At 35.0% G+C, this 57,671-nt stretch carries 46 protein-coding genes and 2 tRNA genes (1 of these 48 running past the window's edge); 30 read left to right on the top strand and 18 right to left on the bottom strand.

Translation table 11 applies throughout. The features are described 5' to 3' along the window. The 5 genes from AB674_RS16435 to AB674_RS16415 form a co-directional block, all read right to left on the bottom strand. Nucleotides 1-938: the beginning of a M1 family metallopeptidase gene (locus tag AB674_RS16435; protein WP_047778360.1), read on the bottom strand. Its footprint begins 1,309 nt before the window's first position; the window shows 938 of its 2,247 coding nt (coding positions 1-938); the start codon lies at nt 936-938; its stop codon lies off the left edge, out of view. Between the two features lie 65 nt (nt 939-1,003). Beyond that, complete coding sequence (locus AB674_RS16430) at nt 1,004-1,510, bottom strand: DUF6702 family protein (protein ID WP_047778359.1); 507 nt, start codon at nt 1,508-1,510, stop codon at nt 1,004-1,006. Then, a complete protein-coding gene (locus AB674_RS16425; RefSeq protein WP_047778358.1) occupies nt 1,507-2,262 on the bottom strand; it encodes a hypothetical protein in 756 nt (251 codons plus the stop codon). Before AB674_RS16425 ends, AB674_RS16430 begins: the two co-directional genes overlap by 4 nt. Next, entirely contained in the window at nt 2,252-2,977 is a 726-nt protein-coding gene (locus AB674_RS16420; protein ID WP_047778357.1) for a carboxypeptidase-like regulatory domain-containing protein, read from the bottom strand. The genes AB674_RS16425 and AB674_RS16420 overlap by 11 nt, the downstream gene beginning before the upstream one ends. Next, on the bottom strand, nt 2,964-3,731 hold the full coding sequence (locus AB674_RS16415) for a hypothetical protein (protein ID WP_047778356.1): 768 nt from the start codon (nt 3,729-3,731) through the stop codon (nt 2,964-2,966). The genes AB674_RS16420 and AB674_RS16415 overlap by 14 nt, the downstream gene beginning before the upstream one ends. A gap of 163 nt (nt 3,732-3,894) precedes the next feature. Here AB674_RS16415 and pepE point away from each other — a divergent pair, with 163 nt between their 5' ends. After that, nucleotides 3,895-4,602, top strand: a complete 708-nt coding sequence (gene pepE / locus AB674_RS16410) for a dipeptidase PepE (RefSeq protein WP_047778355.1) — start codon at nt 3,895-3,897, stop codon at nt 4,600-4,602. 42 nt (nt 4,603-4,644) lie between these two features. Here pepE and AB674_RS16405 read toward each other — a convergent pair. Then, a tRNA-Gly gene (locus AB674_RS16405) sits at nt 4,645-4,717 on the bottom strand. Between the two features lie 107 nt (nt 4,718-4,824). Beyond that, nucleotides 4,825-4,897 (bottom strand) — tRNA-Gly (locus tag AB674_RS16400). Nucleotides 4,898-5,032: 135 nt separating this feature from the next. Between AB674_RS16400 and AB674_RS16395 the strand changes: the two genes are divergently transcribed. Both AB674_RS16395 and AB674_RS16390 read left to right on the top strand, forming a co-directional pair. Then, entirely contained in the window at nt 5,033-5,470 is a 438-nt protein-coding gene (locus AB674_RS16395; RefSeq protein WP_047778354.1) for a GNAT family N-acetyltransferase, read from the top strand. Between the two features lies 1 nt (nt 5,471). Continuing rightward, on the top strand, nt 5,472-7,076 hold the full coding sequence (locus tag AB674_RS16390) for a murein L,D-transpeptidase (protein ID WP_047778353.1): 1,605 nt from the start codon (nt 5,472-5,474) through the stop codon (nt 7,074-7,076). On the opposite strand, the gene AB674_RS16385 is transcribed toward AB674_RS16390, so the two are convergent. Further along, nucleotides 7,065-7,787, bottom strand: a complete 723-nt coding sequence (locus AB674_RS16385) for a murein L,D-transpeptidase catalytic domain family protein (protein WP_047778352.1) — start codon at nt 7,785-7,787, stop codon at nt 7,065-7,067. The two genes, AB674_RS16390 and AB674_RS16385, sit on opposite strands and share 12 nt — an antisense overlap. A gap of 306 nt (nt 7,788-8,093) precedes the next feature. Here AB674_RS16385 and AB674_RS16380 point away from each other — a divergent pair, with 306 nt between their 5' ends. Both AB674_RS16380 and gpmI read left to right on the top strand, forming a co-directional pair. Beyond that, a complete protein-coding gene (locus AB674_RS16380) occupies nt 8,094-10,523 on the top strand; it encodes a DUF5916 domain-containing protein (RefSeq protein ID WP_047778351.1) in 2,430 nt (809 codons plus the stop codon). 139 nt (nt 10,524-10,662) lie between these two features. Further along, complete coding sequence (gene gpmI, locus AB674_RS16375; RefSeq protein WP_047778350.1) at nt 10,663-12,180, top strand: 2,3-bisphosphoglycerate-independent phosphoglycerate mutase; 1,518 nt, start codon at nt 10,663-10,665, stop codon at nt 12,178-12,180. A 360-nt stretch (nt 12,181-12,540) separates the two neighbouring features. On the opposite strand, the gene AB674_RS16370 is transcribed toward gpmI, so the two are convergent. Next, a complete protein-coding gene (locus tag AB674_RS16370) occupies nt 12,541-13,797 on the bottom strand; it encodes a DUF445 domain-containing protein (RefSeq protein WP_047778349.1) in 1,257 nt (418 codons plus the stop codon). Nucleotides 13,798-13,998: 201 nt separating this feature from the next. Between AB674_RS16370 and AB674_RS16365 the strand changes: the two genes are divergently transcribed. The 13 genes from AB674_RS16365 (at nt 13,999) to AB674_RS16305 (ending at nt 32,752) form a co-directional block, all read left to right on the top strand. Then, complete coding sequence (locus AB674_RS16365; RefSeq protein ID WP_047778348.1) at nt 13,999-14,673, top strand: TetR/AcrR family transcriptional regulator; 675 nt, start codon at nt 13,999-14,001, stop codon at nt 14,671-14,673. Between the two features lie 27 nt (nt 14,674-14,700). Further along, nucleotides 14,701-16,359: a peptidase domain-containing ABC transporter gene (locus AB674_RS16360; RefSeq protein WP_047778347.1), complete on the top strand. Its 1,659-nt coding sequence runs from the start codon at nt 14,701-14,703 to the stop codon at nt 16,357-16,359. A 4-nt stretch (nt 16,360-16,363) separates the two neighbouring features. Next, nucleotides 16,364-17,710 (top strand): HlyD family secretion protein, encoded by a 1,347-nt coding sequence (locus AB674_RS16355; RefSeq protein WP_047778346.1) that lies wholly within the window; start codon nt 16,364-16,366, stop codon nt 17,708-17,710. After that, complete coding sequence (locus AB674_RS16350; RefSeq protein ID WP_047778345.1) at nt 17,710-19,098, top strand: TolC family protein; 1,389 nt, start codon at nt 17,710-17,712, stop codon at nt 19,096-19,098. Before AB674_RS16355 ends, AB674_RS16350 begins: the two co-directional genes overlap by 1 nt. A 44-nt stretch (nt 19,099-19,142) precedes the next feature. Beyond that, nucleotides 19,143-19,961, top strand: coding sequence for a type I methionyl aminopeptidase (gene map / locus AB674_RS16345; RefSeq protein WP_047778344.1), 819 nt, complete (start codon nt 19,143-19,145; stop codon nt 19,959-19,961). A 163-nt stretch (nt 19,962-20,124) separates the two neighbouring features. Beyond that, nucleotides 20,125-20,499, top strand: a complete 375-nt coding sequence (locus tag AB674_RS16340; RefSeq protein ID WP_047778418.1) for a GxxExxY protein — start codon at nt 20,125-20,127, stop codon at nt 20,497-20,499. 81 nt (nt 20,500-20,580) lie between these two features. Continuing rightward, complete coding sequence (locus AB674_RS16335; protein ID WP_047778417.1) at nt 20,581-21,354, top strand: class I SAM-dependent methyltransferase; 774 nt, start codon at nt 20,581-20,583, stop codon at nt 21,352-21,354. 147 nt (nt 21,355-21,501) lie between these two features. Beyond that, a complete protein-coding gene (locus AB674_RS16330; RefSeq protein ID WP_047778343.1) occupies nt 21,502-24,408 on the top strand; it encodes a DEAD/DEAH box helicase in 2,907 nt (968 codons plus the stop codon). A gap of 81 nt (nt 24,409-24,489) precedes the next feature. Beyond that, nucleotides 24,490-25,752, top strand: a complete 1,263-nt coding sequence (locus AB674_RS16325; RefSeq protein WP_047778342.1) for a DUF5103 domain-containing protein — start codon at nt 24,490-24,492, stop codon at nt 25,750-25,752. 81 nt (nt 25,753-25,833) lie between these two features. Next, nucleotides 25,834-26,220 (top strand): Co2+/Mg2+ efflux protein ApaG, encoded by a 387-nt coding sequence (apaG, locus tag AB674_RS16320; protein ID WP_047778341.1) that lies wholly within the window; start codon nt 25,834-25,836, stop codon nt 26,218-26,220. 153 nt (nt 26,221-26,373) lie between these two features. Then, a complete protein-coding gene (gene pruA, locus AB674_RS16315) occupies nt 26,374-27,999 on the top strand; it encodes an L-glutamate gamma-semialdehyde dehydrogenase (RefSeq protein WP_047778340.1) in 1,626 nt (541 codons plus the stop codon). 637 nt (nt 28,000-28,636) lie between these two features. Further along, entirely contained in the window at nt 28,637-29,371 is a 735-nt protein-coding gene (locus AB674_RS16310; protein WP_047778339.1) for a hypothetical protein, read from the top strand. A 177-nt stretch (nt 29,372-29,548) separates the two neighbouring features. Beyond that, nucleotides 29,549-32,752, top strand: a complete 3,204-nt coding sequence (locus AB674_RS16305; RefSeq protein ID WP_047778338.1) for a M4 family metallopeptidase — start codon at nt 29,549-29,551, stop codon at nt 32,750-32,752. Nucleotides 32,753-32,991: 239 nt separating this feature from the next. Here the strand turns inward: AB674_RS16305 and AB674_RS23095 are convergent, their stop codons facing one another. The 4 genes from AB674_RS23095 to AB674_RS16290 form a co-directional block, all read right to left on the bottom strand. Continuing rightward, nucleotides 32,992-33,978 (bottom strand): CocE/NonD family hydrolase C-terminal non-catalytic domain-containing protein, encoded by a 987-nt coding sequence (locus AB674_RS23095; protein WP_240478103.1) that lies wholly within the window; start codon nt 33,976-33,978, stop codon nt 32,992-32,994. 36 nt (nt 33,979-34,014) lie between these two features. Continuing rightward, complete coding sequence (locus AB674_RS23090; RefSeq protein WP_240478102.1) at nt 34,015-34,734, bottom strand: CocE/NonD family hydrolase; 720 nt, start codon at nt 34,732-34,734, stop codon at nt 34,015-34,017. 166 nt (nt 34,735-34,900) lie between these two features. Continuing rightward, nucleotides 34,901-35,623: a LytR/AlgR family response regulator transcription factor gene (locus AB674_RS16295; protein ID WP_047778337.1), complete on the bottom strand. Its 723-nt coding sequence runs from the start codon at nt 35,621-35,623 to the stop codon at nt 34,901-34,903. Then, a complete protein-coding gene (locus AB674_RS16290; protein ID WP_240478101.1) occupies nt 35,620-36,681 on the bottom strand; it encodes a sensor histidine kinase in 1,062 nt (353 codons plus the stop codon). The genes AB674_RS16295 and AB674_RS16290 overlap by 4 nt, the downstream gene beginning before the upstream one ends. A 499-nt stretch (nt 36,682-37,180) precedes the next feature. Between AB674_RS16290 and AB674_RS16285 the strand changes: the two genes are divergently transcribed. Then, nucleotides 37,181-37,912, top strand: a complete 732-nt coding sequence (locus tag AB674_RS16285; RefSeq protein WP_047778416.1) for a hypothetical protein — start codon at nt 37,181-37,183, stop codon at nt 37,910-37,912. Nucleotides 37,913-38,014: 102 nt separating this feature from the next. Here AB674_RS16285 and AB674_RS16280 read toward each other — a convergent pair whose 3' ends face one another. Continuing rightward, nucleotides 38,015-39,175 (bottom strand): SMP-30/gluconolactonase/LRE family protein, encoded by a 1,161-nt coding sequence (locus tag AB674_RS16280; RefSeq protein WP_047778335.1) that lies wholly within the window; start codon nt 39,173-39,175, stop codon nt 38,015-38,017. A 317-nt stretch (nt 39,176-39,492) separates the two neighbouring features. Between AB674_RS16280 and AB674_RS16275 the strand changes: the two genes are divergently transcribed. Both AB674_RS16275 and AB674_RS16270 read left to right on the top strand, forming a co-directional pair. Continuing rightward, entirely contained in the window at nt 39,493-40,536 is a 1,044-nt protein-coding gene (locus tag AB674_RS16275) for a sensor histidine kinase (RefSeq protein WP_165579388.1), read from the top strand. Nucleotides 40,537-40,564: 28 nt separating this feature from the next. Further along, entirely contained in the window at nt 40,565-41,269 is a 705-nt protein-coding gene (locus AB674_RS16270) for a LytR/AlgR family response regulator transcription factor (RefSeq protein WP_047778334.1), read from the top strand. 78 nt (nt 41,270-41,347) lie between these two features. On the opposite strand, the gene rsmG is transcribed toward AB674_RS16270, so the two are convergent. Then, nucleotides 41,348-41,977: a 16S rRNA (guanine(527)-N(7))-methyltransferase RsmG gene (gene rsmG, locus AB674_RS16265; protein ID WP_047778333.1), complete on the bottom strand. Its 630-nt coding sequence runs from the start codon at nt 41,975-41,977 to the stop codon at nt 41,348-41,350. 107 nt (nt 41,978-42,084) lie between these two features. Between rsmG and AB674_RS16260 the strand changes: the two genes are divergently transcribed. The 4 genes from AB674_RS16260 (at nt 42,085) to AB674_RS16245 (ending at nt 45,874) form a co-directional block, all read left to right on the top strand. Continuing rightward, nucleotides 42,085-43,182 (top strand): fatty acid desaturase family protein, encoded by a 1,098-nt coding sequence (locus AB674_RS16260; protein ID WP_047778332.1) that lies wholly within the window; start codon nt 42,085-42,087, stop codon nt 43,180-43,182. 73 nt (nt 43,183-43,255) lie between these two features. Further along, entirely contained in the window at nt 43,256-44,446 is a 1,191-nt protein-coding gene (locus AB674_RS16255) for a pyridoxal phosphate-dependent aminotransferase (RefSeq protein WP_047778331.1), read from the top strand. Between the two features lie 226 nt (nt 44,447-44,672). Further along, nucleotides 44,673-45,122 (top strand): nuclear transport factor 2 family protein, encoded by a 450-nt coding sequence (locus AB674_RS16250; RefSeq protein ID WP_047778330.1) that lies wholly within the window; start codon nt 44,673-44,675, stop codon nt 45,120-45,122. 158 nt (nt 45,123-45,280) lie between these two features. Continuing rightward, the gene (locus AB674_RS16245; protein WP_047778329.1) at nt 45,281-45,874 is read left to right on the top strand and encodes a hypothetical protein; all 594 of its coding nucleotides are present in this window, start codon (nt 45,281-45,283) and stop codon (nt 45,872-45,874) included. Nucleotides 45,875-45,997: 123 nt separating this feature from the next. Here the strand turns inward: AB674_RS16245 and AB674_RS16240 are convergent, their stop codons facing one another. After that, nucleotides 45,998-47,056, bottom strand: a complete 1,059-nt coding sequence (locus AB674_RS16240; protein ID WP_047778328.1) for a serine hydrolase domain-containing protein — start codon at nt 47,054-47,056, stop codon at nt 45,998-46,000. A gap of 308 nt (nt 47,057-47,364) precedes the next feature. Here AB674_RS16240 and AB674_RS16235 point away from each other — a divergent pair, with 308 nt between their 5' ends. The 4 genes from AB674_RS16235 to AB674_RS16215 all read left to right on the top strand — a co-directional run bounded on the left by AB674_RS16235 (nt 47,365) and on the right by AB674_RS16215 (nt 52,187). Continuing rightward, nucleotides 47,365-49,233 carry a peptidase U32 family protein gene (locus tag AB674_RS16235; protein WP_047778326.1) on the top strand — a complete coding sequence of 623 codons (1,869 nt, stop codon included), beginning with the start codon at nt 47,365-47,367 and terminating at the stop codon, nt 49,231-49,233. A gap of 855 nt (nt 49,234-50,088) precedes the next feature. Beyond that, nucleotides 50,089-51,291 (top strand): formate-dependent phosphoribosylglycinamide formyltransferase, encoded by a 1,203-nt coding sequence (gene purT, locus AB674_RS16225; RefSeq protein WP_262487209.1) that lies wholly within the window; start codon nt 50,089-50,091, stop codon nt 51,289-51,291. Nucleotides 51,292-51,294: 3 nt separating this feature from the next. Beyond that, a complete protein-coding gene (locus tag AB674_RS16220) occupies nt 51,295-51,612 on the top strand; it encodes a DUF6370 family protein (protein WP_047778322.1) in 318 nt (105 codons plus the stop codon). Beyond that, a complete protein-coding gene (locus AB674_RS16215) occupies nt 51,612-52,187 on the top strand; it encodes a Crp/Fnr family transcriptional regulator (RefSeq protein ID WP_047778320.1) in 576 nt (191 codons plus the stop codon). The genes AB674_RS16220 and AB674_RS16215 overlap by 1 nt, the downstream gene beginning before the upstream one ends. Before the next feature lie 205 nt (nt 52,188-52,392). On the opposite strand, the gene aceA is transcribed toward AB674_RS16215, so the two are convergent. Both aceA and aceB read right to left on the bottom strand, forming a co-directional pair. Then, nucleotides 52,393-53,673 carry an isocitrate lyase gene (aceA, locus tag AB674_RS16210; RefSeq protein WP_047778318.1) on the bottom strand — a complete coding sequence of 427 codons (1,281 nt, stop codon included), beginning with the start codon at nt 53,671-53,673 and terminating at the stop codon, nt 52,393-52,395. Nucleotides 53,674-53,925: 252 nt separating this feature from the next. Then, nucleotides 53,926-55,527 (bottom strand): malate synthase A, encoded by a 1,602-nt coding sequence (gene aceB, locus AB674_RS16205; protein ID WP_047778316.1) that lies wholly within the window; start codon nt 55,525-55,527, stop codon nt 53,926-53,928. Between the two features lie 208 nt (nt 55,528-55,735). Here aceB and AB674_RS16200 point away from each other — a divergent pair, with 208 nt between their 5' ends. Continuing rightward, nucleotides 55,736-57,217, top strand: a complete 1,482-nt coding sequence (locus tag AB674_RS16200; RefSeq protein ID WP_047778314.1) for a helix-turn-helix domain-containing protein — start codon at nt 55,736-55,738, stop codon at nt 57,215-57,217. Nucleotides 57,218-57,671: the final 454 nt, after the last annotated feature.

Genomic DNA, 57,671 nt, shown 5'->3' with positions numbered 1-57,671 from the left:
TTCTTTTCAGAGAAACCTTTTTCAGCAGCTTCTGCTTCAGCCTGTGTTACAATTACAACCGGTTTGTCAAATGATTTTTGAGCTTGCTCGTAACGTTTCACTTGTTCTGCTGTGAAAACTTCACTTCTGTTCATTAATTCTCCCGTTGCGTCAATAACGTGATCAGCAGGAACGGTAATATTTACGTCAAAATTTCCGAAAGGCAACGCAAACTCTCCGCTACCCCAGAACTGCATATTTTGCCAGCCTTCTACGTCATTGTAAACGGCCATTCTTGGATAAAACTGAGCAATTACATATAATTTGTTTCCGTCTTTTTCAAATAATTCATAACCGGAACGACCTCCACCTTCTTTGCGATAGTTATTGATGTTGTACCACCATTTTATTGCCAATGAAATCTTCTCTCCCGGTTTTAGAGGTGTTGCCAAATTAATACGCATCATGGTTTCGTTGATCGTATAAGACATCGCATTTCCTTTAGCATCTTTAACCTGTTCGATGTTAAAACCACGCTCTAAATCTTTCTTTAAGTACTTGTTCGAAAAACCTTCAAGTGGTAATACCTGATTCATTTTTTCGCTTTCCGCCAAAGAAGTTTGTGTGTTTGCTTTAGCCTGGTTCTGGTCCAACTGAATCCACAGATACTCTAAAGTGTCCGGAGAGTTATTGGAATACGTAATAACTTCAGAACCCGTTAATTTTGATTTTTTATCATCTAATTCTACATCAATTTTGTAGTCTGCCTGTTGTTGATAATAAGCCGGCCCCGGTGCTCCCGAAGCGGTACGAAACATATTAGGTGTAGCCAATAAATCGTACATCTGGCTAAATTTGTTTGTATCGTATTTACCTTGCTGTTTTGGTACAACAGGTGCTGTTTTCTCCTGAGCTATCAACATAGCCGGAAAAAGCAATAATAACGAAAGTCTTTTCATAAGTGTTTTTGGTTTTCTTTGAGGCTGTGAAAATAGCAATTAATCTAATAATTACGCCCTATCAACTAATATTTTAACACTTCTCTCCTTGAGGATTCTGTAAAGAGAACGCTCTTTTTGGTTCCAAAGGCTGAAATATGTGTAATATTTTGCTGTTCAGAATTCCAATCCACTAAAATGGTATTCGAAATTTCGATGGTCTTAAATTTGTCAACGTCTTTTATTCGACAATAACAAACCAAGACATCTCCTGCTTCTACTTCTTTAGATAAAAAAGCAATTGGTTTGGACTGACCGTTTATTTTTATTGAAAAATGTTCCGTAAGATACTTTTTCAATAAATCAACATCAGCCTGAGTTTCCTTTTCTGTACCAACGAAGGTTTTTTTGTGGTACTTCTTCTCCAGACCATTATTTAAATCGTCAATAAAAATGCGCGATGTAATTTGAATCATCTTCTTTTCGGCCGCATAATTGACCTGAAAAACACCCACATAAAACTTATGGAAGGTAAAAGCTGAAAGGGATAAAAACAATATCCCGATTAAAGGATAAATTAATCTGTTTTTCATTTTTGATTCACTGCCGCTTTTTTAAACTCTTTATTTTTATTGACCATAAAATCCATCAGAATAAATTTGTCTTCTGGTTTTAGGTATTTTTTAGATTCACCGTCATTTGAACAGAACATTAAAAAAAGTTCTATTTCGTCCGGTTTTAATTCCAGTGTTTTACTGTAAAAATCAGGAGTAAAATTATCTTTAGCGTAGGCAACAAAAGCGATATCAGAAATCACATCGTCTTTTACATCGTCTTTTTTACGAAGAAGCTTTTTAACGTCTTTAAAAATACGAACAAAGTCAGTTCCATATTTTATAGTTTGATCAGAGTACATTGCGATATTTTTTGCGGTCGATTGTTTATCATCTACAAACTGCATGTCTACAAATTTCTGCGAACCTCCGTCAAGAGATTTCACTTTTAAATCCTTATGAACAATAACTTCTTTTAATTGATTATTTACCAAATCTAATTTTACCAGAAAAAGGATTTCAGCACAATCTTTCTCTGTCAAAACAACTTTTCTGGATTGAAATGCCAATCCTGAAAACAATAAAGTATCTTTAGGTTTTGCCAAAATATCAAACAATCCGCCAGAACCGATAAACGTTCTTACGTTTGCATTAACATTCATTACATAACCACTTTCAATGGCAAGAAAGTCATTTATTACCTGCCCGTGTAGCGGTTTTCTTGTATTGTTTTGCCCTAAAACGATTTGACAAAATAAGCATGCAATAAGTAGTCCTAATTTATTTTTCATTTTCTAGAATTATTAAGTATTTCCTCGCTAGTTCGGTTATCAAAAACATACTCAGTGTTTTGTTTTTTGTATCCAAAGATACAGCAAATTCGCCATCATCCACACAATATAATTGAAATCCTTTAATGTCTTCGGGTGAAATTTTTAATCTTTCCGTATAATAATTCTCATCAAACATATACTCCATCTTTCTGAAAAGCGCTTCTTTTTTCTCGACATTCACTTCTTTTTTCAACATGGTAGTCCGACCTGAAATTTTATTTAACAATTTATCTATCGAAGTAGATGTTGCTGTATATACTTTTCGCTCTGCAGGGGTGTATTTTTTCTGACCGTACGGGATAATTCCCAGATTCTCAGCAGTAAGATCTGCGTTTTCATTGACAACGACTTCTTTCAACTGAATTTCTTTGACTGTCATTTTTACAACAATTGAATTCAAACTCAGATCATCAGCTGTAATCCTGTGTTTAAGCGGCTCTAAATTAACAGACGAAAAAACCAGAACATCTCCTTCTTTAACCACAATCGCAAACATACCGTTTACATCTGAAACAGTAGCTTGCTGCGTCGTATTATTGATAATATTCACTCCTTCAATTGTTGTAGAACGCTCTACAACCTGCCCCGTGATTTCTTTTGAAACAGGAGCCTGTCCAAAAGTTATTCCGGTAATCAATAAAAGCAGTGCCAGTAAAATATTATTTGTTTTCAATCGCAAGTATTTCTTTGTATTTTACAGCCAGTTCTCCCAGTAGGAATTCAGTAGCTGTCTTATTATCAGAGTTCAAAATAACGGTAAATTTATCATTATCTACCGCATAATATTCAAATCCTTTTACGTATTCAGCAGGGATTTTCAGTCTGTTCACAAAATGATCCATACTAAACATTTTTTCCAAAAGCTTCATAAAAAGTTCTTTTTTCTCTACTGCAACCTCTTTTTTCAACATGGCTGTTCGACCCGATAAAAAATTAAACAACGGATCTGCCGAAACTGATCCGCCTGCCATTAATCCTGCATTTGCAGTAGGATTTAAAGCTGTTGCGGTATGTAATTTCCGCTCTGCTTGTGTATATTTTTTCTGATCGCCAGGAATAATCCCTAAAGAAACAGCATTAATTCCGCTATAATTCCGCACAATAACTTCCTGTAAATGATGCATTACCATATTTAATCGTACTGCAAAATTGAGATCGGAAAAATTTTCAGTGGTTAACAGAACCCTGCTTTCTTTAAATTGTATGGAAGAAAAAACGAGGGTATCTCCAGCTTTAGCCATAATAGAAAAAGCACCGTCCCCACTCGTTGTAGCCATAACTTCTGTTTGAGCGTTTACCACATAAACCCCTTCCAAATCATTGGTATTGGAGGCTATTTTTCCATTAATAGCTGTACGCTCCTGACTTTGCCCCCACACCGACTGGCTCAAAACAATAATCAAAACACATAAAAACTTATCGCTCAAAATATAAAGATTAAAATTATTCTTAAAAATGTAAAAATATCTTAATGTCTTCTAAATTTAATACTAACGGCTTGGTAAAAATATGTTAATTAAACTGCGGATTTCCAGAATCGAAAAGGAGTTTTTAATATCTTTAACGGAATCAATTTGAGTCCATATTTTTATGAAAAGCATTATCATTGCCAGCACTTCTACCTTACACGAAGGCAGCTATTTAGCGTATTTATTACCTACATTACAACAACATTTCAAAGATTGCAAAAGCATTTTATTTATTCCATTTGCAAGACCGGGCGGAATCACGCACGACGAATATACCGAAAAAGTAACACAGGCATTTGCAACAATTAATATTACTGTAAAAGGAATTCATACCTGTGAAGATGCAGCAGCTGCTATAAAAAATGCAGAAGGTATTTTTACAGGAGGCGGAAACACTTTTTTGTTAGTTACACAATTGTACCAACATAACATCATGCAAATCCTTTCTGAAACTGTAAAAAACGGAACGCCTTATTTAGGAACCAGTGCAGGAAGCAACATTTGCGGTCTGTCGATGCAGACAACGAACGACATGCCTATCATCTACCCTCCAAGTTTTCAGACTTTAGGATTAATTCCTTTTAACCTGAACCCACATTATTTAGACCCTCAAATCAACTCGACACATATGGGAGAAACCCGCGAAACGAGAATTAAAGAATTCCACGCTTTTAACTCTATACCGGTTTTAGGTTTAAGAGAAGGAAGCTGGCTGGAAGTAAAAGGAAATAAAATCACTTTAAAAGGAGCTTTATCTGCTCGCTTATTTTTAAAAGATCAAAATCCGGAGGAATTAGAAACTGAAACAGACTTAAGCCATCTGAATTAAAAACAAAAAAACCGAAACATTTTATGTTTCGGTTTTTTAAAGAGCGAAAGACGAGGCTCGAACTCGCGACAACCAGCTTGGAAGGCTGGAGCTCTACCAACTGAGCTACTTTCGCATTAACAGGGTGCAAATATAAATAATTAAATCAATTAAAAAAATAAAAATCAAAAATTATTTAGCTTTGTTAAAAAAACCGAAATGATTAAATTCCGGTTTTTTTAGAGCGAAAGACGAGGCTCGAACTCGCGACAACCAGCTTGGAAGGCTGGAGCTCTACCAACTGAGCTACTTTCGCATTACTGTGGTGCAAAGATAGAGAATAATTCAAGTTCAAAACAAGCTTTTTCGCAAAAAAAATCAATAAAAATCAACAATAATTTATAACTTATTTAAAGTTAAAAAGTTACACATCCAATTATTTTTCAAAATTATGAATCTTATTAAAGAAATACCATCAAAAGAAACCTATATCGTCCGTCAACCCGTTTTAAGAAAAGGGAAACCTATAGAAAGTTGTGTCTTTGATGGAGACGATTTAGAGACAACACACCATTTTGGCTTGTTCACAGACGAAAGTTTAGTAGGAATTATTTCCTTATTCACAAAAATCAACACTACCTTTGCCGAAAAAAACCAAGCACAAATTCGTGGGATGGCCGTTTTAGACACTCATCAGAAAAAAGGAATCGGTGAAGCTTTGGTAAAACACTGCGAAGCCTATTGCGTTGAAAATCAAGTTAATTTAATTTGGTTTAATGCAAGAACAGCCGCTGTTGGGTTTTACAAAAAAATGAACTATCAAACTGAAGGAGAAGCGTTTGAGATCACAGATGTCGGGGAACACTATTTAATGTATAAACCATTATAAAATGAACAAATTTTACTTTTTATTAGTACTATGCATACTGTTTAGCTGCAAAAAGGAAACTCTAAAAGTTCCGATAAAAAAAGCCGTTCGACCTCCTGCGCTTATACTTACTGACGAAAGAAAAGTACAAATTGACACTGCACTCCTTAATACTTTCAAAAGCGAAACGCTTATACAATTTTATCTTTCCTCAGAGAACAAAACAGTCTGGGGAAATTTAAAAAAGAGAACTTACGTTTTATCCTTATTAAAAAAATCGAATGAACTAGGCTTAAATCCAGACGATTACAAAATAAAAGCATTAGAAAAATTCGAAAAAAAGATAAGCTCTTTAAGCGATACGGACTTAGCCAATTACGACACCTTACTCACTTATAATTTCGAATTGTATTTAACTCATTTGTACAAAGGAAAATTAGATCCTAAAAAACTATATGTCGATTGGGATTTAGAAGAAAAGACATTTGACGTCAATACTGCTCTTGTAAAAGCTTTCAACAAAGACAAATTAGACAGCTTAGCCGAAAATTGTCAGTCAAAATCATATACCTATAAACAGCTATTAGCAGCACTTAAAATCATCGATACCTATCCCGATGATAGTGACATTAAAAAAATAGAATCTCCTGATAAAACAAAAATCACATTAAATGATACCAGTAGTGCCTTAATAAATATTAAAAAAAGGCTTTTGTTCTGGAAAGACATGTCGGGAAGAAAAGATAGCCTGACCGAAATTTACGATCAAAAAACATTCGAGTCTGTTAAAAAATTTCAGGAAAGACATGGTTTAGCCGCAGATGGGGTTATTGGCGTAGGAACCATAAGCGCTTTGAACTTTTCTAAAAACAAAAGAAAGGAACAAATTATTGCCAATTTGGAACGATGGAGATGGTATACTAATGAACTAGCAGAAAACTATTTTATCATCAACATTCCAAATTACAGTTTAAATGTGGTTGAAAAACAGGACACCACTTTGGTTCGAAATATTGTCGTAGGAACCAGTAAGAGAAAAACACCAATTATAACATCGAAACTCAGAACGATTGTTTTTAACCCGACATGGACTGTTCCTCCTACTATTCTTAAGGAAGATGTTGTTCCGGAAATGAAACGCAATCGAAATTACCTCAGCAAAAAAAACATTACAATATATGACAGTGCCGGAAATGCGGTAGAACCTGCTGCATGGAACGAAAACAATCCGGGAAAATACCGCTACGTACAAAGTCCCGGTTATAACAACTCCTTGGGTGTCATGAAAATTTTATTTCCAAATCATCATAGCGTGTACTTACACGATACGAATCATCGCAATTATTTTGGAAGAAACAATCGTTCGTTAAGTTCAGGCTGCGTTCGTATAGAGAATCCATTGGAATTGGCAGAACATGTTTTAGATTCTTCCGACGTTTCTGTAAGCTGGCCGAAAGAAAAAATTGACTCTATTATTGAGACTAAGAAAACAATCAGTGTTAAGATCAGAAAAAAATATGCTTTATATCAGTGGTATTGGACCGCATGGAGCAAAAAAAATCAGCTCATTTTCAGAGCTGATATTTATAATTTAGATTCGGATTTGTATAGTAAGTTACGAGATTAACTTCTCTTCTGCCGAGAATCCTCTTGACGGATGATAAATATACAAACACGATTTATCTTTTATAACCTGAATAATTTCATTTGTCAATTCAACCGGAAGAGCGGGACAGCCCTGGCTTCTTCCTAATCTTTTATTGTTTCTGATGAACGATTCTGAAACATAATCGGCACCATGAACCACAACTCCCCTTTCGCGGGCATTGTCATTAACTCCTCTTTCCAAGCCGTCCAGACGTAAGGAAGCTCCGTGTTTTCCTTGGTAAATTTCGCCTGTGGCATAAAACCCTAAACTACTTTTGAAGGATGAGTTTGAGTTTGAAAATGCTGATGCAAATTCTTCACCCGTATTCCTGCCATGCGCTACCAACGATTGAAATAGAATAGTATTAGTTCCCATATCAATCACCCAAAGGCGTTTGACGTTGGATGACAGACTAAAATCAATTAAAGTCAAAATGTCTTTCTGAACAACACCTCTTTCTTTGAGTAAGTAAAACCCTTTTAAAGCTTCAGAAAAAGTCCTGAGTTCCGGTAACGAAAAATTGTTTGAATTTAAGGCGTGGTATACACTTTCAATTTTAGCATCAACCGTCAGTTTTTCAACTTTGGCAATACTTTTTATTGTTACCTTTTTTAGTTCTGTTGTGTTTTTAGAATCTCTACCAAAAGACAAAAGTAAAAACACCAGTAATGGATAAATTTTGTAAATCATTGAATTTCTTTAGGTTAATAAAAAATTTGGGCATCGCAAATGTATAAAAAAAACCTAGCCAGCAAAATAAAACAATGTTAATCAAGGTCTTTTTGTTTAAATTTTAACAATTCTAAAGGAAAAAATTAGCATAACGGACTAAAAAAATTAATTTTACAAAGAATTTACTGGTAAAAAACTTTTTTTTCGATTCGGTAGTTAAAAAGCACGCTTTTTTCGCACCATTTGACTCAAAACTGCCACAATAACAAAAAAATTCCGTCTTTACATAAATCAATTATCACATTTACTCTCTATATAGGTTCCATGAAAAATTTAGTTTTTTTTACCCTTCTTCTCTCCTCTTTTTGGGCTTACAGCCAAAAGAAAACTTTGCAGGCACAGCAAATTTCGCAAGGTATTTCTATTGACGGAAAACTGGATGAACTAGCCTGGGAAACGGCAACCGTTGCTTCCGATTTTATCATGTTTGAACCGGATAACGGAAAACCAATTCCCGACACAAAAAAAACCGAAATCAAAGTGCTGTACAATAACGACGCTCTTTATATAGGTGCCATTATGCACGACGACGAACCCAATAAAATACTAAAAGAGATTTCTCAAAGAGATGATTTTGGAACAGCCGATCTTTTTGGTGTTTTTATAAATGGTTTTAATGACGGTCAGCAGAACTTCGAATTTTTTGTATCCGCTGCGGATGTACAGGCAGATTGCATAATGACGGATGCAAATGGGGAAGATTATTCCTGGGACGCGATCTGGATTAGTAAAGCCGTGCTGACCGATAAAGGATGGGTAGTAGAAATGAAGATTCCCTACGCTGCCTTACGTTTTTCAGAAGGAAAGAAACAGACTTGGGGAATTAACTTTTTCAGAGAAATCAAACGCGAGCGAAAAAAATACACCTGGACTTTAATCAATACTAAAATAGGTACTTTCACACAACAAAATGGTAATCTGGAAGGAATTGAAAACATTAAACCTCCTACCCGATTGTTCTTCATGCCTTATGCTTCCTACTACTTAAATGCTGCCGGAAATCAACAAACGTACGGTACAATGAAAGGCGGAATGGATATTAAGTACGGTATAAACGATGCTTTTACACTTGACGCTATTTTGGTCCCCGATTTCGGACAGGCAAAATACGATGATCAGATTTTGAATTTAGGGCCATTTGAACAACAATTTAATGAAAACAGAGCCTTTTTTACCGAAGGAACAGATCTTTTTAATAAAGGAGAGTTGTTTTATTCGAGAAGAATTGGAGGCAAACCTACTATTGAACCGGATCTGGAGGATAATGAAAAGATAATTGAGGATCCTCAGAATGTAAATCTGATCAATGCCCTGAAAATTTCGGGACGAACCAAAAAAGGTCTTGGTATTGGAATTTTAAATGCTGTGACAGAAAAAACATTTGCCACTATAAAGGATACCCTCACAGGAGAAACCAGACGTGTAATTGCTGAGCCGTTAATGAACTACAATGTTCTGGTTTTAGACCAACGTTTTCGTAAAAACTCATCTGTAACCTTCATTAATACAAATGTGACCCGAAATGGTCATTTCAGAGACTCCAATGTTTCGGCTTTGGTTTGGGATTTAAACACTAAAGCCAATACTTATAACTTATCGGGAAATTTCAAATACAGTACCGTCCATGATACAGAAGATAAAAACGGAATATACGCCAACATTGGCTTTGCAGAAACCAGCGGAAACTATCGTTATAGCATAGGCTCCGATTTTGTATCTAAAGATTACGATCCTAATGATTTAGGAATTAATTTCTACACCAATTATTACAACTTTTTCGGAAATGCCAATTACAGAATCCTGAACCCTACCAAACTCTTTAATGCTTTTAAAGTCAACCTTAACACCTATACTGAATTCAACAAGGATTCCGGAAAAATTCAGGAGAGCAATATTGCCGTAAATACAAATGTAACTACCATAAAAAACAATTATTACGGTTTTGGTATTTCTTTATACCCTTTTGAATCCTACGATTATTATGAACCGAGAGCAACCAACAGATATGTCGCTCTCCCAAGAAGATTTGAATCGTGGGCAAGTGTTTCGACCAATTACAATTATAAATTTGCGCTGGATTTCAATCCTACCATTGCCATTATGGATGAACCAGGACGTATAAATTACGGTTTCGATATTGGTCCGAGATACCGTTTTAGTGACAAACTGTTATTAAATTATACTTTTAGCTTCCTTAGAAGAAACAACAACAAAGGATACATTGACAGTTTTGATCAGGACAACAATCAGGACACTCCAAAGGATATCGTTTTTGCCAATAGAACTGTAATCACTTACTCTAATACACTAGGCGGAAAATATGCCCTAAACAGCACCATGACCATCAATCTCGCCGTTCGTCAATATTGGTCGTTTGCAGAGAACAAAGAAATACTTCAACTAGAATCTAACGGAACTTTAACTCCTTATCCGGAATACACTAAAAACAAAAATTCCAGTTTTTATTCCTGGAATGCCGATTTATCGTACTCCTGGTGGTTTGCGCCTGGAAGTCAGCTTTCTGTTTTATATAGAAACAATGCTTCTAATTTTGAGCGTGTTATTGATAAAGATTACGGATCTAATGTAACCAACCTGTTGAACAATGAGACTCTAAAACACATTTTTTCTGTAAGTGTCAAATATTTCATAGACTACAATGCCGTCAAAAACAGGCTTAAAAACGGAGTCTAGTCTGAATTAATTTTAAAAAATAAAGGCTTCTATAATTAAATTAGTATTTTTCAATACGGTTCATTTTATTAACTGTAATTGTAACAATGCTTCCTTGCTCCTTTTAGAAATGGTTTATCTTTGTAGAAAACAAAAAATGATGAACAAGAAAGTTATACTAATGATTTTAGACGGATGGGGAAAATCTCCTGATCCTAAAGTTTCTGCAATAGACAATGCAAATGTTCCTTTTATAAACAGTCTTTACCAAAACTACCCAAGCGCCCAACTTAGAACCGATGGCTTAAACGTTGGTCTACCGGAAGGTCAGATGGGAAATAGCGAAGTCGGTCACATGAATCTTGGTGCAGGACGAATTGTATACCAGGATTTAGCCAAAATAAATCTGGCAGTAGCACATCAAACACTTGCCAAAGAACAAGTGCTTATTGATGCCTTTACTTATGCCAAAGAAAACAACAAAAAAGTACACTTTTTAGGATTAGTTTCTGATGGTGGTGTACACTCTCACACGTCTCATTTACGCGGATTGATTGATGCTTCTCAGGAATATGGTTTGCAAAATGTTTTCATCCATGCTTTTACAGACGGCCGTGATGTGGATCCTAAATCGGGAGCAAAATACATTCATGATTTAGAAGATCATATTAAAGATACTCCTGTAAAAATTGCGTCTATCATAGGTCGTTATTACGCAATGGACCGTGACAAACGTTGGGAACGTGTCAAATTAGCTTATGATTTACTTGTAAATGCACAGGGAACACACTCTCAAAATGCGGTTGCAAGTGTGCTTGACAGTTACGCCAACAACATAACCGATGAATTTATCGAACCAATCGTATTAGTTGACGAACAACAAAAACCATTGGCAACTATCGCTGATGATGATGTGGTGATTTTCTTTAATTTCAGAACAGACAGGGGTCGTGAACTTACAGAAGCGCTTTCGCAGCAAGACTTTCACGAGCAAAACATGCACAAGCTGAACCTCTATTATGTTACGCTTACCAACTACGACGAAACGTATCAAAACGTAAAAGTGGTTTACAATAAAGACAACATCACTGAAACTCTTGGTGAAGTTTTAGAAAAAGCCGGTAAAAAACAGATTCGTATTGCCGAAACGGAAAAGTACCCACACGTTACTTTTTTCTTTTCAGGTGGAAGAGAAACTCCTTTTGAAGGAGAATCCAGAATTTTAAGAAACTCTCCAAAAGTAGCTACTTACGACCTTCAACCGGAAATGAGTGCTTACGAACTGAAAGACGCTCTTGTTCCGGAATTAAACAAAGGCGAAGTTGATTTTGTATGTCTTAATTTTGCCAATGGTGACATGGTAGGACATACCGGAATCATGAGTGCTGCAATTCTGGCTTGTGAGGCCGTTGATGCCTGTGTAAAAGGGGTTATCGAAGCGGCTTTGGCAAATGATTATACTACCATTGTAATTGCCGACCACGGAAATTGCGAAACAATGATCAATCCTGACGGAAGCCCAAATACAGCCCACACCACAAACCCGGTGCCTATTATCCTGGTTGACAAAGAACTGAAAAACATTAATGATGGTGTTTTAGGAGATATTGCACCAACAATCTTAGAGCTAATGGGAGTTCAGCAACCGGCAGCTATGACTTGTCATTCGTTATTGTAATAGATGCTTTTTTTTAAAACATGAAGTTTATTTTTATATGCTCTGTGTTTGGTTTACCATATAAGTGATGTAAGTTCATTTTACTGGGGAGCTTAAAAAAGGAGTGGTCTTTAAACATAAAAAAAGGAGTAAAAATCTAATGATTTTTTACTCCTTTTTACATTTTATAATGTTCATAAAATCTCGCGAAGTCGCAGAGTCGCAAAGTTAAAAAATCAAAACAAAAACTTAGCGACTCTGCGACTTTGCGAGAAATGTTTTTTTTTTACCCAACAACATTACAGCAAAAACAAAAAAAAGAAACCTTTTCAACACCCCCAGTAAAATGAACTTACATCACTTATATGGTTTAAAAAAAAATCACATAACACTATACTGATACACCCACTCCACAGCGTAAATGACTAAACCGATCAACCCACCAACCAATGTCCCATTGATTCTGATGTACTGAAGATCTTTTCCGATTTCTAATTCCAGTTTTTCTGAAACCTCTTTACCGTCCCAGCTTTTTACCGTCGAGGATATTAAATCTCCGATTACTTTTTTATTATTCAAAAGCACCGTCAGCAAATCATTCTTGATAAAATTATTGATCTTATCAATCATCACTGCATCTTCTTTAAGTCCATTTCCGAAACTCTGAACGAGACTTGCGATATTGTTTTTTATCGATGATTCATTTCCTTTCTCTAAGTCATTTGTGATCGATAGTTTTATCTCGTCCCAAATTCCATTAATATAATCCTGAACTTCTTTTTTTCCTGCAAAATCAAGAATCATCGTATTGATTTTGACTCTCATCTCTTCTGAATTTTTAACCTTATCCAGAAAATCATAAACATATTCGTCTATTTTAATCCTAATGGCACTTCCGGGATGTTTGGCTTCGTTTAAAAAATCCTGTAATCCATTAAAAACCCCTTCCGAAATACTTTTATCCGCCAAACCGAAACTCAGAAAAGGAGTCGATGCTTTTACTTTTTTCCGAATTAAATCTTTATTATTGCTCAATTCTGCGCTCATGAGCGTTAAAAGATTCGTCAGCAATTGGTCTTTTACATTCCCTTTCTGCAAAGGCTCTAAGGCCAGAGCAACCCAATCTCCAAAATTGATTCCGGCTAGTTTTGCTGCAAATTGAACCTGAATAAATCTTTTTATGTCTTCGTCTTTTATCGCCTTTAAAATACCCGGAATTACATTTACCGCTACCAAATCGGCAATTTTAGCTGCATTGGCTTCTTGCGACAACCAGTCGGAAGCTTTTTCCGCAAAATTGAATTCTGCTAACTTGATTTCTAATTTCTCTCGATTCAGGAATTCTTCCGAAACAAAATTGCCCAGATTCTCTCCGATCTCATTTTTTTTGGTTGAAATAATCGCCGTATGCCAAATCGGAATCCCTAGCGGGTGCCGAAACAAAGCCACAACCGCAAACCAATCGGCAATTCCGCCAACCATTGCCGCTTCACTAAAAGCTTGCAACATCGGAATCTTAAAATAAACCGCCACTACAAACAAAAACACTGCCACTCCTAAAAGTGCCAAAGCATTCCTCTTCATGCGTTTCAGCGCCTTTTCTTTTACTCTATTTTCTTGATTTACAACTGACTCCATAACAGCTAAAATGTTTGATACGCTAATTTAAGCTTTTTTATCCAAACTTAATTCAGAGGAATATTCTGTTGTTTTTTACTCTTGCATCAAATTGAAAGTCAACAAACAAAGGCTATGACAGCGATTTAATTGATTAAATAAAAGTTAAAGTTTCATAATTAAAAGTATTACTATTATCTTTGCGTAAAATAATATCGAATTATGAATGCAATATTTTCAAATATAAAAATTCAGGTTAACGAAAAATTATATGTAAAAGATCCGGAAACCTCTGATTTAGGGAAGAAGATTGTGGGAAACAGTATTCTTTTAATTGATCAGATCGGTATCGAGCATTTTACTTTCAAGAAATTGGGAGAACAAATTGGTTCAAATGAAAGTTCGATTTATCGCTACTTTGAAAACAAACACAAACTGGTTGTGTATTTATCGTCCTGGTATTGGGGATGGATGGAATACAAATTGGTTTTTGCCACCAACAACATCACCAATCCAACCGAAAGACTGCACAAAGCAATTACCATTGTAACGGAAAAAATCACAAATAATCCTGTCACTACTCATATTGACGAGGCTATTTTGAACAAAATTATAATTTCAGAATTCACCAAAACCATTTACACCAAAGAGGTTGATGAGGATAACAAAGAAGGTTTCTTTCTAGTTTACAAAAGAGTTATTAATCGAATCATTAGCATCGTGCAGGAAGTAAATCCCAATTATCCTTTTGCCAAAAGTTTAGTTTCAAGCATCGTTGAAGGAAGTCTGCATCAGCATTTTTTAAACGAACATTTAAAGACGATAACAGACTGTAATGAACCAATAACAGTAACTTCCTTTTATCTGGATTTAGTAGACCGAATTCTTTCAAAATAAAAAATAAATCATAATACCAATTTATTTATGACACCCTTAAAAAGATTTTACAACTTACTCGCATTAGACAAAAAAGACATTGTACAAATTTTTTTCTATGCCATTTTCGCAGGACTTATCAGTTTGTCGCTGCCGTTAGGTATTCAAGCCATTATTAACTTTATACAATCGGGTCGCGTTAGTGCTTCGTGGATTGTTTTGATTCTTTTGGTAGTAGTTGGAGTTGCTCTGGTTGGAATTCTGTCTCTTATGCAGCTTAGAATCACCGAAAATTTACAGCAAAAAATATTTGTTCGCTCTTCTTTTGAGTTTGCAACGCGTTTGCCTAAAATAAAATTTGAAGCGCTTTACGCCAACTATCCGCCGGAATTGGCGAATCGCTTTTTTGATACTTTAACCATTCAAAAAGGAACTTCAAAATTATTGATCGATTTCTCGGCTGCTTTATTACAAATTGCTTTCGGGATCATTCTGCTTTCACTGTACCATCCGTTCTTTATCATATTTGGTATCTTACTGTTCTTTTTATTGTTTTTCATCTTTAAATTTTCGTACCGCACGGGTTTAGAGACCAGTTTGAAAGAATCAAAATTCAAATACAAAGTAGCCAGCTGGTTGCAGGAAATTGCGCGTAATAATTTTAGTTTCAGAAATGAATTGAACTATGAATATGCGCTACACAAAAATGACAACTTGGTTAATGATTATCTGACTTACAGAGAAAAGCATTTCAACATTATTAAAAGACAGTTCATACAATTAATCATTTTCAAAATATTAATTACAGCCAGTTTATTAATCATTGGTGGTTATCTGGTATTGTCGCAAGAAATGAATATCGGACAGTTTGTGGCAGCAGAAATTATCATTTTATTGGTAATCACTTCTGTTGAAAAAATTATAATTGGTCTGGAAACTTTCTACGACGTTTTGACTTCTGTTGAGAAAATCGGCCAGGTAACCGATATGGGTCTTGAAGAAGACAGTAGCGGTTCTTACGACAACTGTTATACCAATATCAGTCTTGAAACTGAAAATCTAACCTTTAAATTTCCGGACACTAAACAAAATACGTTGCGCACCATCAGCCTGAAAATTGAACAGGGCGAGCATATTTTTGTCGACGGAAAAAATGGTTCGGGGAAAACGACTTTGATTCGCATACTTTCAGGATTGTTGCAGCCTACTACCGGTTCGTTTTACATTAATGATGATACTTTCAAAAAAATAAATTTAAAACAATACCGCTCTCAGATTGGCAGTATCATTTACGGAGAAACGCTTTTTGAAGGCAGTATTTTAGACAATATTACGTTTAAAGATCCTTCCATTACACAGGAAGATTTAAAATGGGCGATCAATGGCGTACAGCTTACCAATTATATAAAATCGCTTCCGAAAAGTTTAGACACCTTGATTTTTCCGGAAGGAAAGCAATTATCGTCTTCAAATATTCAAAAAATATTACTGGCCAGAAGTATCATCCATAAACCAAAAGTACTTTTCTACGAAGACCCAACGGACACTATGGATGAAAATGTAGCCAACGAAATTATAGATTTCATTACTGCGAAAGAACATTCCTGGACGATCATCGTTTCGTCCAAAAACCCGTATTGGAAAACCAAAAGCAATCGTGTGATTACGATGCAGGACGGTAAAATAGTACAAGATTCTAAAAATTAAAAAGATGCTACATATTTCAGACAACACTAAATCGGATCAGTCTTTAGCGCGTTTCAAAACGATACAGACGCTAACAAATAAAAAGCACTATAAAATTTTGAACAAAATTATAATAGGCATTTCTATTTTGGGCTTTGGGCTTCTTTTTTTACCGTGGACTCAAAACATTTCGGGTACGGGAGCCGTAACCACATTAAAACCAAATCAACGTCCGCAATCGATACAAAGTGTGATTTCGGGAAGAATTGAAAAGTGGTATGTACAGGAAGGTGATTTTGTAAAAAAAGGAGATACCATTTTATACATTTCAGAGATCAAAGAAGATTATATGGACCCGAATTTGGTTAGCAACACCAAAAATCAGGTGGACGCCAAAAAACAAGCTGTGCAATCTTACGAATCTAAAGTAGCAAGTCTAAGCAATCAATTGAGAGCCATTGAATCTGAGAAAAAATTAAAACTGGAACAGGCACAAAATAAAATCAAACAAGCACGCTTAAAAATTAAAAGTGACAGTATTGATTTGATTGCCGTAAACACACAACTCAAAATTGCCAATACGCAATACAACCGTTCTTTGCAATTAAACAAAGAAGGTTTAAAACCAATGACCGATGTCGAGGAAAAACGTTTAAAATTACAAGACGCCGAAGCCAAAATCATCAATCAGGAAAACAAATTATTGAGCAGCAAAAACGATTTCATCAACTCAAAAGTAGAGATCAATCGTATCATTGCGGAATATTCTGAAAAAGTAGCCAAATCTGAAAGTGATCAATTTACCGCCAAAAGCAGTCAATACGATGCATCTGCACAGGTAAACAAACTCGAGAATCAATATGCCAATTATAGTATCCGTAACAATATGTATTATATCAGAGCGGCACAAAGCGGCTACATTAACAGGGCTTTGCAATCGGGAATTGGTGAAACGATAAAAGAAGGAACTGCCATCGCAACCATCATGCCTTCTGCTTATGATATTGCAGTAGAAACCTATGTTAACCCGGTTGATTTGCCTTTAATTCGCAAGGGAGAAAAAGTCAGAGTCTGGTTTGACGGATGGCCAACAATTGTCTTCTCGGGATGGCCAAATGCTTCGTATGGTACTTTTGGTGGTAAGATTGTAGCGGTCGAAAATTTTATCAGCGATAATGGAAAATACAGAATTTTAATTGCACCGGATCCGAACGAACCGAAATGGCCGGCACAATTGAGTATTGGTTCAGGAGCACAAACATTGGCCCTACTAGACACTGTTCCTATGTGGTTTGAAATATGGAGAACCTTAAACGGATTCCCGCCAAATTATTATAAAAAAGACGCAAAACCAACTAAAGAAAAGAAATAATGAAACGACTTTTCTATCTATTATTATTTTTTTCCATTATTACAAATGGACAGGAAACCATCTCAAAAGAGTTGAGTTATAATGAGTTTTTGGGATATGTCAAAAAATACCATCCATTGGTTAAAAATGCACAACTTGAACTTAATAAAGCCCAAGCAGAACTGATGATGGCACGCGGTAGTTTTGATCCGAAAATTGACGTTGACTATTCTAAAAAGCAATTCAAAGACAAAGAATACTACTCGCTTTTAAACAGTAGTTTTAAAATTCCGACCTGGTATGGGGTTGAAATCAAAGCGGGTTTTGACAACAACGAAGGCTATTATCTGAATCCCGAAAACACCACTCCAAATCAAGGTTTGACTTCTTTAGGAATCAGCGTTCCATTGGGGCAAGGTTTGTGGATCAATAAAAGAATGGCGGATTTACGCAAAGCGAAAATGCAAATAGAATTAAGCAAATCTGAGGTAAAACTGGAAGCTATTACGGTTTTGTATGATGCGTCATTAGCATATTTCAACTGGAAAAAAAACTACGAAGAAGTAAAACTATACGAAAGCTACAGCACGAATGCCAAAAAACGAAACAGCGGAATTCAATCTTTGATTCAACAAGGAGACAAACCCGCCATTGATAGTGTTGAGGCCGGAATTGCAGTAAAAAACAGACTTTTGAGCTTAGAAGATTCCAGACTTAAACTGGCCAAAGCAAAACTGGAACTATCCAATTACTTATGGCTGGACAATGCCGTTCCAATGGAAATTTCAGACAGTTTAATTCCGGAAGCACAACTCGAAAACACCATTCAGGAAACTTTGCAAACTAATAATTTAACGACAGACGGTTTTTCGATTGAAAACCATCCGAAAATAAATGCTTTACAACGCAAAATTGACATTTTGAATGTAGAACGAAAATTGAATGCCAACGAACTACTTCCAAAAATAGACGTGGGGTATTCTTATTTGTCACAACCCAAATATTTTAATGATTTTCAAACGGATGATTATAAAATTGGATTGGATTTTTCATTCCCTTTGTTTTTGAGAAAAGAACGCGGAAAATTAAAACTGACTAAATACAAAATTCAGGAAACGGAATATATTTTAGATGTAGAAAAAATGCAGCTTTCGAATAAAATTCAGGCGCAGAACACAGAAATCCTGTCTCTTTCTAAACAGCTAAAATTAATTAAGGACTTGTCAAAAGACAATCAGACCATGTTGCAGTCGGAAGAACGTTTGTTTTCATTTGGGGAAAGTTCTTTGTTTTTAATCAACACTCGCGAGAACAATTTGATCAGCGCACAACTGGCTCAGATCAATTTGGCGAATCGTTTTTACGTTTCTAACTCCGAACTTTTTAAAATTATGGCAAATCCAAATTAGATTATATTAAAAATTGTACTTTTGCGAACTGAAAATCCGAAATTATGATTATTGTAAAATCACGTGAAGAAATCGAATTAATGCGCGAAAGTGCTTTAATCGTATCTAAAACATTAGGAATGATTGCTTCTGAAATTAAAGAAGGAGTTACCACTTTATATCTTGACAAGTTAGCCGAAGAGTTCATTCGTGATCACGGTGCGACACCAAGTTTCTTAGGTTTATATGATTTCCCGAACTCGCTTTGTATGAGTCCGAATGCACAGGTTGTACACGGAATCCCTAATAATACGCCACTGAAAAACGGTGATGTTATTTCTGTAGATTGTGGTGCTTTTAAAAATGGATATCACGGAGATCACGCTTACAGTTTTGAAATTGGAGAAGTGGCTCCCGAGGTTAAAAAACTTCTGAGAATCACCAAAGAATCTCTTTATGTAGGGATCAGAGAATTTAAAGCCGGAAATCGCGTGGAAGATGTTGGAAATGCGATTCAAAAATATACAGAAGCTCATGGTTACGGTGTAGTTCGTGAATTGGTAGGTCATGGTTTAGGGCAAAAAATGCACGAAGAACCGGAAATGCCAAACTACGGAAAACGTGGTCGTGGAAAACTTTTTGTAGAAGGAATGGTCGTTGCCATCGAACCGATGATCAATCTGGGAACACGAAACATCAAACAACTAAAAGACGGCTGGACAATCCTTACTGCCGACGGAAAAGCAAGTGCCCACTTCGAGCACGACGTAGCTTTAATCGACGGCAAACCGGAAATCTTATCTACTTTCGCTTATATCTACAAAGCATTAGGCATTGAGAGTAATGAAGAAGATGAGTTTAGACAGGTGCCTTTAGTGATATAACACGAATTTCACTGAATAAATACTAGTGGTTTGCTTCTATGATGATGTACAAGAATTGTCTTAACACGAATTTCACTGATTTACACAGATTACTGGTTGGTCTAAATTTCACTGAATGAATGAATGAATGAATGAATGAATGAATGAATGAATGAAATGGATTATGAGTGAATTATATTTAAGTGAAGAGTCTTATAAAATTATTGGAATTTGTATGGAAGTCCATAAAATTCTGGGAAAAGGACACAGTGAAAAAGTTTATGGAGATGCTTTGGAATATGAATTTCAGAAAAATGAAATTCCATATAATAGAGAACTGAGATACAGCATTGCTTATAAAGACATCGTATTGCCAAGTTATTATTTTGCAGATTTTGTTGTTTTCGATGAAATTATTTTAGAACTAAAAGCAATTACAACATTATCAACAAGCGAAATTAAACAAACATTAAATTATCTGGCTGCATCAAAAAATAAATTGGGTTTACTGATTAATTTTGGAGAAGACAGCCTTAAATACAAAAGAATAATACTATAACCCATATCAAAGGTTCGTGAAATTTCACCACAACATTAATCCGTGTTAATCAGTGAAATTCGTGTTCAAATTTATTTAACCGTGAAGAAACTTTTTAAACTAGTCCTAAATACTATTCCAAGACCTTTATTAATTCGTTTGAGTTATGTAGCACGTCCGATTTTAGCGCTTTCCTTAAAGGGAAGTAAGTACACTGATCCGATTGATGGGAGAAGTTTCAGGTCGTTTTTGCCTTACGGATATGGCAAACAACGTAACAATGTGCTTTCGCCGAGTACGCTTTCATTAGAGAGACACCGCTTACTTTGGTTGTATTTAAACGATCAGACTGATTTTTTTACAGCACCGAAGAAAGTATTGCATTTTGCTCCGGAACAGGCTTTTTATAAGCGATTCCGCAAGCAAAAAAACCTTGATTACACTACAACTGATTTACTTTCGCCTTTGGCAGATGTAAAGGCAGATATTTGTAATTTACCTTTTAAAGACAACGAATATGATGTGATTTTATGCAATCACGTTTTAGAACATATTCCGGACGATACCAAAGCGATGCAGGAATTATACCGTGTCTTAAAACCGGGCGGAATGGCCATTCTTCAGATTCCTCAGGATTTATCGAGAGCAGTTACTTTTGCCGATGATTCTATTACCGATCAAAAAGAACGTGCTAAAATATTCGGACAATACGATCACGTTCGTGTGTACGGTCGTGATTATTTCGATAAATTAAGAAGTATCGGCTTTATCGTAATCGAAGAAGACTATACAAATAAAATTGCTCCTGAATTGGTGGAAAAATATTGTTTGGCAAAAGGGGAAATTATTCCGCTTTGCTTCAAGCAGGACAACTAGTTTTTTTTAACCATATAAGTGATATAAGTTCATTTTAAAACTATATACTGATTTGAAAACAACCTTTTTATTTTCAAATTAGTATATAGTTTTCTACTTTTTAAATTCACGTAGCTTCCCAAATCAAACCAAACCAAATTCCCAATCTTGGAACTTTCAAAATCATTTCAGTTTTGTTTTGACATCAGTTTTGAAAAAAATCTGAATGCCTATATCCCAACCGCGTATATCGTTGAGAACACCAATGACATTAAATATTTAGACAAAAAAGCCACTACCGGCGTCCTTGAAGGGTTTGGAATTGCCTTTGAAAATCTAAATCCCAATACAAAAAGGATACTGACGATCTGTGATTCTTTAAAGCCTGAATTTATCTTCAAGAAATTTAGCGCCAAAATCAAATCGGCTAAAACAATTGCTGATTTGCAAAAAGATTCCAAAATTGACTTTGCAATTCGGCAACATTTAAAATTAAATTTAGGTTTTTTCTACAATTTGATTGTACAGGAACCCTTTCCGTTGTGTCATAACATAGGGCCCGAAAAAGATTTTTATCGTTCCAGAGTGGCTACCGATGTGCTTTCTTTTGAACCTCAAATTCAATTTGACAAACATGCGGACGGAATCACCTATACCCTGTCTTTAAAAGAAAATCAAACTACATTTCTACCCATGAACAATGAAGTTAGTATTCTTTTAGATGAACCGGGTTGGTTAATTATTGATAAAAAATTAGGGCAATTAAAAGACCTCAACACTAAGAAGCTACAGCCTTTTTTAAAGAAAAAAGCAATTGAAATACCTTCCAAACTAGTGGATGATTATTTTAAAAGCTTTATTCCTGAAATCGCCAAAAAAATAGACATTGAAGCCACCGGTTTTGAAATCGAACATCGCGACACCATTGTTTCCTGTACAATTCAGCCTGTTTATGATTTCTTTAAAAATTGTTATTACCTCAACCTTTATTTTGATTACAACGGATATTCATTTGACGCGGGCAAAACTAAAAAAACACATTCTTTTGTTGATTTCAGCATTGCCAACGAACCTAAAATAATTCAGTTTAAACGAAGTGCTGATGAGAGTATATACACAGACAAATTACTTGAAATTGGTTTACTAAAAATCAAAAACGAATTATTTGGATTGAATTCCAACGCAGAAGTTCCTGATCCCTACAGCAATATACAATTTGTTATTGATCACAAAGAAGAGTTGGAAAGTTTGGGTTTTACAATTCAAAATTTGAGACTGGAAAGCAAAGAAATCTTTACGGAACAGCATGATATTTTGTTTTCGAAAGAGACAAAAGAAGATTGGTTTGACATCAGAATAACAATTACAATTGGAGCTTTTTCAATCAATTTCAGCGAAATTATCCCCAATATAAAAAGCAAAGAAAGACTCTTTTTATTGCCTGACGACAGCTATTTTCTGATTCCTTTAGAATGGCTCAGCAAATACAGTTCACTGGCAAAATTAGCCAAAACAGAAAATGGAAATCTTCTTTTACGCAAAAGTAATTTTGCTGCTTTAAACGCAATTCCCGAAATAAAAAATGACGAAACCCCGGCCTATAAAGCTGAATATGTTTCCTCTGATTTATTAAAAGCCACTTTAAGACCGTATCAAATTGAGGGTGTAAAATGGCTATTAGGTCATTTTAATTCGAATTTAGGGGCTTGTCTGGCCGATGACATGGGACTTGGTAAGACTTTACAAACGCTTGCCGTTCTCGTTGCCGTACAGGAACAGTTAGGCTTTACAACTAAAACCACCAATTTTGATTTGTTTCAAAATGAAACGGTTATCGAGAGAGAACCTTTAAAAGCATTGATTGTTTTGCCTTCCTCTTTGGTTTTTAACTGGTACAATGAGGCCGGAAAGTTTACACCGCATTTTTCGAAAATGCAATATACCGGTAACGACAGAAAATTAGTTGCGAGCAGATTAGAAACTTCTGATTTGATTTTTACCAGTTACAGCATCATTCATCGTGATATTTCAATTTTAGAAAAATACAATTTCCGTTATTTGATTTTGGACGAAAGTCAATACATAAAAAATAAAAATTCTAAGATTTTCAAAGCCATCAATAAAATAAATACGGGGCATAAAATTGCTTTGAGTGGTACGCCAATCGAAAACTCGCTGGACGATTTATGGTCGCAAATGCAATTTATAAATCCGGATATTTTGGGTAGCTATACTTTTTTCGCAGAAAATTTTAAGATTCCGATTGAGAAAAAGCAGGACGAAAATAGTTTGTCGGAATTAAAAAATCTAATTCAGCCGTATATTTTAAGAAGAACCAAAGAGCAGGTTTTAAAAGACTTACCCGAATTATCCGAGCAGATTTATTATTGCAATATGGATCCCGAACAGGAAAAACTGTATGAAAAAGAAAAATCGAAAGCACGCAACTTTTTACTAAAAACAGACGGATCGGGTCCTGATAAAATTAGTATTATCAATACTTTGATGAAATTAAGACAGCTGAGCAATCATCCTAAAATGATCGATCAGGAATCGGAAATTGATTCAGGAAAATATATCGCAGTTACTAATTATCTCGAAAACTTAGTAAAAGGAAAACAAAAGACTATAATTTTCAGTTCGTTTGTTACCAATTTAAATTTTTATACGAGTTGGTGTAAGGAAAACAAAATAGCGTTCTGTGAAATTACAGGCGAAACTCCTGCCCAAAAAAGAGAACAACAGGTAAACCTCTTTCAGGAAAAAGAAACTCCTTTGTTGTTTTTTATCTCACTAAAAGCAGGTGGTGTTGGTCTGAATATAACCAAAGCTTCGTATGTATTGTTCTTAGATCCGTGGTGGAATCCTTTTGCGGAGAAACAAGGTGTGGGAAGAGCACACCGAATTGGACAATTGAACAAAGTAAATGTTATTCGGTTTATTTCTAAAAATACGGTAGAAGAAAAAATAATCAAACTGCAGGAGAACAAAAAACTGTTATCGGATTCTCTTTTAGAAGAAAGTTTTATCAGCGACGAACTCGAAGCTAATCTGGAATTTATTTTGAATTCTTAGCGAATTGTTTTTATAACCAATAAAATAGACTGCTTTTCGTTCTATAAAATTGTTATATTTACAATCTTACAACCTAATAAGATGCCAAAATTTTTATTTCAGTACCTTCTTTTGTTTTTTATTTTTACTTCGGCAACAGCGCAGGAAGTACAAACTGAAGTTGCACCACCTTACAATATAAAAACAGTTGCTTTTGTTCAAAATGGTGCCAATGTTGTTCCAATATTTGAGTTGGGTTCTACCTTTGAATTACAGTTTGATGATTTATTTGGTAATGAAGCCAACTACTATTTTGACATTACACACTGCGATTACAACTGGAAACCGACAGATATCCCTAAAACGGATTACATTACAGGCTTTGATAATCAAAGAATTATGAATTACGCTAATTCTTTCAATACCCTACAGGTTTATTCGCATTATAAACTTCCTTTCCCAAATCAATTTACCAATCAGCTGAGAATCTCAGGTAATTATATCCTGAAAATTCTCAACGAAGACAGAGAAGTTGTTTTTTCGAGAAAATTTATTTTATACGAAGAGCATTCTACCGTAGCAGCTCAGGTAAAGAGAAGCCGAAACCTCAGCAATATCGATTACAAACAGAATCTTGATTTTGCCATACTGTCAAACGATATTGTTTTTCAGACTCCTTTGCAAAATGTAAAAGTACTTTTATTGCAAAATGGGGATTTTAGCACTGCTATTAAAAATATCGTCCCACAGTATACCCTCGGAAACCAACTGGTTTACAAATACGATAAAGAGACGCAATTTTGGGCAGGAAATGAATTTTTGTATTTTGAAAACAAAGACATCCGCGCTGCAAACAACAACGTAGGCAAAGTGGGTTCGAGCGGTGATATTTACAATTCTTATCTGTACACCAATCAAGCACGAGCCAATCAGATTTATACGTTGTATCAGGACGTAAACGGGAACTTTGTCGTAAAAAACATAAACGGCTCAAACAACGAAATTGAAGCTGATTATGCCTGGGTTTATTTTTCGCTCTCCGCCCCTACTTTCAGATCGAATCAGGAAGATATTTATGTAACCGGAATGTTCAACAATTACAGTCTGACTCCCGAATACAAAATGGAGTACAATACAGACAAAGGCGTTTATGAAAAAGCGATCATGATCAAACAGGGTTTTACCAATTTTGAGTATAAAATTGCAGATAGAAAAGGAAATATTAATTATGAAAATGCGATTGACGGAAACTTCTACCAAACCGAAAACGATTACATAATTTTGGTCTATTACAAACAAAGTTCTGATCGTTATGAGAGAGTAATTGGAAAAGGAAATGCTAACTCCATCAATATCACCAATTAAAAACATTGTTAAAGGATTTCAAACAAACGATTTTTTTTGTAAGTTTGCACGTATAACGCACACATATATACTACGTTAGTTATGGTTTCTCAGATTACACGAGGCATAAAAATATCGGTTTTAACTAGTTTTGAAGGAACTTACTTCAAGAACTATAAGATTCACTTTGCCTTTAGTTATGTAATTACAATCGAGAATCACAGTAAAGATTCTGTTCAGTTAACGTCTCGCCATTGGGAAATTTTCGATTCTCTTAATGACATTGAATTTGTTGACGGAGAAGGTGTTATTGGAAAAAAACCTGTTTTAAAACCCGGAGAAAATCACACCTATAGTTCGGGTTGTTTATTATCCTCTCCTTATGGAGCTATGAAAGGTTATTTTAACATGATTAATTTCACAACCACCAAAACATTCAAAGTAATTGTTCCTACTTTCAGAATGTGTGCTCCTTTTGCTTTAAACTAGTTCTAAGTTAAAACTATATTTCTTATAGTTATCTTATTCATAAAATTATCAAATTATTAATTTATCCTTTGTACTTTTGTGCAGCGTTAGATTATTCGTAACAAATCAAATCCTCTAACCATTAAATTGTCTAATTATCTAATTTTAAATAACATGCTAAAAGGATTCTTTCATGTACCAAAAGCGGTAAACGAGCCGGTAAAAGGATACGCACCAAACTCACCAGAAAAAGCAGCTGTTCAGGCAGCTTACACTACAATGTGGAACTCAAAAATTGATGTTCCGTTATATATTGGAAGTGAAGAAATTAAAACTGGAAACACTAAAACAATATCAGCTCCTCACGATCACAAACATATCGTAGGAACGTATCACTTAGCTGAAAAGCAACATATCGAAAAAGCAATTGCTAATGCACTTGAATCAAGAACAGCATGGGCTAACATGGCATGGGAACAACGTGCGGCTATTTTCTTAAAAGCAGCTGAACTTATTGCAGGACCATACAGAGCGCGCATCAATGCAGCTACTATGATTGGTCAGTCTAAAAATATACACCAGGCAGAAATTGATGCTTCTTGTGAATTGATCGACTTTTTACGTTACAACGTAGAATTTATGACACAAATTTACAACGATCAACCAAAATCAGATTCTACAACCTGGAATCGTTTAGAGTACAGACCTCTTGAAGGTTTTGTTTACGCAATTACTCCTTTTAACTTTACTGCTATCGCTGCAAACCTTCCTGCAAGTGCTGCAATGATGGGTAACGTTGTTATCTGGAAACCAAGTGACAGTCAAGTATTCTCTACAAAAATCATTATTGAAGTATTCAAAGAAGCGGGAGTTCCTGATGGCGTTATCAACGTAGTTTTTGGAGATGCTTTAATGATTACTGATACCGTTTTAGCAAGTCGTGATTTTGCAGGAGTTCACTTTACAGGTTCAACTCATGTATTCAAAGACATCTGGGCTAAAATTGGAGCAAACATTCACCACTACAAAACATATCCAAGAATTGTTGGTGAAACAGGTGGTAAAGATTTTATCATTGCACACCCAAGCGCTAATGCAAAACAAGTTAGTACGGGAATTTCTCGTGGTGCTTTCGAATTTCAAGGACAAAAATGTTCTGCAGCTTCAAGAGCCTATATCCCTCAAAGTTTATGGCCAACTGTAAAAGAGCAATTAATCGCTGATGTAAAATCAATGAAAATGGGTTCTCCGGAAGATTTCGGAAACTTTATTACTGCAGTTATCCACGAAGGTTCTTTTGATAAATTGGCGAGTTATATCGACCAGGCTAAAAAAGATGCTGACGCTGAAATCATCGTTGGAGGAAATTATGATAAATCTGTAGGGTACTTTATTGAGCCAACAGTTATTGTAACTACAAATCCAAAATACACTACCATGGAAACCGAATTATTCGGACCGGTAATGACAATTTACGTTTACGAAGATGCTAAATGGGAAGAGACTTTAGAATTGGTTGATACTACTTCTGAGTATGCTTTGACAGGAGCTGTATTTAGCCAGGATCGTTATGCTATTGAAGTAGCAACTACGAAATTGCAAAATGCTGCGGGTAACTTCTACATTAATGATAAACCAACTGGAGCTGTTGTAGGTATGCAACCGTTTGGTGGAGCAAGAGCATCAGGAACAAACGATAAAGCAGGTTCTGCATTAAACTTATTGCGTTGGGCTTCTCCTAGAACAATCAAAGAAACTTTTGTAACTCCGGAAGATTACAAATATCCATTTTTAGGATAATTTGCTCCTTTCGTCTTAGAGCGACACTATTTATAGAAATCCGAATCTTACTTTTAAGATTCGGATTTTTTTTTGCTTCCTATTTTTAAATTGTGAGTAAAAATTAATCCTCCACAATAACAAACTCAATTCTTTTTTCACTTAAAACTTCTTATCTCAAGTAAGTTATTTCCGACATTAAAACAACAGCTATTGTTGACTATTAATTCAAACTTTACAAATATTAATTGATTCTCATATTTACGGTTTTTCTTTTATCCTTTGAAGTAAGATTTATAACCACAACTCGCTTGGGTGTAATTAAAAAGTACTATTATCTAACATATGAAAACATAGATTGGGAATATAATATTGTGAGGGGTTTCAATAATATTCTATTTTTTTCGCATCGTCTACTGTGCTTTATTTAAGCTAAAACATTTTTAGACGATGTAAAACCGCAATCTATTTATCAAAAAACAATTACACCCAACGAGTTACTATAATCTTACAGTGTTTCTTTGAAAATGCGAAAAAATAAATTCTAAAAGACAGCACCTCATCTATTTTGGATTCCTTAATAGAAACAAGGCACATTATAATAATTTATGGCTCAAACAACATTTAGCAATATGAAATTAACTTTACCAAAATAAACATGAAAAATTTAACCAAACCACCAAAAGCAATCAAAAAATCGCATAGCATTGGTCACGCAATTGATTACAAATGGAATGATAAAATCCTATCAACCCTTTTAGACCCAAATGGCGAAAACGATCAACTTGACAAAACATTAAACAAAATTGGTCACAAAGCCTCTTTAGGTCTTACCGCATCATTATTAGAATGGGTGTATTGGCGCTTTAAAGAATACGATAAAATGTCTGATGAAATACACCACCGTATCGAGGCACTATGGTCTTCTATTGAAAATCCTAAAAACACTAAACCGTTAGATTTCGACACTGATCTGAGTTTTCCCGTATCCGGCTTCATAGATGGGCCAATTTGGGTGGCACTAATGAATGTAAGAATGATAGATGTGTTAAGCCGAAAAGGATCTTCTTTAATTCAAAGCGAAGTCATAGGACTGGTTTTAACAGTACGCCATCTTACACCAGAGAAAAAAAAATTTGATAAATGGCTAAAAAAAACACTCTCTAAACTCGCCAACCAATTTCCAAATCAGGATGAACAAATTGAATATTCAGAAGATGTTATTTATGATGCATCCTCAGAACCGGTAATTTGCCGCGAATTTTTCTTTTCGCGATCCTTTAAATACAATCCCGATTCTGCCAAAAAAGCATTAAATAATTTTATTTCGAATATCGACGTTACAAAAAATTCATTTTGCAACGTAAAAAAATCAGTTAACGTATTAAAATGATTTAGCACAACTATACTCTTAAAGTTGCCGGAAAGATAATTTGATTTTCTGAACAGGATACTATTTCGATTATCAATAAAAACAGCAATGATTGCATGAAACTGCTGTCCATTTATTTTTTACTCCGTAAGCATTAAGAATCTAAATTATCATTGCTATTTAACCAAAAAAGGAATAATGAAAAAAAAACAACCCAAAATAATCTGTTTTATCGTCTTTTTATTGTTTTCATCAATATCTGCTCAAGTAACAGACAAACGTGTAAGCAAGAAAGTTTTATCTGAAAGCGGACAACCTAATCTAATTGTTTTTAGCAACAAATCAAGTTATAAAAGCTCCGATTCCGAAAAAGTTTTTGAGGATCAATTGAGTTTGAACAATAACCAATCTTTTCAAAAAATTAAAATCGATTCCGATAAAGAAGGTTTTATTCATGAGAAATTTCAATTATACAATCAGGGAATAAAAGTTGAGTTTGTAAACTACAACCTGCATTCAAAAAAAGGAAAACTGATTTCTATGAATGGTGACTATTATAATCTTGAAAATGTTATAACCAAGCCAACACTTTCAGCTAAAGAAGCTTTTAATAAAGCAATAAACCATATTGGAGCTAAGCAGTATTTATGGGAAACTCCAAATGATGCCAATACAATAGGCTACAAAAAACCTGCAGGAGAATTGGTTTTATTACCTGTTAAAGGAGAGCAAAATAAATCAAAAGACAAAGTTCGTTTGGCCTATAAATTTGATATTTACGCAACAAATCCTCTAAGTCGTGGTGATTTATATATTGATGCTTTAACAGGAGAAGCATTATTTTATAATGCAACTATAAAACATCTTAGCGAAAATAATCCGGAAAAACCAATACACATCAATCCGGAAAATCACAAAGAACCTTTTCGCTATAAAATGGACTATTTGTCTGCTAATGCAGCTACTCGTTATAGCGGCACACAAACAATTCAAACCGCATTACAGGAAGGTTTTTATATTTTAATGGACCAAACTCGAGGCGACGGTATTCAAACCTATGATTGTAAGGGAACAGCAACCTATCCGGAAACAAATTTCACAGATGCTGACAATAATTGGACACAAGCCGAATACAATAACGCTCAAAAAGATAACGGAGCCCTTGATGCGCATTGGGGAGCAGAGATGACCTACGATTACTTTTTAAAAATTCATGAAAGAAATAGTTTTGATAATTTGGGTGCAAAAATCAAAAATTACATCCATTACAGTTTAATTGAAGGCGGATATCCAACAAATGAAAATGCTTTTTGGAACGGAAGTGTTATGACCTACGGTGACGGTAAAGATGCAGGAGGATTTGATATATTAACCTCTTTGGATATTGTTGCTCATGAAATTGGGCATGCCGTGTGTCAAAATACTGCGGGTTTAGTTTATCAATATGAACCCGGAGCAATAAACGAAGGCTTCTCAGATATATGGGCTGCATGTGTTGAATATTACGCAGCGCCTTCAAAATTAATCTGGGAAATAGGTAATGAAGTAAAACCAGGAGGACAAAATGGCATTCGTTCTATGAGTAATCCTAAATTAGAGGAACAACCCGACACCTATGGAGGGACTTATTGGAAAGATACAGAAGGGCATTATCCAAGTAGTTCTAATGATTATTGCGGAGTTCATACCAATTCAGGGGTACTTAATCATTGGTTTTATATTTTATCTGTTGGTAAAAAAGGGACTAATGATATCGGAGATCAATATAATGTTACCGGAATTACCATCGATAAAGCGGCAAAGATTGCCTATCGTTTAGAGAGCATATATCTTTCTCCTATCTCAACTTATGCTGACGCAAGAACCTATGCAATACAATCAGCCATAGATTTGTATGGTGATGCTTCACCGGAGGTTATTGCTACAACCAACGCATTTTATGCTGTGGGAGTTGGAGCAATGTACGGGGCGGCTCCACCACCACAAGCGCCCATAAATTTAATTCCATCCGGAACAACAGCTACAACGGTTTCATTATCCTGGACAGCACCAGCTTTTAGCGAAACGCCTATTGTCCGATACAATATCTATAAAGGAACAATTTTTATAGGTTCATGTACAACAACTACCTATACCGTAACTGGCTTAGATGACAATAGCAATTATAGTTTTCATGTCGTTGCAAAAGGAAATGACGGAAGTACCTCTGCAGCAAGTAATATTGTTGATGTAGCCACAAAAAGTGAGTATTGTGAGTCTGAAGAAATAGCGGGACATAGTAATGACGTAATTGGTAAAGTAGAATTTGGTACCATTAATAATGTTTCAACAGAAACAGTAGGTTATGAAAATTTTCTTCATATTTCCAGCGATGTGAATGCGGGGAAAAAATACACTATTACAATCACACCATCTGATGTTTCCAGATTGCCGGCAGAATTTGGATATGGATATGCCGTTTTTATTGATTATAATCAAGATGGTTCTCTTGATGGATATGAAGAAACTGTCTGGACAAAAGAGCCGACCAGAGACGCAGTAGTAACAGGGCAAATTACCATTCCATCGAAAGTTGCAAAAAATGGTATTACAAGAATGAGAATCGTTATGGAATATGCCGAAGTTCCCGGTGCATGTCGCTTTTTTGATGGAGGACAAGTTGAAGATTATACATTAAACATAATAAACCCAAATCTAATCTATTGCGATTCTGCGGGAAATAACATTGATGAGTCAATCGGTCAGGTTAAATTTGGAACTATTAATAATACATTAGAAAAAAAAGGAGATGCAAATGGGTATGAAGATTTTACGGATCTATCTACCGACGTGGCAATCGGATCCAATTATCCGATTTCAATTACACCTATATGGAAAGATGCGAATATCAGTAATGAAGGGTATTCGGTTTTTATTGACTATAATCATAATGGTTTTTTTAGTGATGTTGGCGAAACAGTTTGGACAAACGCCCCCTCCATTACAACTCCCGTACTTGGTAACATTACCATACCCGCTACAGCAATGCTTGGCCCTACAAGAATGAGAGTTTCGATGAGATACAAAGCTATTCCCGGACCATGTGATTATTTCTATTTTGGGCAAGTTCAAGATTATTCCGTAAATGTTACAGCCACACTGTCAACCCCTAATTTAAATAAAACAGACGAAATTTCTGATTTTGAATTGTATCCAAATCCTGTTGATAATGAATTAAATATTTCGTTACCAGAAAAGGATCCATTTATTTTTAAAATTATAAATGCTTTAGGTCAGCAAGTTGCTACAGGAAACTTATCCAAAGGTTGCTCTATTAATGTTAGCCAATTAAGCTCCGGAATATACACGCTGAAACTAAGCAATGGAAAACAACGAATTGCTAAAAAATTTATTAAAAAATAATCTTTAAAAGAAATACAATGCTATTTTTAAATGTCCTAAAAGAATAATATTTTGATAATCCCAATGCACAATAAAGAAACAATACCAATTAACTCATAGTTGATTTATTTTTTATTCATTGGCTCAATTAAAAAAATCTGAAATCAAAAGCATAGCTCATAACTATTTCTACCTACTTAAACCCGACAGCTTCTTAGAACCTGTCGGGTTTGTCTATTTTTAACCTTCATTCCTCTTATTTATTTCCAAATTGGAATTTTCACAAAACTATCTGTATACCATTTTACTTTCAATGGCACTTTTGCGTCTTTTATCGTTTCTTCCGTTACTGTCTTCCCCGTTCCGTAATTCAATTCTGAAAAAGGGTTTTTATTTACATTTAGCACCACAACCAAACGACTGCCTTTGCTCAATTGTTTACTGACCAAATGTGTATTCGAAAAAGGAATTGACGCTATTCGGTTTGGTTTTAATAAATTTCTTTTTGTAGCATCTTTAGCATAACTGGCACGGCCTAAAAAATAAGACAAATGAAAGTATTCGCCATTTGGCATTATTTCATAAAGTGTCACACCAATATCCATGTCTTTTTTATTGATACTTGCTTTTATTTCGCCCGAGAACGAACCATTTATCAACATAGGCTCTTTGAGTACATCACTTATAAAAACAAATCCGTTGCTGGTATTTATTTCTTTTCTAATAATGGGATCGGGATAATACTCATTATTCTGTGTTTGTCGGTCTGCGAAATCAACCTCCTGATACAGATATTTTTTCTGAACTGTTTTTTTATCATTTAAGGCATAAAAATCTCCGGATTTGTTGTCGGTCAAATACAACCGAAGGAAACCATTGCTCATTTTGTCAAGCGAAGAGGCACTGCGCCACTCATTTGTGCCCATCACTTCATAGTTGATTTTATCTTTCAGTATTTCGGGTTTTGGGCCGTTTTTCAGAATATAGTCCAACCATTGGTAGGTTATTTTTTTTATATCGATTAACGCTATTGGATCAACCTTATAGTTATACAAATCGGTTTCACCACCAATCTGAGTACCAAAGTGACCATATGGGCCGATAATCACATAAACCGAAGTGTTTTTACTGTATTTCTGAAGTTCTCTTACATAGGACAAACTGGAGTTTTGGGAGTCGTTGTAATAGCCGTCAAAAACTAAAATCGGTATCTTTATTTGAGCGAATTCTTTTCCGTAAGGCGTCATTTTTTGCCAATATTTATCAAACGAAGGATGTTTCAGTCATCTCTGAAAAAGTCGGTTGGGAACACCATCAATACTATCCATTTTTTTATAGGCAACGCCGGTTTCCCACCATTTAAACATCATTTTCCTAAAACGTTGTCTGTCATTTCCTGCAACAGTATCGAGGTATTTTGTACTACCGGCATAAAATGACCATTCGTAATTAGGGTTTACAAAAATGTTGTTTTCCATCGGTAGCCCCATCCCGGCTCTATTGGCGACATAAGGAACTATGGTTTTAAGCGCCGGATGCATTTTCTTGCAAGCCGCCCATTGAGTCAACCCATTATAGCTTCCTCCGTACATTCCAACGCTTCCATTACACCATTTTTGTTTACTAATCCAATCAATCACATCGTAGGCATCATTTCCGTCATTCTCATAAGGAAATACCTCATTGGGGCTAAACCGCTTCCCTCTTGTATAGGCTATAACTCCTACATACCCGTTATCTGCTGCTTCTTTTAAAGATTTTATATCCCTTCCTTTATCCCTGACATAAATCGTAAATTGAAGTACTACCGGCTTTGGCGTACTGATCCCTTTTTTTCGTACTACCATTGCCGATATCCATGCACCATCTCGTGTTTTGACCATCACACTGTCCTGAATATCATAGGCACTTTTCAAATCTTGTGACCTTGTTGCACTTGTCTGTTGTGCGAATGCATTTGATAGTATTAAAATAAAAAATGCAAAATTTAAAATTGATTTCATTGCTTGTTTTTTAGTATGCGTTTTTGAAATTTGATATACGGCAAAAGAAGTCCACAACGATATCTAAGGATTCATTTTTCATAACTGTTCTGCGTCTAATACTGGTGTGTGTTTTTAACGGTTTGTTACTTTTGCTGTACAGGACAAAAAAACAAAGCTGTTTCTTTTACCAAATCCCGTTGTTGTTTTTAAATTTGACCGATTGACGGTTTGATACTTCTAACAATTCTCCGGTTTTCAGCTTTACTTCTAACCTGCCACTCCTGGTTTGGTTTACTTCGAGGATGTGCTTAATATTTATAATTTCAGTTCTGTTTATTCTAAAAAAGACCGTTTCATCCAATAGCGCTTCCCATTGGCGGAGCGATCGTCTTTGCAGTGCTTTTTTGCCTTGAAAATAAAGTCTGGTATAATTTTCCAGTGATTCAATTAAATAAATTTCATCCAATTGAATAAAGAATCGTTTCTCTCCGTCCTTAATGAAAATCTTCTGGTCGCTCGTTACGGCATTAGACAGGTCACTTTTCTGTTTTATGGTATTCCTTATTTTTTCTATTGCTTTTGCAAAACGTTCCTCGCGTATGGGCTTCAACAGATAATCTAAGGCATTTACTTCAAATGCTTGCACGGCATACTCATTATAGGCCGTAGTAAACAATACGGCCGGCGCATTATCTAAAGATTCTAATAAATCGAAACCTGATTTCTCGGGCATCTGAATGTCTAAAAAAATTAAATCCGGCATTTCTGTTTCGATTAAATCCTTAGCATCATCGGCATTTTCAGCCTCGCCTATAAGAACAAAATCTTCGTAAATCTTCAATGCTCTTTTCAGCTCTTCTCTGGATGAACGTTCATCATCGACTATGATAACTTTTATCTTTTTCATTTCGAAGGTATTAAAAGAGTTGCCAAAACGGTTTCGTTTCCGATTTCTTTAATTTCAAAAGAGGCATTTCCGTTATAATACAAGAGTAGTCTCTCTTTCAGATTATGTAATCCTATCCCCGGATTTTTTCTCTCATTGTGTAATTTTCCCGAATTTTGAACACTAATTTTTATGAAATTATTCTCTTCCTCAACCTTAACAATAAGGAGTCCGCCGTGTTTTCTTTTTTCAATTCCGTGTTTTATTGCATTCTCAACCAGCGACTGGATACTCAAAGGCAAAATCAAATAATCTAATACTGCTTCATTTACATCAATTGTTATTTCCAAACGTTCCTCAAATCGAATTTTTTCCAGCTCCAGATAATCTTTAACAAGATTCATTTCCTCATTTAAAGCTACTAATTCTCCATTATTAGTCTTTAAGGAATTCCTTAGCAGCTCAGACAAAAGATCAATCGCTCTCCTGGCCGAATGCGGGTTTTCTAGTACGAGGAATTTTATCGTATTCAAGGAATTAAAAAAGAAATGCGGGTTAAGCTGCGCACTAAGATTATTTAACTGTGCTTCTTTTATTATAATCGACAATCGGGCATTTTCCTTTACCCTCTCTATTTCAAGCCTTGAATAATGATACAAATGATAGGCCAATACCCAGATAGACATTAACCTTGTTCCGGTTATAAAAACCTGCAGCTGTGTCGTTTTAAAAAATGTTATAAAGGAAACCTCCGTATTTTTTAAAAGAAACAAACGCACTAAATAAAGTTTGCCAACAATCAAAAACAAATACAAGAAGGAAAGAATCAAAACACTAAGTACCATTTTGGGAACTAATCTTTTCAGCGTTAATTTATTCCATCCTTTTTTTAAAGCAAAATTTCTGTAAAGATGTGTTATTGCAATGCCAATCGATACATCCAGTATCAAATCTGCAAGGCCTATTTTCCAGATAAAATTACCGGTAAAGAAAGCTGAAAATCCCCAATACAAAGAAGCAGTACTCCAGGCAATGAGCTGAATTTTCCAATAGATCGATATTCTTGTAACTGTTTTCAATATAAAAGTAGTTGTTGCTGTAGTAAAGATATCTCTCTATTACAGATGGCGCAAATAAAAGTACAGGAACGAAAAATAATAGTCGACAAACGACATTCTTTTGTTAATTATACGATTCAGACACAAAAAACAGACGACAATTTCTATACTACCACTAAAACGAATACTACATTGACCCCGAATAATTTTTATAAATCCTAAAGAGCACACTGTTCATTTAAAGTCCCAATCCATTTAAAATAATGAATTACAAGATCTTACACCATTAACAAAATTCATCCGTTTTCTTTTTCGAAACAAAAACGAAAAATCTTCACTACCCTGTTGATAGTTAACAACATACAAATCATAAAAACCTTATTCTATTACTTTTAAAACTTATCAAAGCCCTTTCAAATTCAGGATATAATAATTTTGTCTTTAGTTAAGAACGCATTTATAAAACTATTTAATGTTAATCCAAAACTTAGAAAAAGATGTAAATTATAATCTATTGAAAATGAAAAACATAAAAAATATTCCCCCAATAATTATTGAATCAAAATGTATTACCAGTACCCTGGATTACAAATGGAATGATCGGGTAATAGAGAAACTATTAGATCCCCTTCAAACAAATGAAGAATTGGAAATCACACTCAACAGACTGAATCAAAAAGCTTCATTAGCCCTTGCTGCTGCCTTGCTCGAATGGGTCTATTGGCGTTTTAAAAAACATACGATACTGTTTGATGATCTAATGCAACGTATTGAATCTCTTTGGTGCTCTATAGAAAATCACGAAAACACTAAACCGCTAATTTTTGATCCCAATCTAAAATATCTGGCATACGGTTATGTAAAAGGTCCAATATGGGTTGCGCTTGTACATGTGAAAATGATCGATATGAAGTACCGAAAAGGATCTGATTTATTACAAAGTGAATTAGTCGGTTTAGTATTGTTGGTGCGCCACATTACCCCTAAAAAGAAAGCGTTTGACAGCTGGTTTATGAATTCGTTATTTGAACTTACCTCTTTATTTCCACTTGAAAATCACCAAACAAAGCACTCAGAAATGACTCCTTATGATTTTACAACAGAGCCTGTAATTTGCCGTGAATTTTTCTTCAATCCTAATTTTAAATATAGCGATGCCACTTCAAGACTTGCCTTACGTGAATTTATTTCAAATATTGATTTGATCAAAAATAAGTTCTGTCTCGCTAAAAAGGAACTTGCGACCGCCTGATTAATGGGAATATAGAAAAATCTAACGTTCGAGATTGTACGCAATCCTTATATAGAGACCACAAGTATTTTAGAGGAAATACTTGTGGTCTTATTTTGAATTTTATTTTAAACCCTCCAAATCAAAACTTGAAATGGTGTGAAAAGGATCCGTTCCAATATTTTTTACTCCTTCAAAAGTATCGTAATTCACGACCAGCAATTTGCCTTTGTAAATAATGGTTTCACAAGGATTATCCAATTGTCCGTCTGAACCATCTGCATTTTCATTCTCCCAAATCAAAGAAATAGTATTGGTATTTAAGTTTAATTGATGTACACTATTGTTATCATAATTGGCAATGAAAATAGAGTTTCTGCTCTCATCATAAAAAAAGCCATCGCTGCATTTTAACTGATCCGAATCAAAAACAACTTTTTTAGATTTTACTTTTCCATCATTAAAAAACTCAATTTTAGTAATCACACCGTCTCCAAAACTGCCTCCATACAAATTCCCATTTTTATCAAATGCAATTCCGTCAATTCCGAGTGAGTGTTTTGCAGTCCCGGGTTTTAAAGTAAAAGTACTGATGAGATACTTCTCCTTATTTGAAGCATCCAGTACAATTTTATCTTTGTTTAATTCGTCAAGCGAAAAACTATAAATACCGCTTTCTTCCCCTTTATTAAATGAAGCATCGGTAATGTAAATGCGGTTTTTAGACCACCGAAGTCCATCAGAAAAATTGAATCCTTCCACCAAAACTTCCGTATTAACCGGTTTTCCATTTTTCACTATGACTCTAATTAATCTTGAAGCATCCGATTGTCTTGCAAAACACTGGTTGTCTACTACATATAAATTCCCGTCCGGACCAAACTCCATTCCCATAGGATGCACCCTTTTTGTCACCGGATGCACTGGTAATTGATCAAACCAGGTTATTGGTTTGTCATTTTTATCAAAAATTAGAATTTTACTTCCGAACTTTTCAAATGAAGTTGGGTTGGTAACAGACAAGTATAAATTTCCCTTTTTATCCAAAGCCATTCCGTCCGGAGTGGTGCAGGTTTCTCCTAAGTCTGCAAATAAGGTTGGTTTTATTACTTTGGAAGTTTCACTATACAGTATTCTCTGTTTGGCCCTCTCTGTAGACAAATCGGATCCTTTAAATCTTGCATCTTCACGATACAAAATCTCTTTTCTGTCCTTTTGTGCAAATAATTTTGGAGTTCCCGCTAAAATCAAAACACCAATTGTCGTTGTAATTATTTTTTTCATTCTATTTAAAATTTAATTATTTTCGGCTTTCTAAATTCCGTTTTTATTTTAGTTTACTTCCCAGAAATAAAACTAACAGCAGAATAAATTTGATCATCTTTTCTTATTTTAAGCGAATATAATTGCAAAACAATGCCGCTGTTTTTGGCACTGATGAAAAGACACTTTCAGCATTCAAATAATAAATTTTTAAGGAATGCATCATTCGTATGCTGAAAGTTAATTTTCAGCACCTAAAGGCTATTATTTATCTTAAGAAATCAAGCTCTCCTCTATATTTTAGTATCTTGCCGCAATTAAAACTACCTATGCTTTTTTTGAAAAACCTCGATATAAAAAGAATTCTCCTTCATTGTGTTTATTGGATTTCTTTTTTGCTTTTATACATTAATTCAAAGTCCAACGACACTACTTATTACGATTTTACTTTCGTCTACAGTTGGAAAATTTTAGCACAGGTAATTGTTGCCTATGGCTTAATTTATTGGATTATTCCTCAAACACTTAACAAAAAGAAGTACTTCGTTTTTCTGTTTTGCGCAGTAGGCTGGCTCTATCTTATTTTTGCCCTTTTGATGATTTTAAAATATTATTATTTAGAGCCTAAATTCCCCGGTTTCTTTGATGATTGGCTCGGACATAAAATGTCGGTTCCGGAAAGATTAACTTCTTTTACACTAATTTTTAGAGAATTCTCTTTTATTACCTATCCGATTATAATTCTGGGATTTATAAGTTTTAATCGAAAACAACAACGACTGTTAAAACTGGAAGAAGAGAAAAAATCAATGGAACTGAAGGTTTTAAAAAACCAATTGAATCCTCATTTTCTTTTTAATACGTTAAATAATTTATACACTTTAACTTTAAAAAAAGACGATAAAGCACCTGAAGTAATTGCAAAATTATCTGAGATTCTGGATTTTGTTTTATATCGCTGCAACGAAGATTTTGTTTCGATTGAAAAAGAAATTACTTTAATTGAAAATTACATTGCGCTGGAAAAACTTCGTTACGATGAAAACCGATTAGACATTTCATTTACAAAAGACATCCTTGAAAACAACAAAATTTCTCCCTTAATACTATTGACTTTTATCGAGAATGCCTTTAAACACGGAGTTGTAAATGAAACTCAAAAAGCAAAAATTCAACTTAATTTAGTCTGCAAAAAGAACCAAATTATTTTTTGCATTGAAAACACCAAACCTCAAAATGAGTTCGCATCCGTTTCAAACAAATCTCAAATTGGTTTAGTGAATGTCCGAAAGCAATTGGACTTGTTATACCCTAAAAAACACCAACTGGAAATCGAAGAAACGAAAACTAATTTTAAAGTAAAACTTTGTCTTTATCTTTAGATTTTAAAACCATTTATTCTTTAATTGAATGAAATACAAATGCATCATCGTTGACGACGAACCATTAGCCAGAGAATTAATAACTTCTCATTTGGTCAATTTCGAAAGTTTTGAATTAATAGCTTCTTTCGAAAATGCACTGAAAGCGTATTCTTTTTTAGAAACCAATACCATCGATTTAATTTTTCTGGATATTGAGATGCCTTTACTAAAAGGAAATGATTTTTTGAAGAAATTAAAAAATCCTCCGAAAGTAATTTTTACTACAGCTTACAGGGAATACGCCATAGAAGGTTATGAACTTAATGTGATTGATTATTTGTTAAAGCCAATTACTTTTGATCGCTTCTTTGTTTCGATAGAAAAATTCAAACAGTTACAACTTCCAAAAAAGGAAACAAAACCAGCAAACGAAAATCATATTTTTGTTACCAGCGGAAGTAAAAACATCAAGATTGTATTGGATGAAATTTTGTATGTCGAAAGCCTTAAAGATTACATTACGATTCATCTTGAAAACGGAAAATCACATCACATTAAACAGAATATTTCGGTTTTTGAAAAACTGTTGGGTCCAAATTTTGTACGGATTCATCGTTCTTATATTATTCAAACACAAAAACTAACCGCCTATTCTAAAAATGAAGTAGAACTAAACGGCACAGAAATCCCAATTGGAAACAGCTACAAAGAAAACTGGCTACATCATCTGGACGCAAACATTCTAAAATAAAAAATCCGGATCGAAACCCGGACTCTTGAAACTTTCAAACCTGAAACTTGAAACCTGAAACTTTTAAAACAAAAAGCCCTAAGCCTTAAACTTCAACGGCAAATGCACTACTTTTTTAGTTTCGAAAAACTCATCTTCAAAAATTGTAGACAAATCATATAAAGTAGCCCCCGGAAAATCTTTCAATTCTTCGGTCAAATCTCCTCCTTTTAGGTAAAGGATTCCATTTTTCAAGGCATGTTTGTGTTGTTTTTTAATTTTATTTTTGATCCAGGAAACAAAATCCGGCATATTGGTTACGGCACGACTCACAATAAAATCGAAATCTCCTTTTGCATTTTCAGCACGTAATTGTTCTGCTTTTACATTTTTTAATTCTAAGGCATCTACAACTCCCTGAACTACTTTTATTTTTTTTGCGATAACGTCAATTAAATAAAAACGGGTTTCGGGAAAAAGAATCGCCAGAGGAATTCCAGGGAATCCACCTCCGGTTCCAACATCCAGAACGGTTGTTCCGGGTTCAAACTTCATGATTTTTGCTATTCCAAGCGAATGCAAAACGTGTTTTGTATATAAGGCATCAATATCTTTGCGCGAAATAACATTGATTTTTTCATTCCAATCGTGGTATAAAAAATCTAATTTTTGAAATTGTTCGATTTGAATGTCGGTCAAATCAGGAAAATATTTCAGAATCTCATCCATTGCTCTAATTTTTTAACAAAAGTAATACTTTACGATTGAAATATTTAACTCAATTTTGTAAATTGAAAATTTATAATAATTACCTTTGGAGCCTATTTAAATTAATTATGAATAACACTGCACCTACTTTTGCAAGGCAAGACAATCTGAAGTTTTTCAGAACCCTTAACTCTCGGGTTAACAATTACTTCAAGGACAACAATATCCAAAAAACCGGAAACTGGAAGCTGCACTTAAAAGCGGTTATTCTCTTTGCTGTTTTCCTGACGCCGTATTTTTTAATCCTAACACTAAATATGCCGTTTTGGGTTATGTTACTTCTATCTATCGTGATCGGTATTGGAATGGCAGGTATTGGAATGAATGTGATGCACGACGGAAATCACGGTTCGTACTCTAATAAAACCTGGATCAACAAATTTATGGGTGGAACTATTTATGTTTTGGCAGGAAACGTTTACAACTGGCAGGTACAACATAATGTTTTACACCATACGTATACGAACATTCCGGGACATGATGAAGATTTAGATGCAGGAAGAATTATTCGTTTTACCAAAGATGCGAAATGGCATAGTTTTCATCGTTTTCAACATTATTATTCTGTTTTCTTATACGGTTTATTGACTTTCAATTGGGCAATCACAACCGATTTCAAACAAATGAAACGTTACCTTAAAAGAAAATTATCTTACGGCGAACTTAAAAACCCTAAAATACTTTGGACTACTTTAATTATTACTAAAGTTATTTATGTTTCCATTTGGATCGTTTTACCGATCGTAATTGGAATTACCTGGTGGAAAGTTTTAATTGGTTTCTTCGTAATGCATTATACGGCCGGATTAATTTTGAGTGTTGTTTTTCAATTAGCGCATGTTGTAGAAGAAACTACAAACCCTTCTCCAAACGAGTTAGGAGAAATGGACAATACCTGGGCCATTCACCAATTGTTTACGACAACTAATTTTGCCCCTAAAAATGCCATCGTAAACTGGTACACCGGTGGATTAAATCACCAAATCGAACACCATATTTTTCCAAATATCAGTCACATTCACTATGGTAAAATTGCAAAAATCGTAAAAGAGACTGCCAAAGAATGCAACTTGCCTTATTACGAGTACAAAACAATGACAAGTGCAGTTATTGCTCACTTCAAACATTTGCGTGATCTTGGAATGAAACCTGAATTATCGGTATAAAACTAAAAAAATCTATTAATAATTAACCTTCCTTAACCAGCTTAGAAAATTAAGGATACTCAAAATTTTTATAATGAATCATATTCTTTCGGACAGAATCAACAACTTAGCTACTTCACAAACATTAGCAATGGCTGCTTTAGCACGCGAATTAAAAGCACAAGGAAAAGATATCATCAGTTTAAGTTTAGGAGAACCTGACTTTAATACTCCTGATTTTATTAAAGAAGCGGCTAAAAAAGCAATAGACGAAAACTACAGTACTTATTCTCCGGTTGACGGATACCAGGAATTAAAAGAAGCTGTTTGCAGAAAATTCAAAAGAGACAATGGTTTAGAATACAAACCTTCTCAAATTGTAGTTTCTACAGGAGCAAAACAATCTTTATACAACATTGCTCAAGTAATGTTAAACGAAGGTGACGAGGTTATTTTACCAGCTCCTTACTGGGTGAGTTATTTCGAAATTGTGAAACTTTCTGGTGGAGTTCCTGTTGAAGTTCCAACGTCTGTAGATACTGATTTCAAAATTACACCTGAGCAATTAGAAGCTGCCATCACGCCAAAAACAAAAATGATGTGGTTCAGTTCTCCTTGTAACCCAAGTGGATCTGTTTACAGCAGAGAAGAGTTAACTGCTTTGGCAAAAGTTTTAGAAAAACACCCTAATATATATGTTGTGGCTGATGAGATTTATGAGCACATCAATTTCTCAGGAACTTTCTGCAGTATCGGTTCAATCCCGGGAATGTTAGAAAGAACAATTACCGTAAATGGAGTTGCAAAAGCATTCGCAATGACAGGATGGAGAATCGGTTACATCGGAGCTCCGGAATTCATCGCAAAAGCATGTACCAAAATCCAAGGACAAGTAACCAGTGGAGCAAACAGTATTGCGCAACGTGCTACAATTACTGCAGTAGATGCTGATCCAAGTGTATTAAACGAAATGGTTCAGGCTTTCCACGGTCGTAGAGATTTAGTGGTTGGATTATTAAAAGAAATTCCAGGTGTAAAAATCAACGTTCCGGAAGGTGCATTTTACGTTTTCCCTGATGTTTCTTCTTTCTTCGGAAAAACTTTAAGAGGAACTGAAATTAAAGATGCAAACGATTTATCAATGTATCTTTTATCAGAAGCAAACGTAGCAACTGTAACAGGTGATGCATTCGGAAATCCAAATTGTATTCGTTTTTCTTATGCAACAAGCAACGATATTTTAAAAGAAGCCTTACGCAGAATCAAAGAAGCTTTAGCAGCTTAATCACGATTCTAATGCTATAAATGAAGCCTCAGGAAATTTTCCTGAGGCTTTTTTTTGTTAACATTTCATTTGAAAATTAGACAAAATTATAGTCCTATATTTGAAAACAAAATACAAGGACATTCCCTAATCTTAGCCAATTATAATAGGATGCAAGAGCCCTTCTAATACTAGCAATCTAAATCTCATAAAACTAAAAACAACAACTAAACCAATCTAACTAACTATGAAACAATCCCTTATTTGTTTTGCCTTATTTTTAATCAGCAGCTATATTTCCGGACAGACCAAACAAGACAGCCTGGCAATAAAAAGAGCTGCTCTTGATTACATCGAATCGCAACAGGTACCAAATCCCAAACAAATGGAACAGACACTACACCCGAGAATGGTCAAACGAACCTTTTGGAAAGATAAAGCGACCGGCAAAGATTACGTTCGTGAAACCACGACAGAATCTATGGTCCTACTTGCAGAAAGCTACAACAAAAACGGAGATAAGTTTCCTGCTACACCCAAAAAGGAAGTCAGACTGCTTGATGTTTCAAAACGAACTGCTTCTGTAAAATTAATTGCCGATGAATGGATTGATTATATGCATCTCGTTAAAATCAACGGGGTCTGGAAGATCATCAATGTGCTTTGGGAATTTAATGACATCAGCAGACAACAATAAAAAACTAACCTCATCAAGACTCAAATTACATAAATGGAAGCCTCGGGAATTTTTCTGAGGCTTTTTTTATTCATCTCAAACAAAAAAAGAAAACATGTTATTTTTTAGGACGATAAATCTTATTTTCGCCAATATATAACAACTATAAAATCAAACAAATGACCAAAAACTTTCGTGCTCTTTTTTACATTAGCACCTTACTACTACTATCTTTCAACCAAACCAAAGCTCAAAAAACAGGTAATTTTATTAAAGCATCCATAGGTTTTGCATCCAGCAGTTCTCTATACATAGAAAATTATGGCCAGCAAGATGAAGTAGACGTCATGGGTTCTGGTTTTTATACAGAAGGAGAATATGTTTTTGGAATAACTTCATGGTTTAGCGTAAGACCTTATGCAGGAATTATTTTAACTTCTCCTGATAAAAATCCGGAACTACAAAATCAGCCTCAATACAAAGTAAATACCAGAGCTTTTTTAGTGGGAGGAAAAATTCGTCTATGTGCACCAATTCCCTGGGTAGCTCCTTTTATTGAAACCGGTATTGGTGCCTCTATTGGTTCATTTGAAACTTTTACACCTTCACATAATTTCAATAAAAGCGATGTCCTAATGCACATCCCTATTAACCTTGGATTAGCAGTAGGCCCTAAAAACAATATAGAGATTGCTGTTTCTTTTTACGTGCATCCGGCAGCCAAACAATCTACCGGAATCTTTGCCGCAGGGTTTTCTTTTCCTATAGATTAATAAAAAATATACTGAAATTAAAAGTAAAAAAGTCTCACGCAGATTTAGCGGATTGAAAAAAAAATCCGCGGAATCTGCGTGAAAAAATCGCTTAACTTAATGACATTGACCTAAAGCGAGAGGCTAATCCAACAACAAAGCCGCTATCTCTCTTGTAAGTGCAGTTGGAGAATTGCAATCACAATTACTCAAACCAATTACATAAATTTTGCTAGCCGGCTCATAAACGCCCATCGATTTAAAACCAAAAATACTGCCTCCATGTTCATATACAAGCTTCCCTTTTACCGCATCAATGTGCCATCCATATCCGTAGTCCGTTTTGGTACCGTTATTTAGTTGATAATTAGTGAATACTTTCGCAGTAGTAACCGGACTAAGCAACGTATGGACAGCAATTGCATTTTGCCATTTCAACAGATCCTCAACATTTGACATTATCGATCCCGAAGCATAAGGTATAGAAAAACTGATATAAGGTGCATTTACATAACCCTCTCTATCACGATAACCGGAAGCCCTGTTTTTTATTACCTTCTCATGACTTGCATAATAAGTATTGTTCATCTCTAACTTCTTAAAAATATTATGGTCAATAAACTCCCCAAAAGTTTTACCTGACACCATCTCAATAATATACCCCAAAAGAACATAACCCGAATTACAATACTTATACTGTTCACCCGGCTTAAAATCTACTGGTTCCTTCTTAAAAAAATCAACTAATTCCTTAGGAGATAAATCGCTTTTGGCAATATCTTTAATTGCTTTCATACTTGTAAAATCCTTAATTCCTGAAGTATGGGTCAACAAATGATGAATCGTGATAGTATTTCCGTTGGTTGGATAATCCGGAATAAACTTGGTGATTTCATCGTTCAATTTCAGTTTTCCTTGCTCAACTAACATCAAAATGGAGACCGCTGTAAATTGTTTAGTCATGGAACCAATTTCAAAAATAAAGTCCGGCTGCATTGCAACATTCAGTTCTAAATTAGCCTTTCCAAAAGCTTTCTTGTATATAATCTTTCCCTCTTTAGCAGCTAAAAATACGCCTCCGGGACCTTCGGGTTTGAATTTTTCATTTAATAACTTATCTATTTTGGCTTCTAAAGTCTGAGCAAAAATAACAGGCTGAAAAATGAAACAAGAAACAATACAAATTTTAAAAATTAATCTCATTTGATACTCTAATTAAGGGTTACTATTTGTTTTGACGACATTGGGAATCATTAGGTTACAAAAAGCAATATCTATCTAAAATCATATTAATCATTTAATTGGCAAAGAGAAATCAGTATAAGAATATCATGTAAATAGCTTTGGGAATAAAACATATACAAAGAAACACAGTAACTTCTTAAACATCATCATTCCATATTAGCCACTCATTTCAAAAAAAATCACCGCAGCACTAGCAAACTCAAATTATTTATTAGAACTTTGCACACTTTTTTCCGGGAAAACCACAAAAGCCTAAAGTACTAAAAATGAAGAAGAAGATTGAAATATTAGCCCCTGCTAAAGATTTAATTGGAGGAATTGCTGCCATCAATAGTGGCGCCGATGCAGTTTATATTGGCGCACCATTATATGGAGCACGCTCTAATGCCACAAACTCTATTGAAGATGTTGCAGCATTGGTAAAGTATGCACACTTATTTAACGCTCAGGTTTTTGTCGTTATCAATACCATTTTATATGATAACGAATTAGAAACATGTCGTTTAATGATTTGGGAATTATACAATATTGGAGTTGATGCCTTGATCATTCAAGATATGGCGATTATGGAAATGGACTTACCTCCTATCGTACTTCACGCCAGTACACAAGCCAATAATCGTGATGCCGACAAAATAAAATTCTTAAAAGATGCCGGAATAAAACGTGTTGTTTTAGCACGTGAATTGAACCTGCACCAAATTAAAGAAATCTACGATAAAGCAGATGTTGAATTAGAATTTTTTGTTACCGGCGCCCTATGTGTTTCCTTCAGCGGAAATTGTTATATGAGTGTGGCCAATGGAGAACGTAGTGCCAACCGTGGTTCTTGTGCTCAAAACTGTCGTTTACCATACAACTTAATCGACGGAAACGGAGAAACTTTAATCAAAAACAGCCACTTGCTTTCTATAAAAGATTTTGATGTTTCAAATGAAATTCCAAATCTGGTTGAAGCAGGAATTGTTTCTTTTAAAATCGAAGGCCGTCTAAAAGATATCGTTTACGTAAAAAATAACGTTTCGTATTTACGCCAAAAATTAGATGCTTACTTAGAAGGAAGTGATAAATATACCAAAGCTTCTTCGGGAAAATGTACTTACAGTTTTGATTCTGCTTTGGATAAAAGTTTTAATCGTGGTTACACCGACTATTTTGTAAACGAAAGACACAGTTCAATTGGCTCATGGGAAAGTCCAAAATCAAAAGGACAATACATTGGTAAATTGGTTAAAACAATAGGAAACGCTTACCAAATAGAGAATGGTGAATTATTGAATAATGGTGATGGACTATGTTTCATCAATGAAAGCAATGAAGCAGAGGGAATTTATGTCAACAAAGTTGAAAATGGTTTGGCCTATCCTAACGTTTTAAAAGAAATTAAAGACGGTACTTTTATTTATAGAAATAATGATGCCGCTTTCATTAAAATTGTAGAAAGAGAAGACAGTGCCGTACGTAAAATCAGCACCACTTTATTATTGACCGAAAACGAAAATGGCTTTGAATTAATTGCCACTGATGAAGATGGAAATGTAAGTATTGTAACTTTAGTTCACCCGAAAGAACAAACTAAAAACAACGAATCAATCGCAGAAAACTTTAAAACCAATCTGGCAAAAACAGGTTTTACTCCTTATACTGCAGATGAAATTAATGTACTATTTTCTCAAAATTGGTTCCTTCCTATTTCAAAAATCAACGAAATGAGAAGAACCGTTTACGAGCAATTATCCGAAATTCGTTTGGCCAATTACAAACGCGAAGAACACCAATTGGTAAAAACGTCACACCCTTATCCTGAAACTAAATTGGACTTTATGTACAATGTTTCAAATAAAATAGCGCGTAAATTTTACGAACGTCATGGTGTAACTGAAATTGAAAAAGCATTTGAATTACAATGGGATCCAGGAAAATCCCGTGTAATGACTACCAAATATTGTATCAAATACGAATTAAAAAAATGTCCGATACACCAAAAAGACATTGTAGGTGTCAAAGTAAAAGAACCATTGGTATTAAAGCAAGGCGAACTGGAATACAAACTAAAGTTCAATTGTAAACCTTGTGAAATGGAAATTTGGGAAAAAGACGCCGAATTTGAAATTGAGGAAGATCATTTTCATTAAAAACACAAAACCGATACTTTTCTAAGTGTCGGTTTTTTTTATTTGAGCGTGTCCCTCCGGGTCGGGCTATGCGCTACAAGTCCTCGCACTTCCTTCGTCAGGCTCCGGGCTTTCCACTCCTATCCCTCACGCAAAACGTAAACCAAGAACTCTTTCGTTTATAATTTCACTTTACATCCTCACAAACTTGTCATTTCGAGCGAAGTCGAGAAATCTTCGCACGAAACTCGACAAAGTTTGGTGATTCAAATTATGGAGCTACTCGTAAAGATTTCTCCTTCGTCAGAAATGATAAACTTTATGATTACTGAACATAAAAATTAATTTCACGATAAATTAAATCCGCCAAATCTCCAGAATTAACGTGAAAATAAATTCCATTTTTATTTATCTTTACTCTCAAAACTAACTTCAAATGAGATCAGAAAACAAGATTACATTATACTCTATTATTGCCGGAGTTTTTGTGTGTTCTCTGTTCCCATTTTTAATATTTTCTAAAAGCCTATTTGTTGACTTATGTACTCAAATATGCAATTTCGGTCTTTTTTGGACCCCAATATTTTGGGGGATTTTACTCCCCTTATTCATCGTTTTTCTATTTTGGAATACGGCTAAAAAAATCAGTTTCTCATTAGATCAGATATCTTATCTAAAAGCCTGCTCTCAATTTTCTTTTGCAGTAAGTTCAAAGCTTATAGTATCCCTTTTTACAATATATACAATAGGAATGTTTGTTAATGGAATATCATTTGCATTACGATCACAAATTCCATATCAAATTTTATTTACAATCCTAATGATTTTATTTTTATCATTTACCTTAATGTTACTTACTTTTTTAAGCAGTTTAGTATTTATAAAACTAAGTCAAAACCCTCAAAATCTAAATTAAAAATGAAAATACTACTTCTAGGTTCAGGCGAATTAGGAAAAGAATTCACCATTGCCGCACAAAGAATCGGTCAGACCATAATTGCTGTTGACAGTTACGAAAACGCTCCTGCAATGCAGGTCGCTCATGGTTTTGAAGTAATCAATATGCTCGACGGCGAAGCACTTGACCGCATAGTAGCCAAACACCAACCTGACTTTATTGTCCCTGAGATAGAAGCCATTCGTACCGAACGTTTTTACGATTACGAAAAACAAGGCATCACCGTTGTTCCTTCTGCCAAAGCGGCCAATTTTACCATGAATCGCAAAGCAATTCGCGATTTAGCCGCAAAAGAATTAGGCTTAAAAACAGCCAAATACCAATACGCAACTTCGGCAGAAGAATTACAAAAAGCCGTTCAGGAAGTTGGAATTCCATGCGTAGTAAAACCGTTGATGTCGTCTTCAGGAAAAGGACAATCGACCATTAAAAATCAGGAAGATATTCTGAAGGCTTGGGAATATGCCGTTGCAGGTTCCCGAGGAGATGTTATCGAAGTGATCGTGGAAGCTTTTGTAGATTTCAATTCTGAAATTACACTTTTGACAATTACTCAAAATAACAATCCAACACTTTTTTGTGCTCCGATTGGTCACCGACAAGAACGTGGCGATTATCAGGAAAGCTGGCAGCCAGCAAAAGTCTCCGATAAAGATTTGTACGAAGCACAGGATATGGCCGAAAAGATTACCGAGGCCCTTGGTGGTGCCGGACTTTTTGGAGTTGAATTTTTCCTGACCAATGACGGTGTTTATTTCTCCGAACTTTCCCCACGTCCGCACGATACCGGAATGGTAACTTTGGCCGGAACTCAAAATTTTAATGAATTCGAATTGCATTTACGAGCCATTTTAAGCCTTCCAATTTTTGAAATCACCTTAGAAAAAGCCGGAGCAAGCGCTGTAATTTTAGCTTCTGAAGATTCTGCAAATCCAACTTTTACCGGAATCGAAAAAGTAGCTGCTTTACCCAAAACCGATTTCAGACTTTTTGGAAAACCAACCTCAAGACCGTACCGCAGAATGGGTGTTGTTTTAAGTCATGATACTTTAGTCACTCCAATCGAAGAAATAACAGAACGCGCAAAAGCAACTTCAAAACTAATAACTGTAAACTCTTAAAAAATGAAAAAACTAGTATTTCTTGCATTGTTATTTACCGGCCTTAACATGCAGGCTCAAGACAAAGAAAAAACCGAAAAACCTCAAATTGTAGAAACCGCTTGTGGTGAATGCCAATTCGGAATGAAAGGTGACGCTTGTGATCTTGCTGTTCGCATTGACGGAAAATCCTATTTTGTTGACGGAACAACCATTGACGAACATGGTGATGCTCACGCAAAAGATGGTTTTTGCAATGCAATCCGTAAAGCTGCTGTAACAGGAAAAATAGAAAATGACCGTTTTAAAGTGACTACATTTACTTTAATAAAACAAAAATAATGGCGCTGATTCTTGACAATATTGCCAAGCATGTTGCATTGACTCCGGATGAGCAGGCACTTTTTTTATCCAAAACAGAAACACATACCTATAAAGCCAAGACCATTTTATTAAATGCGGGCGAAATATGTAAACATTCTTATTTTGTGAATTCAGGGATTTTAAGAAGCTTTAACATCAACGATAATATTGTTGAACATGTACTTTCTTTTGCCTGCGAAGGCTGGTGGATGAGTGACATGTACAGCTATTTTTCACAGAAACCCGGACAGCTTTTTATAGAAGCTCTAGAAGAAACTGAAATCGTTTCGTTATCAAAAGAAAACCAGGAGCAATTGTATCTTCAAATTCCAAAATTAGAACGTTTTTTCAGAATTCTAATCGAAAATTCATTAGTTGCCAATCAGCAAAGACTAATGGACAATCTGAGCTTACCCGCAGAAGAACGCTTTGAAAAATTCTGCGCCAAATATGGAACATTGGTTCACAAAGTCCCTCAAAAACAAATTGCTTCTTTCATTGGTGTTACGCCAGAGTTTTTTAGTAAAATGAAAGCAAGACTTTTGAAGAAATAAAGTTTTTTTATTGCCACAGATTTCACAGATTAAAGTGATTTTTTTTGCCACGAATTTCACTAATTCACGTGAATTTTAATTCCATTATTAAACCAATTAATTAGTGAAATTCGTGGCCATATTTTTTTAATTCTTTTAATCTGTGAAATCTGTGGCAAAAAAAGAAAAAACACGGCTCAAACAAGAACCGTGTTTTTTTTATGAATTAAAATTGCTCAACCTCCGTAGAATGTTTCATTGCCGTAGTGGTTGACTTACCAATGGTAACCGTATTCTGAACCGCATCAAAATAAGAAGTCCCTACAAAAGCTTGGTGTTTAACCGCTCTAAAACCGTTTTTCTGTAAAGCAAATTCTCTTTCCTGTAACTCAGAATAACCCGCCATTCCACGTTCTTTGTACGCTTTAGACAGTTCAAACATACTAGTGTTTAAAGCATGGAAACCTGCTAAAGTGATGAACTGGAATTTATACCCCATCGCAGCCAAATCTTCTCTAAAAGTTTCCATTTCTGCCACTGATAATTTTGCAGCCCAATTAAAAGAAGGCGAACAATTATACGCTAACATTTTATCCGGAAATTCTTTTTTCATGGCATCAGCAAATTTTTTCGCATAAACCAAATCAGGATTACTGGTTTCCATCCAGATCAAATCGGCGTACGGTGCGTAGCTCAATCCTCTTGCAATTCCCTGATCAATACCGCAGTTTACATAAAAGAAACCTTCATTGGTTTTTTCACCAGTAATAAACTTAGCATCTCTCGGATCTGCATCACTCGTTAGTAAATTAGCGGCATCTGCATCGGTTCGCGCTACAATAAGTGTAGGAACCCCCATAACATCTGCTGCTAATCGAGCCGCAATTAGTTTATTAATCGCTTCCTGAGTTGGTACCAAAACCTTCCCTCCTAAATGCCCGCATTTTTTAGCAGAACTCAACTGATCTTCAAAATGAACCCCAGAAGCACCGGCCTCAATCATCGATTTCATTAGTTCAAAAGCATTTAAATTTCCACCAAAACCTGCTTCGGCATCGGCTACAATGGGCACTAAATAATCTATTTTATCTTCTACTTTATTTACCACCTGAATCTGATCAGCTCGCAATAAAGCACTATTAATTTTTTTCACAACCATTGGTACACTATTTACCGGATAAAGCGATTGATCCGGATACATTTCTCCGGCCAGATTCGCATCAGCAGCCACTTGCCAACCACTTAAATAAATCGCTTCCAAACCGGCATCAACTTCCTGAATCGCCTGATTCCCTGTTAAAGCCCCTAATCCAGCTACATAATCCTGACTTTTTAACTTTCTCCATAATTTTTGCGCCCCTATTTTAGCAATAGAGTGCTCAATCTGATAAGAACCCTGAAGCGTCACCACTTCGGTAGCAGTATACGGACGTTCAACACCTTTCCATCTTGGGTTCGTAATCCAATCGTTAATCAATTCCTGAATTCTGTCTTCTGTTGTTTTCATAAATAATATAGTTAAGTTGGTTAGTAAAAAGTTTGCAGTCTCAGTTTTCAGTTTTCAGCTGAGACTTAAAAAAAAATTAATTAGTATAATGAGTTATTTTAACATGCAGGAACATCTCTTTTCTTTCTGATGAAGTTTGTTCCATTTGTTTTAAAACACATAGCTATGTGCAAAATCAAGATTTCTTAAAATATCCCTTCCTGTAATTTTACATCTATGTTTCTATGTGTTAAAAAAAAAGTTCAACAGCTCTTATAAATATTTGTAACATGGAATCGTCAAAAAGTCAACAAAATCAGCATTAACAACTAATCTTTCCAGTACTTTTTCAGCCAAAGGAAATTGTCGTTTTTCGTAGTTTTCTGCTCCCAATTCCGTTTTTATTTTATGGAATTCCTCTAAAGCCAATTCGTGATAATAGGCCAGATTCAACTCTTTGTCAGTATCCAAAACCACTTTATTCTGAAGCCACTGCCACAATTGTGATCTCGAAATCTCAGCCGTTGCCGCATCTTCCATCAAATTATGCAAAGCTGCTGCACCCTGACCATTCAACCACGAAGCCAAATACAAAACCCCAACATTGATGTTTTTTCGAACTCCATTTTCAGTAATGATTCCAATTGGTGGTTCAATCAGATCCGCTTCCGTAATTTTTCGGTGTTCTCTTTTGATATGAATCTGGTTTGGGGTTGGCATTCCGGCATCAAAAACTTCTTTCGCCAGCGCAACCAAATCCGGATGTGCTACCCAGGTGCCATCATGACCATTTCGAACTTCACGTTCTTTATCGGTTTTTACTTTTGCAAAAGCAACAGCATTGGCTTCTTCGTTATTTTTAATCGGAATCTGAGCCGCCATTCCTCCAATAGCATGAATTCCTCTTTTATGACATCTCTGAATTACCAAATTCGAATAAGCATTCATAAACGGTGAAGTCATATTTACCTGATCGCGATCCGGAACAATAAACTTCGAATTTTTACGGAATTTTTTGATGTACGAAAAGATATAATCCCAACGGCCACAATTCAATCCCACTATATGCTCTTTCAATTCGTAGATAATTTCATCCAACTGAAAACTGGCTGTGATGGTTTCTATTAACACCGTAACTTTGATCGTTCCCCTTGCTAATTTTAAATAATCTTCGGTAAAATCAATTACAGTATTCCACCAACGCGCTTCTAAATAATGTTCCAATTTTGGAATATAGAAATAGGGTCCGGAATTATTTTCAAGCAATTGTTTATGATTGTGAAAAACATACAAACCAAAATCCATCAAAGAACCTGAAACCATTTGACCTTCTATCTGAAGGTGTTTTTCTAAAAGATGCAAACCTCTTGGACGAACAATTAAAGTCGCTATTTTTTCATTTAGCTGATAGGTTTTGTTTTTTGAAAGATCCGTATGCGAAATCGTTTTGTTAACCGCATCTATTAAATTAACCTGCCCCTCCATCAAATTTTGCCAAGTTGGAGAAGTACTGTCTTCAAAATCGGCCATAAATGTTTTTGCTCCTGAATTCAAGGCATTGATAATCATTTTGCGATCAACCGGCCCAGTAATTTCAACTCTTCTGTCCAATAAATCTTTTGGTGTTTCACCGGCAGTCCAATTGCTTTCTCTAACCTCTTTGGTCTCTAAAGGAAAAGCAGGCATGACACCTTGATCAAAACCGACTTGCGCTTGGTCTCTTTGCAACAAAAGTAATTTTCGTTGTGATTCGAATTTCTTATGCAATTCTGTTATAAAAGCAATTGCATCATCGGTCCAAATACTTGGATAAGAAAGCTTTTTTTCGGCTAAAAATTCCATTGCCGTCTCGGTAATCTCAAATTGGTTTTTCATAGCTGCAGATTTTATTTTTAAATAGTTAAATAAGATATTGTCTCAACTGATTCATGCCTTTTAAAACATTTCACTTCTAACAATCTAACCTCTAACTTGTTTTACACTACAATGTTATGAAAAAGTTTTTTACAAAACAAGCGAACGTTCGCTAAATGTGTAAAATATTTTTTTGGCGATTGTTTTTTTATTGGTTACATTTGATACTATGGATATCGAAAAAGACTATATAAAGCTGATTTTTGGGCTAAAACTCAAGCAGGTCCGCACCCAAAAGAACCTTTCGCTTTTTGGCTTAGCCAAATTGACCAACCTTTCAAAATCGTATTTAAACGAAATTGAAAAGGGAAAAAAATATCCCAAAACCGATAAAATTTTACTTTTATGTGAGCATCTCGATGTTTCTTACGACCAAATGGTCTCTTTAAAACTCGACAACAACCTCGCTCCGATTGGTGAAATTTTAAAATCCGGTATTTTAAAAGAGATTCCTTTAGAACTTTTTGGAATCCAGGAAGCGGATCTAATTGATATTATTGCGAATGCTCCGGCAAAAGTCAATGCCTTTATCAGTACGATAATTGAAATTGCACAACATTATAATTTAAGTCGCGAAAGTTTCTTTTTAGCTGCTTTGCGTTCGTATCAGGAAGCACACAGTAATTATTTTGAAGATTTAGAAAATAAGGTAATTGCTTTCTCCAAATCCTTTCAAATCAATTTAGATACTAAGATCAGTATTGAAGAATTACAGGCGATTCTAAAAGAAGAATACGAATACACTATAAAAGAAATTGCTTTTACCGATCAGGAAGCATTAGGCGATTTACGTTCCATTTATGTCCCAAAAAGCAAAACACTATTACTTTCTACAGAAATTGACGACCCACAAAAAGCATTTATACTTGCCAAAGAAATAGCCTACAATTATTTAAACCTATCCGACAGATTACTGACTTTCAGTTGGATTAAATTTGATAACTTCGATCAGGTGCTCCATAATTTTTATGCTTCGTACTTTGCCGGAGCTTTATTGCTGCCAAGACAATTGGTTGTAGACAAAATCAATGCATTCTTAAATAACGAACAACCTAAACCGGAACAGTTTGTAGCTTTAATTGAAAGTTTCGAAGTTTCACCGGAATCTTTCTACCAACGATTAACCAATTTATTACCGAAAGACTTTCATCTGAAGAATCTCTTCTTCCTAAGATTATCTCATAAAATTGGCTCTGATTTTTATCAGATAAAAAAAGAACTACACATTACCAATCAGCAGGAACCACACGCAAACGAAACCAATGAGCATTACTGCCGAAGATGGGTTTCGGTAAAAACGATTGACGAAGCCATCAGACAAAATAAACCCCACTTTTTTGATGCTCAGATTTCGAGTTATGCGAATAGCGGGAATGAATACCTGGTTTTTTCTTCCGCTACAAAAGATCCGTTTGTTGAGAATTGTATAAGAAGTATTTCTGTTGGCATTTTGATCAATCCAACGATGAAAAAGAAATTCAAATTCATCGACGGAAAACCACTCACCAAACAAATCGTAGGCGTAACCTGCGAAACTTGTGCCGTAAAAGATTGCCTGGAAAGAGCTTCCCCTCCTATTGCATTAGAGAAAAAGAAACGTCATGAGGATACAGATGCCGTTGTGCAGCAGTATATAACGCAGTATAGCTAAAAGATTTTAGATTGCTGATTTTAGATTTTAGATTAAAGACTGTTGATTGAAGATTATTGATTGAAAATTATTGATTGAAAATTATTGATTGAAAATTATTGATTGAAAATTATTGATTGAAAATTATTGATTGAAGATTGTTGATTGAAGATTGTTGATTGAAGATTGTTGATTTCAGATTGTTGATTTCAGATCGTTGATTTCAGATCGTGATTATTGATTTTAGATTTTCTCGCACCTTGTCATTTCGAAGAATGAGAAATCACACTAGAAACTCCGTTTCAATTTTCCGCAATTTTGTCATACTGAGGAACGAAGTATCTTCACGAGATAATCCGTAAAGTGTAGCTCAACAGTATCGATTCAGCAAACACAGATCCATCGTTCCTCAGGACAACAAACAGTACGGAGTTTCTCATGCGCTTTCTCGACTTTGCTCAGAAATGACAAATTA

Origin of the sequence: Flavobacterium sp. ABG, assembly GCF_001027725.1 — a bacterium.
Lineage (GTDB): Bacteria > Bacteroidota > Bacteroidia > Flavobacteriales > Flavobacteriaceae > Flavobacterium > Flavobacterium cupriresistens.
The sequence above is the reverse complement of the archived record's forward strand: the minus strand, read 5'-3'. Positions and strand labels throughout refer to the sequence as shown.

Bases quoted from the DNA above. Each gene is read 5' to 3' on its own strand.
- AB674_RS16270 (WP_047778334.1), top strand. From the start codon at position 40,565: ATGAAATACAAATGCATCATCGTTGACGACGAACCATTAGCCAGAGAA.
- AB674_RS16355 (WP_047778346.1), top strand. From the start codon at position 16,364: ATGCTACATATTTCAGACAACACTAAATCGGATCAGTCTTTAGCGCGT.
- AB674_RS16395 (WP_047778354.1), top strand. From the start codon at position 5,033: ATGAATCTTATTAAAGAAATACCATCAAAAGAAACCTATATCGTCCGT.
- AB674_RS16200 (WP_047778314.1), top strand. From the start codon at position 55,736: ATGGATATCGAAAAAGACTATATAAAGCTGATTTTTGGGCTAAAACTC.
- AB674_RS16260 (WP_047778332.1), top strand. From the start codon at position 42,085: ATGAATAACACTGCACCTACTTTTGCAAGGCAAGACAATCTGAAGTTT.
- AB674_RS16245 (WP_047778329.1), top strand. From the start codon at position 45,281: ATGACCAAAAACTTTCGTGCTCTTTTTTACATTAGCACCTTACTACTA.
- apaG (WP_047778341.1), top strand. From the start codon at position 25,834: ATGGTTTCTCAGATTACACGAGGCATAAAAATATCGGTTTTAACTAGT.
- AB674_RS16250 (WP_047778330.1), top strand. From the start codon at position 44,673: ATGAAACAATCCCTTATTTGTTTTGCCTTATTTTTAATCAGCAGCTAT.
- AB674_RS16325 (WP_047778342.1), top strand. From the start codon at position 24,490: ATGCCAAAATTTTTATTTCAGTACCTTCTTTTGTTTTTTATTTTTACT.
- AB674_RS16310 (WP_047778339.1), top strand. From the start codon at position 28,637: ATGAAAAATTTAACCAAACCACCAAAAGCAATCAAAAAATCGCATAGC.
- AB674_RS16350 (WP_047778345.1), top strand. From the start codon at position 17,710: ATGAAACGACTTTTCTATCTATTATTATTTTTTTCCATTATTACAAAT.
- AB674_RS16220 (WP_047778322.1), top strand. From the start codon at position 51,295: ATGAAAAAACTAGTATTTCTTGCATTGTTATTTACCGGCCTTAACATG.
- AB674_RS16425 (WP_047778358.1), bottom strand. From the start codon at position 2,262: ATGAAAAATAAATTAGGACTACTTATTGCATGCTTATTTTGTCAAATC.
- AB674_RS23095 (WP_240478103.1), bottom strand. From the start codon at position 33,978: ATGACGCCTTACGGAAAAGAATTCGCTCAAATAAAGATACCGATTTTA.
- AB674_RS16390 (WP_047778353.1), top strand. From the start codon at position 5,472: ATGAACAAATTTTACTTTTTATTAGTACTATGCATACTGTTTAGCTGC.
- AB674_RS16215 (WP_047778320.1), top strand. From the start codon at position 51,612: ATGGCGCTGATTCTTGACAATATTGCCAAGCATGTTGCATTGACTCCG.
- AB674_RS16305 (WP_047778338.1), top strand. From the start codon at position 29,549: ATGAAAAAAAAACAACCCAAAATAATCTGTTTTATCGTCTTTTTATTG.
- AB674_RS16370 (WP_047778349.1), bottom strand. From the start codon at position 13,797: ATGGAGTCAGTTGTAAATCAAGAAAATAGAGTAAAAGAAAAGGCGCTG.
- AB674_RS16430 (WP_047778359.1), bottom strand. From the start codon at position 1,510: ATGAAAAACAGATTAATTTATCCTTTAATCGGGATATTGTTTTTATCC.
- aceA (WP_047778318.1), bottom strand. From the start codon at position 53,673: ATGAAAACAACAGAAGACAGAATTCAGGAATTGATTAACGATTGGATT.
- AB674_RS16240 (WP_047778328.1), bottom strand. From the start codon at position 47,056: ATGAGATTAATTTTTAAAATTTGTATTGTTTCTTGTTTCATTTTTCAG.
- AB674_RS16385 (WP_047778352.1), bottom strand. From the start codon at position 7,787: ATGATTTACAAAATTTATCCATTACTGGTGTTTTTACTTTTGTCTTTT.
- rsmG (WP_047778333.1), bottom strand. From the start codon at position 41,977: ATGGATGAGATTCTGAAATATTTTCCTGATTTGACCGACATTCAAATC.
- AB674_RS16380 (WP_047778351.1), top strand. From the start codon at position 8,094: ATGAAAAATTTAGTTTTTTTTACCCTTCTTCTCTCCTCTTTTTGGGCT.
- AB674_RS16365 (WP_047778348.1), top strand. From the start codon at position 13,999: ATGAATGCAATATTTTCAAATATAAAAATTCAGGTTAACGAAAAATTA.
- pepE (WP_047778355.1), top strand. From the start codon at position 3,895: ATGAAAAGCATTATCATTGCCAGCACTTCTACCTTACACGAAGGCAGC.
- AB674_RS23090 (WP_240478102.1), bottom strand. From the start codon at position 34,734: ATGAAATCAATTTTAAATTTTGCATTTTTTATTTTAATACTATCAAAT.
- AB674_RS16340 (WP_047778418.1), top strand. From the start codon at position 20,125: ATGAGTGAATTATATTTAAGTGAAGAGTCTTATAAAATTATTGGAATT.
- gpmI (WP_047778350.1), top strand. From the start codon at position 10,663: ATGAACAAGAAAGTTATACTAATGATTTTAGACGGATGGGGAAAATCT.
- AB674_RS16235 (WP_047778326.1), top strand. From the start codon at position 47,365: ATGAAGAAGAAGATTGAAATATTAGCCCCTGCTAAAGATTTAATTGGA.
- AB674_RS16295 (WP_047778337.1), bottom strand. From the start codon at position 35,623: ATGAAAAAGATAAAAGTTATCATAGTCGATGATGAACGTTCATCCAGA.
- AB674_RS16285 (WP_047778416.1), top strand. From the start codon at position 37,181: ATGAAAAACATAAAAAATATTCCCCCAATAATTATTGAATCAAAATGT.
- AB674_RS16360 (WP_047778347.1), top strand. From the start codon at position 14,701: ATGACACCCTTAAAAAGATTTTACAACTTACTCGCATTAGACAAAAAA.
- aceB (WP_047778316.1), bottom strand. From the start codon at position 55,527: ATGAAAAACCAATTTGAGATTACCGAGACGGCAATGGAATTTTTAGCC.
- pruA (WP_047778340.1), top strand. From the start codon at position 26,374: ATGCTAAAAGGATTCTTTCATGTACCAAAAGCGGTAAACGAGCCGGTA.
- AB674_RS16280 (WP_047778335.1), bottom strand. From the start codon at position 39,175: ATGAAAAAAATAATTACAACGACAATTGGTGTTTTGATTTTAGCGGGA.
- AB674_RS16255 (WP_047778331.1), top strand. From the start codon at position 43,256: ATGAATCATATTCTTTCGGACAGAATCAACAACTTAGCTACTTCACAA.
- map (WP_047778344.1), top strand. From the start codon at position 19,143: ATGATTATTGTAAAATCACGTGAAGAAATCGAATTAATGCGCGAAAGT.